Source organism: Cohnella sp. GCM10027633, assembly GCF_042675445.1.
Lineage (GTDB): Bacteria > Bacillota > Bacilli > Paenibacillales > Paenibacillaceae > Cohnella.
This window is the reverse complement of the sequence record NZ_JBHTGV010000001.1, coordinates 57672-114090: the sequence shown is the minus strand read 5'-3', so window position 1 is coordinate 114090 and position 56419 is coordinate 57672. Positions and strand designations below refer to the sequence as shown.

Here is a 56419-nt window from a genome sequence, read left to right as displayed (position 1 = left end):
GCCGAAAGGGACGGCCGCGGCGCACATGCCGAGCGCGATCTGCATGAGCGGAACGGGAACGAGCGGGAAATGGCCGCTCAAGACATTGGATACGCCGATCAAGGCGAGAAGAATTAAGATCGTAAAAAATAATTCCATCGTACGTCTCCTTAAGATGCGATATCGTCGCACGGACTTAATCTGCGAACGCTCACGGAAAATATACCAAAAAAGCCGTCCGTAAGCGAGCATTCGGTCTGACTAGGAGGAATTGGGCTATGTTAGAATAGGAGTCTATACTTGCCCGCAACCGTAACCATGGCAACGAAGGAGCATACCAAATTGGATTTGATATCATGTTCAAGGAGTGGGATCAAATGATCAAAGGTTTCGGAGGAATCTTCTGGAGAACGAATCATGTCGAGGTTACGAAAAAGTGGTACGGCGACGTATTGAAGATCGAGATCGCGGACTGGAACGGGACCGTCATCCAATCGCATGCGGGCAACGAGACGATATTATCGTTCTTCGCCGCCGATGACGGTTACTTTCCGACGGGACAACAAGCGATGCTCAATTTTCAAGTCCATGACCTGAACGAGACGATGAACCATCTTGAAACGATCGGCGTGCCTCTCGCGAAGAGTATGGAGGTTAACGAATTCGGAAAATTCTTATGGATTCAAGACCCGGACGGCCGACTGATCGAGCTGTGGGAGAAGTAACGATAATCTGCGAACGGTAATGCATGAAAAAGCGGAATCCCACGGGATTCCGCTTTTCGTTACCTTAACCTTAATCCGCTATTGGACGATTATCTGTCCCACCATGTTGTCATGGCCTTGTCCGCACTGGATGTTGCAATAAAAATCGTAGGTTCCGGCTTTGTCCAACTTGATCGTCGCGGTTTCGCCGTTCTTGATCTTCACGTTCAGATCGTCGATCTGCACGCCGTGAGCCCCTTTTTCGTTGTTCAAGGTCAGCTTGAGCGTATCTCCGACTTTGGCTTTGATCTCGGGCACGCTGAACTCCCAGTTGACCGCGTTCAACGTGATTTCCTGCGTCTCTCCGCCGCCCCCCGCGCCCGGGGACGAAGCCGGCGCCGACGGCGAATTCGCGTTATTGTCATTCGAATTGCCGCAACCGCTGAGCGCGAATAGGGCGAATAGCGCGAGCACGATCCCTAACTTGACGGATTGTCGTTTCATGAAGCATCGATTCCTCCTAGAGTTATTCCTTGCTATTATGGCCGTTGCGCACGGGACTTAGTCCTATGCGGCAGCCTATTTCGCATGTCGCCGCGCAGGTCGATTTCGCGGTCTAATCGCGCTTGTCCGCGACATACAATCAGGGGAGGGAAACGCGCGAAGCCTATATACAGGAGGGTGTTCGAATGGCTGGACTAAGCTTGAAATCGTCCGTGAAAGGCGCGGTAATGGGCGCTTCGATGACCGGCGGTTGGCTTCTGGCGGATTTATTCCTTCCGGAGCCGTGGGGAGACGTCGTCTTGTTCTCGGCGATGGCGGTCGTGAATATCGCGATCGGCTGGAAGCTCGGGAAGTTCTACGACAAACAAGATCGCGCGGAGACGGCCGGCGCCATCGATGCCAACAAGGCGGCCAACCTCGAATTGCGATCGTAGAAGCAGCGGCAAGCGCGACGGCCCTTTCGCTTCCTTTACCGGGAGGCGGGAGGGTCTTTTTGTCGTTCGCGCGAGGAGGGGGGAGGGTCATCGGCGCGCTTTTACATAATTTACGCGAATTAGGAAATACCATCACCGACGAAGATTGTAACCAGCGGGATCTTCCCATGTACCGCGAAGCCGCACATTCACCCATCTTGGAGGTTATCCACCGTGAAAAAAACGCAACCGATCATCGGAACGGCGCTTGCTCTGTTGTTGGTGCTAAGCGCTTGTTCCGGCAACGACAACGACGACAACGCCGGCAACACCGCTTCGCCCTCCCAGACGCAAGGACAGACGACGGCTCCGCCATCCGCAACCGGCGCGACCGGAACAAGCTTCGAGAATTGGGGTTCGTACGGGTATAAGCTGGATAACAACCGGCACGTCCCGTTCAAGGAGATTACGGCCGATAACGTCAAAGACCTCGGCGTCATCTGGTCCGCGGACCTGAAGACGCTCGACGCGGACGTCAAGAACGGCAACCAGTCGTACCCGGTCGTCATCGACGGGGTCATCTACATTACGACGTCGGGAAATCAAGTGTTCGCGTTAGACGCGGTGACCGGAAAAACGATCTGGCATTGGAAGCCGTCGGCCGAGCAAGCGGCCAGCTTCTCCAAGGCGGGCATTATCGCCAACCGCGGCGTGGCGGTAGGCGAAGGCAAAGTGTTCATGCTGGCGGTCGACAACTCGCTTATCGCCTTGGATCAGAAAACCGGCGAGCTCGTGAAGATGGTCAAGCTCGGCGATTCGCTCGAAGGAGTAACGCTAGAGAACGGGTACTACGAGACGAACGCTCCCCAATATTACAAGGGCAACGTCTATATCGGCAGCAGCGGCAGCGACAACGGCGTTCGAGGCTTCGTGGCCGCGTTCAAGGCGAGCGATCTGACGCCGGCTTGGGATTCTCCGTTCTGGACCGTGCCGCCCAAAGGCCAGGATTGGCTGGCGAACAGCAAGTTCCAAGGGGGCGGGGCGGTGTGGGATCCCGTCGCGATCGACGAAGAGACCGACATCATGTACTTCGCGACGGGCAATCCGGCTCCGGACTTCTACGGCGCGAATCGTCCGGGAGACAACCCGCACACCGACTCGGTCGTGGCCGTCAACGCGATGACCGGGAAGCTTGTCTGGTCGAAGCAAGAAGTCAGCCACGATATGTGGGACTACGACGCGGGAGCTTCCCCGATGATCATTAACGCCACGGCGAAGGGGCAGAAGAAGAAGCTTGTCGTCCAAGGCGGGAAATCCGGCTTATGGTTCGCCTGGGACGCGGCTACGGGGGACGTCGTCTGGGACGGCATTCCGTTCGCCAAGATCGATAAGAAGGAGCCGACGCCCGAGGGCACCGTCAGCTATCCCGGCGTGCTCGGCGGGGAGAACTATGCGCCCGAGTCGTACGATCCGGCGACGAATTACGTCTTGATTCCCGGCATCGAGAATCCTTCTCTCTTCAAGTCGGCGAAGACCGAGGCGGAGGCGGGCACGCCGGACTTCCCTGGCGCGGCGGCATTCGGCACGATATACGAAGCGGTGCCGGACGTCGTTGGATACGGTACGGTTACCGCGATCAACGTGGACACCGGCAAGCAAGCCTATCAGATCAAGACGACGGACGCGCAGCGCGGCGGCTTGACGAGCACGGATTCGGGACTGGCGTTCTACGGCGAGCTGGACGGCAAGATCAATGCGCTCGATATCAAGGCGGGCAAGGTGATCTGGACGTTCCAGACGTCCGGGGATAACGTGCAGGCGGCGCCATCGATCTTCACGGTCGACGGCAAGGAGTATATCGTTTTCACCACCGGCGGCACGAAGCCGAAGGTGCACGTGTTCGGACTTGGCGGCAACACGGCGCAAGGTCCGGCGGGCACGGCGGAGTCGGGCGGTGGACATGCCGCGAAATAGCTTATCATTCGACCCCGGCGGTCAAGGCAGGACGCGCATGCGTCTTGTCTTGACCGTCTTATCGTAAAGGAGACCGCTTACGTGATCACGATAACCAAATCGCGCCTAATCGCGCTCTTAGTCGCAGTAACGACGCTATGGATTGCCTACAGTACTGAAGCGAACGCCGAAGCCGAAGTCCCTCGCGGCCACATCGAGCTGGAACGGACTTCGTTCGTCGTCAAGACATGGAAGAGCGACGGCGCTCATCTCGCGGCCGTGAAGGGCAAGCTGACGCTCGACGGCCGGCCTGTCGCGAATGCCGTCCTGCGAGCCGAAGCCCAAGGGAGGACGATCCGCACCCGCGAGGACGGTTCGTTCGAGCTGGACGTCGACCGCAGCATACTCGCCAATAAGCACGTTAACGTCATGTCGGTCGCGGAGGCGACCATCGACGGCAAGCCGATCGGGAGAGAAGAGGCCGATCGGATTCGGTCCGCCGCTTCCGCGATCAGCATCTATCATCCGATCGAAGTGACCCGGGTAGAGCCTTCCGATAAGGACGCGAGCCAAGTTAAGGTGCATGCTCGGTTCATGATCGGGACGGGGGACAGAATATCCTTCTTCCAAGTCGACAAGTACCGCATCTCGGGGCAAGTCGCGGATGCCGACGGCAAACCCGTGAAGGACGCGATCGTATGGATCGACCGGGATAGCGGCGAAGGCTTCGCCAAGTCGACCCCGACCGATCGGAACGGGATCTACGAGATGTATTATTGGCCGGAGGAAGAGGAGACGAACTTAACCGTCATCGTCGGCTCGCGCCGATACGAGCTGCCGGACGGCAAAGCGTTCATCCTTCCCCGGAATACGAGCGTGGACATTCGGATCCGGCTGCCGAGAACAGGATCGGTGATCGACGATAATCCCGCCAGTCTGGTCAGCACGACCTCTAAGGGGGCGACGTATGCCGGCTTGATCGCCGGGCTTGACGTCCCGCCCGGTACGCCTTACGCCGTGACGATACCCGACCGGCAGGGCCGGTTCGTGCTAACGATGCCGAAGGACGCATGGGACAAGCATCCGAACTTCTTCGAGACCCGGCTGACGAAGTTCGTCCCGCAAGACAAGATCTTGAAGGCGGGGGACGAGCTGCCCTTCGACTTCGCGCAACCGGGCGATCGCGATCCTAGAGTTCGGGTCGCGACGCCTTGAGCGAACGCTTACTCGTCCGGCAAATGTTCCATATAGAAGCTATTCCAGTTGCCGTAAGCGAAGAGCGCGACGTCTTCCTCCCTGTAATGCTTCAGCAGCAGATTGATCAAGCGGTCGTAATGGCCGGCATGCTCCAGTCCGACGATCCATTCCCGGATCCCGTCGAAGTCGGAACCGAATCCGATATGGCGCTTGCCGCCTAACGAGCAAATATGATCGACGTGACGAAGAATCCGATCCATGGGAACGGGTTCTTCTTCGCTTACGAACGGGGGAACGAACGTGATTCCGATGACGCCCCCGGTTCGAATGAGCGCTTCTATCTGAGCGTCCGACAGATTCCGTAAGCGGGGGCTGACCGTCTTGGCGTTGGAGTGGGAAGCGATGACCGGCTTGACGGACGCTTCGACGAGTTCCCAGAAGCCTCTCTCGGACAGGTGGGAGACGTCCATGATCATGCCCAGCCGGTTGCATTCCCGAATCAAGTCCTTGCCCGCCGCGGTGAATCCGCCGTTCCTCGCCTCCAAGACGCCGTCCGCCGCCCAGTTGGCGCGGTTCCAGGTGATGCCGACGGTCCTTACGCCGAGGCGGTAGAGGATGCGAAGATAAGCCAAGTTCCCGTGAAGCGAGTCGACTCCTTCCAGCGACAGCAACGCTCCGATCCGCTCTTCGTTCGGGAGGAGTCGCAGATCGTCCTTCGTGCGGATAAACCTCATGCGCGGAAGCGAGAGAATGCGTTCATAGAACAAATCCACGCTTGCCAGCGCTTGCTTGAACTCGCCGGACCATCGTTCCGGCAAGTAGACGGCGAAATTCTGCGCTTTGACGCCGGATGCCAGCATTCTGTCGAGCGTAACGTCCAGACCGTCCCGGGCATGGGCGAAATCCAGCTCCGGGTTGTCCAGCAGCTTGCTGAGTACGTCGCAATGGGCATCGAAGATGTTCACCCGCCGATCACCTGCCTCGATAGGAATAGCCCGGCAAGCGAACTTCGTCGTGCATGGCCGAGGCGATCCGATCCGTAATCGCGCCGCGATGGGGAGACCTATTGCAGACGGGGTCCGTCGCCCGCGCGTCGCCGGTCAATAGATAAGCCTGACAGCGGCACCCGCCGTAATCCAGCTCGCGGCGCTCGCAGCCTCTGCACGGTTCCGGCATCCAATCGTAGCCGCGATAAGCGTTGAATGAAGGGGAATGATGCCAGATCCAGGCCAGATCGCGTTCCTTCGCGTTCTCGAAAGTCAAGCTCCGGATTTCCGATGAAGCCGTGCATGGCAATACGCGTCCGTCCGGCGCCACCGTGAGAGACAGCTTGCCCCAGCCGCCCATGCAGGGCTTCGGATATTCTTCGTAATAATCAGGTAAGATCCATAAGAGTTCGAGTCGATCGCCGAAGCGCTCTCTCGCCCGAGCGAAGGCGGCTTCGGCTTCTTGAAGCTGTTCCTTGCGAGGAAGCAAGCGCTCGACGTTGCGCAGCGCCCAGCCGTAATATTGCGCATTGGCCAGCTCCAGCCGCTGCGCTCCCCATTCCGAGCAAAGTTCGATAATCTCTTCGATCTGGTGAAGATTGGCGCGGTGAAGGACGACGTTCATATGCAGCGGGATGCCGCTCGCGCGGATGAGCCGCGCGGCTTGACGCTTCCGTTCATGCGCGCGGAACCCGGCGATCGAATCGGCCAACTCCGCGGAAGAAGCCTGTACGCTCATCTGAATGCTGTCGATTCCTGCCTCTATGAGCTGCCGGAGGCGTTCTTCCGTCAATCCGATGCCGCTCGTGATGAGATTCGCGTACAATTCGGCTTCTCTGGCGCCGCGGACGAGCCGTTCCAGATCCGGGCGCAGCAACGGTTCCCCGCCCGTGAAATGCACCTGCGCGACCCCGAGCTCGCCGGCTTGTTCCAGCACGCTTAGCCATTCGTTCGTCGATAGCTCGTTCTCTCTACGATGAAGCTCGATCGGATTCGAACAGTAGGGGCAGTGAAGGGGACAACGATGCGTGATTTCCGCGGTCAGCGCGTACGGCAAGTCTAGCTGCATAGCTCCAACCAGCCCCTTTCCGCGGCGGAAGCGAGGAACGCGACGATATCGTCGCCTAAGCCGGTCTGATCGAACTTGGCTTCGAGTTCCTCGATCATTCGCGAGATCGTTCGCTGCCCGTCGCATAGCCGCAGAATCGCTCCCGCGGCGTCGTTAAGCTCGACGACCCGCTCCGGCAGCAGCAACAGCTCCGTCTGCCGGGCTCTGTCGTACTTCATCCGGCCCGGACCGCGCAGCCTCGGCCGATCCGACAGTGCCATGGCGCTCATCGGTCGTTGTCCCCGCCGGGGAAGGCCAAGCTGAGCGCGTCCAGCAGCGACCAGAGGACGTCGCACTTGAACCGCAAGGCGCCGATCGCTTGTTCCTGATCCCCGCGATCCCGGCATTCGCGCAAGACGATGCTTAAGCCGTGATCCGCATCGCGCGGCGCTTGGGTCAACCGGGATTGGAAGTAGGCGAGGCCTTCCGGCCGAATCCATGGATACAGCTGCAGGAACACGCCGATTCGTTTGGAGACGAGAGTAGGCGCGAACAGTTCCGTCAAGGAGGAGGCGACGGCGATCGGCCAAGGCTCCAGCCGGCAGAAGTTCACGTAGGCGTCTACGGCGAACCGAACGGCCGGAAGCACGTGGCGTTCGTCCAGCATCTCGTCTCTCGGAATGTCCGCCGCTTCGCCCAGCCGAATCCATGCTTCGATGCCGCCGTCGTTGCCGTCGCGGCCGTCATGGTCGATGATCCGCTGAATCCATTCCCTGCGGTCTTCGCGGGATGGCAGCTTGGACAAGATCAAGGCGTCCTTCACCGGAATATTCTTCTGATAATAGAACCGGTTGGCGATCCATGCCCGCAGTTGAACGGGGGAGAGCCTGCCTTCGTGCATCGCGATATGATACGGATGCTTGTCGTGATAACGCTCTTCGCCGACTTGGCGCAAGCGCGACGTGAATTGTTCGTTCGAGAGCAAATACGATTCCGTCATCTAGACTTCCATCTCCATCCCGTCGAACCCGATCTCGATGCCCATGTCGGTCAACTTCCGCCTTTCCGGCGAATCTTCGAGCAGCATCGGATTCGTGTTGTTGATATGAACGTACACTTTGCGGCGAGCCGGGGAACGCGCGAACAACTCTGCGCTGCCGCCGGTGCCGGCTACGGGAAGATGGCCCATATCGGAAGCGAGAAGCTCCGATACGCCAAGCTCTCTCAGCTCGTCGCCCGCCCAGAACGTTCCGTCCAGGAAGACGCAGTCGGCGCCTTCCAGCCGTCGCTCCAACGTCCGAGACCATGTCTCGACTCCCGGCGCGTAGACGGCGATTCCGCCCGTCCGCAGGTCCGTGATGCGATAGCCGACGCTCCAAGGCTCGCGCTGACGTCCCGGATCCCGCGGCGATCTCGCCCCGACGTACCGAGGGGGCTTATCGCCCAAGTCGAACGGACATACCGACAATTGTCCCCCAAATAGTGGAAAAGATTCCTCGAGCGTCGTCTCGTGCCATCGGAAGCTCGCGAACGGTTCGACGATCTTACGAACGGGAAAGTCGTTCGTCAGCGCCCCGAGAACGGACGACGTCGCGTAGACGTCGAGCGCCGAGCCTTGCCGAAGCTGGAGCAGTCCGATCGTATGGTCCAATTCCGCGTCGGTAAGCAGGACGGCTTCAATGGGGGAGCCGCGGAGGGAAGCACCCGGGTGTAGGCAGGCGTTCTCTTCGGTCTGAAGACAGACGTCCGGACTCGCGTTAAGCAGCGCCCAGCGGACGCCGTCCGGGCTTACGGCCAGCGAATCGTTCCTCCGCGAGCGCGCGGACGGGTCTCCGGTTCTCGCGCGCCGGCAGAGGGGACAAGCGCAATTCCATTGCGGATATCCGCCTCCCGCGGCGGAGCCTAACAGCTTCACGATCATGGCTACTCCCCTTCATAGACAAGAGATGCCGGATTGCTCCGGCATGCGCGGTCATTTGCGATAAGCATAGGCCGTCACTTCGGCGCAAATCTCGACGATCTTGAAAGCCGGTTTAACCCACATGGCCACACCTCCCATCCTCGAATCGCGACGCGTAACCTGGTTCATTGTATGACGGGATCGGAATGTCCAAGAAGCACAAATAACGATGCCAGGTCGCATCCGCCGTTCGGATTGCGACCTGCATCGTTATTCATGGGCTTCGCCGGCTAGTCGCGTTGCGGGTTCCGGCTTCGAATGCCGAAGAGCCCCAGCAACCCGAGCAACCCGAGCCAGCTCCAGTTCATGTCGTTGGAATCGTTCGTCGCCAACGCGCGATAACCGCCGTTCGCGTTCGATTGCGGACGAAGAACCGGATTGCGCGCCGATAATCCGGGAACGTTCGGGTTCACGTTCAAGAACTGCGTGCCCGTATCCGTTCCGTATACGCTGACGCGGTGATGGGGCATCTGATTCGTTCTTGCCGATCCGTCGGTCGATTGGACGTGCAGCCTTGAATCATGCGTACCGTTACCCATGCCGTTGCCGAGCCCGCCGTTGCCTCCGTCCGCCGTCCCCGTATAGGCATACGCCGGAATCGCGAGCAGCAGGGAGAAGACGGCAAGCGCTAATCCGCAGAAGAGTTTTCTTTTCATTCGATTACCTGCCTTTGAAGGATGGTCTGTACCTCTTCGGCTTAGGTTCTCACGAGCGCGGATATCCTATACCCGGCTTGTACCGCGGAAATAACGTATCGTATAGTAGGGAAAAGAACGTCGTCGAAGGAGCTCGTCCATGGATACGTTAATTGCCTGTCTGATCGCCATATCGCTCGGTTTCGATTCTTTGCTCGTCTCCGCTTCGTTGGGACTCCGCAGATCGTCGAAGGACGGGCTCAGAATCGCGCTTACGTTCGCCGCGGCCGAAGCGCTCATGCCGATTGCCGGCGTCGTCATCGGCGGGGCCATCGGACAATATTTCCAAGGCGCGATATCCGTCATCGGCGCCCTGTTGTTGATCGGAGTGGCAATCTATTTCCTGTTCTTCGACGATGACGATGACGACGATAAGGCGTTCAAGCGCCCGTTGTCCGGCTGGCCGTTATTCGCCGTGGCGATCGGCATCAGCTTGGACGAGCTCGCGGTCGGTCTCTCGGCGGGGATGATGCGATTGCCGATCGTTCTCACGGTCGTGCTGCTGGCCGTCCAAGCGTTCGCGTTCGCCCTGATCGGCGTCAAGTTCGGCGCCGGCATCAAACGCTACCTTGGAGAATGGGCCGAGAAAGCGTCGGGCGCCGTGCTGGGGCTCATGGGCATCTGGATGCTGTTCGAGAGCTTGTGATTGTTTGATCCGCCGCCGCCCGGGGTAGTGAATGGATAGGGAGAAGTTCAAACCTATTCGAGGAAGGTGATTCGAATGTCCGTTCAACAGCACAATTACGAAGAACGCCATATCGAGAAGAGGCACGACCCGAGCCGCGTGGCATCGACGTTCATCAAATACGCCGCCTATGTGATCATTACATTCGGAGTGCTGTATTTCATCGCGGTATACATTCTGCCGAAGTTCTAGTTCGAGTCGATGATCATCGGTTTTGAATGCAGACGCGCAGCCCATCGGGCTGCGCGTTGTCGTTATCGCCGGTACGCGTCTCCATCGAGAAACAAGTCTTAGTGAATGACAACCGGCCCTATCGGGCTATTCTCGTCGCGCTCGTTCGTACATAACCTAAGAGTACATGCCCAGATCGCATCCGGAACGTTCGAGCCGGTCGATCCCACGGAGGTTCGTATGAGCGAGATCCATCTGCGTATAACGGGAATGACCTGTTCGGCCTGCTCGTCCCGCATCGAGAAGACGCTTCTTCGGCTCGACGCCGTGCGGGACGCCGCCGTCAGCTTAGCCACTTCGTCGGCTATCGTAATCTTGCGAGAGCGCGATGCCGACATTGCCCCGGTCATCGGCAAGATTCGAAGCTTAGGTTACGACGCGGCCGCCAAAACGCAGGGAGACGAGAATCCGTTCGCGGCGGAAGCGAGGGGGTGGCGCGACCGGTTCATCGTCTCGGCCGCGTTGTCGTCGCCTCTACTCTTCGCCATGCTTGCCCATCTGATAGGCCCTCTCGGGGAAGCGGCGCCGAGCTTCGTCTTCCATCCGATCTATCAAGCCATCGTCGGCACGATGCTATGCTTCTATTGCGGATATCCCTTCCTCGTCGGCGCGATCCGCTCGATCCGGCACCCCAACATGGATGCCTTGGTTGCCTTAGGCATGATGTCAGCGTACGTCTACAGCTTATACCAACTCATCGCGGCGCCCCAGCTTCACGGATCGATGCATCATTCGATGCGCTTGCACTTCGATGCCATCGCGATGGTCGTGACTACGATTACGTTAGGCAAGTGGTTGGAGTCGATCGCGAAGGGCAACGCCTTCAGAAGCTTAACGGCGTTAAACGACCTGCACTCGAATACCGCTCGCGTCATTCGTCAGGGGCGCCTGTCGGAGCCCATTCCGATCTCCCTCGTACGTCCCGGAGACCGCGTCACCGTACAAGGAGGAGACCGGATTCCTATAGACGGCAGCGTGGAGGAGGGGGCGGGAGAAGTAGACGAATCGCTGCTGACGGGCGAATCTACCGTGCTGGCGAGACGACCGGGAGACCGGGTGTACGCCGGAACGCGGCTATCCGCCGGGTCGATGACGATTCGAGCCTTATCCGGAGGATTGGATACGAGATTGGCGCGAATGATCGCCATGGTCGAGCAAGCCCAAGCCAAGAAACCGAAGATTCAGAGGCAAGCCGACCGGGTGGTCGCATGGTTCGTACCGATTATGATACTGCTCGCGGTCTCGACGTTCGCTTGGTGGTATGCCGCGTCATCCGCGGCAACGGCGATCGGGCACGCCATGGCGGTGTTGCTCGTCGCTTGTCCTTGCGCGCTCGGATTGGCGACGCCGATCTCCGTGCTGATCGGCTCGAGCCATGCGGCCCGCAGAGGCATCGCGTTCAAAGAAGGGAGCGCGCTGGAGACGATGAGCCGGGTCGACGTGTTCATCTTCGATAAGACCGGAACGTTGACGAAGGGGAAGCCTTCCTTGACAGAGATCCGCTCGCAACGCCTGCCGGCCATGCAGCTTCTACGACTCGTCGCCTCTTTGGAACGGAACGTCGAGCATCCGCTGGCTCTTGCGGTCGTGCGGGAAGCGAACGCCAAGAGATTGCTCCTGTCTTCGGCGACCGATACGAGGGAGGCGCCGGGCGAAGGGGTGTCCGGCATCGTCGATCGTCATGTGATCGTCGTTGGTACCATGGACTGGTTGAACAAGAACGGCGTTTCGGGAACGGCCGGATACGAGAGTAGCGGCGCGAACGCGGACTCCGTCCTGCACGTCGCGATCGACGGCAAGCGGGAAGGTCTGTTATCGTTCCGCGATACCGTCCGCGAAGACGCCGTGCCGACGATCGGTGAGCTGTCCCGCTTCGCCCGGATCGTCATGTCCACGGGAGACAGGGAAGACGCGGCCAAGCGGATCGCCGAGGAAGTCGGCATCGCGCACGTTCAGTCTCGAATGTTGCCCGAACGCAAGATGGACGCCGTGCTGGCGTATCAGGGCGAGGGGAATATCGTCGCGATGGTCGGCGACGGCGCGAACGACGCGGCGGCGATGGCCGCGTCGAATGTCGGCATCGTCATGGCGGGCGGCAACGACGCGGCGCTGCAAGCGGGCGACGTCGTCCTCGTCGGCGGCAGACTGTCGGCCATCGGGGACGCTTGCGAGATCGCCCGTCGAACGCTTCGGAATATTAAGCAGAATCTGATCCTCGCGTGCGTCTATAACGTCGTTATGATTCCGCTGGCGATCGCGGGTCAGCTCGATCCGCGCGCGTCCTGCATCGCCATGGCCGGCAGTTCCTTGCTGGTCGTCGCCAACGCGCTTCGATTGCGGGGGCTGAAGCTCCCAAGGCAGGAGGAGAGCGGGAGGGGATGACTGGAGAAACGATATGGTTGTCCGTATTGGCGGGGTTGACCGGCGCACCGCATTGCGTCATCATGTGCGGGGGAATCGGGGCGTCCATCGCGCTCGAGGCAAGGCGCAGCGCCGTCTATGCGCTGTTGGCCTATCATTGCGGCCGCATCGTCACGTATGGCATGACGGGCGCAGTCATGGGAACGATTGGATCGTTCCTGAACGGCGCCGGCAGACTCGCCGGCCTGCAAGGAATCGCGAGCATCGTCGGCGGCTGCCTGATTCTATTATGGGCGATTCGCCGATACGAGCTGCCGATCCGCTCGCTTCGCCTTCCGGGACGTAATAAGCTTTCCACAATAATTAACGGCATTAAACCTAGGTACGAAACGATCGCGATGTTCTTGACCGGGCTCATGCTTGGCTTGTTGCCTTGCGGGCTGACTTATGCGATGCAGATACGCGCGGCGGCTACCGGCTCTTGGTTGGAAGGCTTCGTTACGCTGTTCGCGTTCGGGTTGTCGACGATTCCCGTCCTCCTGGCCGTGTCGTTAACGGCGTACGGGATGAACAAAGCGTGGAGGAACCGATTAAGGAGACTCGGAAGCGATCTTGCCGTCCTCATGGGCGTATTAACGATCTTGAAGGGGTTAAGCGCCAACGGTTGGGTGCCGTCGGTCCATCCCTGGCTCTGGTGAGGCCTTGAGGTCACTCCTCCGCGGCGAACCGATGCATGACCGTATAGGACGAATCGCCGGTCGTCACGATCGTCTCGGCTTCCCAGCGTCCGCTCATCACGGGGACCGCCTTCGCTTCATAAGCGCCGTCTCCCTTGAACGCCACCTTCGCCCGGAACTCTCCGCAGAACATGCTAGGCATCCGGATAGTAACATGGATATCCGCGTCGTTAACCGGCGCGCCGCTTGAATCGTTCACTTGGATAAGGAACGTCGCCTCTTGCATCAGGCGTGCCGGCGCGTCTTCCGTCCTTACTCGAATCTCGATCGCATCGTCGCGGTACGCGGATTCTACGGGATAGGCGTTCGCGTCGGATGCCTTGTATTGCCAGATCATGACCGCGATGACAATCGCGAGCGAGCAGGGGAACAGAAGTCGCTTGGACCATGCGGGCATACGCCATTCCACCTCCTCTTACCGGCGTCGTGTGATGTGTATGCCGTCTTGAATTCGTCCTATTCGCATAGCGGCGGAAACCTTTCGGGAAGTCGCAACGTCGAATAGATATAGAGAGCAGCGAAGACATCTTCGCTGCCATATTGAAGGAGGGAACTTCATGAAACGATCATCTTCCGGCTATCTGACCGTAGCTCTTCTCGCGCTGGCGCTGACGGCGACGGCTTGCGCCGGGTCGAATTCCCCGGACGCGGCGTCATCGCCGAGCGCCGGCGCCGGCGGCGGAACCGTCGCAACGCAGAGCGCGGAACCGACCGAATCTTCGTCTTCCGAACCCGCCGCTTCCGAGCGTCCGGAACAGGGGGCGCTCGAGGTCCGCACGGCGGACGGCTATCAATCGAAGACGGCCGCCCTGAAGCAAGGCGAAGGGTTCTCGCTGTATACCGTCGATGGATTTACGTTCGATTCATCTTCCGGCCGGTTGGCGTTAACGGCCGATCCCGAATACTACGTCGACATCGAGCGGCTTCAGGACGGCTACGATATCGCGAAGGTACGAGAGGAAACCGAGAAGGAGTTGAATGCGTTCGGCGCCGTCTCCGACTACAGCGGCGAGCTTGTCGAGCATCCGTTGGGATTCGCCGAATTGTACCTGCAGTCCTCGGGAGAAAAAGGAATCCGCGACGCGATCGTGTGGAAGGCGGAGGACGGCGCAAGTTACTTATTCCGCCTGCATAACCCCAAAGGGGAGGAAGCCCCGGCGTTCGCCGGCGCGATCTTCGTCCTGCTGTCGACGGTGAAATGAACTCCATACGCGGCCGTAACTGGCGGACGCCCCAATAAAAAGCGAAGCAGCGTTTCCGGCTGCTTCGCTTTTTGCCGTATACCAATAAAAGAAGAACGTCTAGTATTGCCCGGTTAACGATAGGCTATAGGCGGCGACCTTCGGACTGTGGATCTGGGCGGTGTAGGTATCGTACGGTTGCCCCGTCGCTAGCGTATAGGTTCCCGTCAGCATTTGACCGGGGTTCAGCGTCACGACCGTCTCGCTCACGTACGTGCCGTTCCGATACAAGTGAATGTAGATCGATTGACTGTACAGAGAATCCGAGTTGCGCAGGAACGCGTTCAGCTTCACTTGTCCGTAAGCGGTACCGCTAACCGATCCCGTATACTGCGGCGTGCTGACCCATACGGTCGAGCTTGCCGTCTGACCCGTGCTGTTCTTGGCGACGATCGTAACCTTCTCCGCCAAGCTCGGGTTCGTCGTAATCGTCGTCGAAGTGCCGGTCACGGTATTGACGAAATTGTCGTTCCTCAGAATGGTGTAGCTTACCGCATTGCTTGCCGTCCAACTGAGATTAATCTGCGACCAGGTCGCGGAGTAGGAGATGACAGGGGCGGTCGGGCATCCGGCCGTCGTCACCGTCTTCGACTGGCTGCCGAACGAGCCCGAGCCGATGACGTCGAACGTGTAGCTCGTGCACGTGCTAAGTCCGGTCGCGACGTAGGTGCTGCCTGCGATCGTCGCCTGATAGACGCCGTTCTTGTTGATCTGTACCGTGCTCTCTCCCGATTGCAGCGTCCAATTCAGAGTCACCGAGTTGTTCGTGATGCCGCTAGTCGTCAGATTCGTCGCCGCTTGGGCGGTCATGACGGGTACGAGCAGAAGCGCGACCGCCGCTGCCAGCATGAACTTCAACATCCTTGAGCGCACATTATCCACATCCTTCTCATCGATTGGAATCGTCGCACAACGCGAGCGCTCAGTACCGTTGCTCGAATTCGCCTCCCGGCGGAACGATCGTATGCTAACTCCCTCCTTAATTGACTGGGATCGGCTGTGCAGACTCATTTTAACTTTCGCCGCACGCCAAGAATACGCCGCATTCTTATCTTTCCTAGTGCGTTTTTATCCATAAAATGTTAGCTATAGCTCTTCCGAGTCATACTCATCTCCGCGGATTCAAGTATGATGAATGGAATAGCGAAGGAGGGTGACCGCATGACGCATCCCTATCGGGTATTGATCGTCGATGATCATGCCCATGCGAGAGAAGCGATGAGATGCATCGTCCAACAGGATTCGTCGTTCGAGATCGTAGGAGAAGGCAACAGCGGGGAAGAGGCGCTTCGGTTGGCAGAGGAGCTCTTGCCCGATCTGATACTCATGGATATCCACATGAAGGGAATGAACGGACTGGAAGCGTCCAAGGCGATCAAGGACAAGCTGCCCGCGACCAAGATCGTCATCGTGACGGTATCGGACGATGGCTTGCACTTGCTGGACGCCTTGAAGAAGGGGGCTTCCGGTTATCTGATCAAGAATCTGACCCCTTCGGTTTGGATCGATTATTTGAAGGGAGTCTTATCCGACGATATGCCGCTATCGCGGGATTTCGCCTACCGATTGCTGAGGGAGATTACGCTGCAACCTCAATCCGAACCGTTGCCGACGCCATTGACGGCAAGGGAAAAGGAGATCTTGAGCTGGGTTGCCCAAGGCGCATCCAATCGCGAAATCGCCGATCGGCTGTTCATCTCCGGGCATACGGTCAAGAATCATATGAAGAACATCCTGTATAAGCTCCGGCTCGATAACCGCGTCCAATTAGCCAGATTCGCGATCGAGAACAAATTGTCTCGACATAAGTAGACCCGCCGCGGCATCTCGTTCGAGACGCCAGCGGCGGGTAGCCGTCAATTATGGTTCGCCAGCCAGTTCGCGAGCTGGGCGAGCTCGTCCTCCGTCAGCTTGCTTTCAAACTTCGGCATGCCTCCGCCGCCGTTCGCGATCTTGGCGTAGATCTTCTCTAGGCTCATCTCGGCTCCTACCTTCGTTAACGAAGGTCCGAACCCGCCTCGCAGCTCGCCGCCGTGACAGGATAAGCAATTATTCTTATACAGGGCAGTGACGAGTTCCTCATTAACGGTAACCTTCGGGACGACGAAACTTTCGGCGGGAGCCGCTTCTTCCCTAGGCGGAAGCTCCGTGAGCAAATAGACGACGAATACGGATGCCGATACAATCATGGCGACCATCAATCGTTTCATTCTAAACCTCCTTTGGTTGGGCGATCCTCGGAGACGGTCGCGCGGGTTGCGCGACGCGCCATGACGAGGCAGAACCCGATGAACGCGAATGCGGTCAACGCCAGCATCGGCACGGTCAAGAATCCGAACGCGTTCAATACGTCCGTAACGCAGGACGTCGGACCGCAAGCGACGCCGACGGCTTGGCTAGGCATCTCTTGGATATAGATGTGATAGCCGGATACCGCCGCTCCGATGCCGACAAGAGGAAGCGCGTAGATCGCGATGCCTCCGTTCCGCTTGGCGGAAGCGACGCCGAGCAGCCATACGAGAGGATACATGCAAATTCGCTGGAACCAGCACAAGCTGCAGGGCACGAAATGAACGATTTCGCTCAGATACAAACTACCGAGCGTCGCGACGACGGAGACGGCCCATGCATAGAACAACCAGTTGCCCGCGGCATCCGAGAATTTGTTCACCTTGAATCCTACTCCTTCCGTGATGGGAAGCATGATCGATCCTATCAACGCTAATGGTGAGTTCCGGATGGAGATTCTGATGAATCGCCTTCTTCGAGAATCGCCAACTTCGTCACCGCGTCATCACCGATGGCGATTCGTTTGGCGGGCATAACCGCCAGGCCTCCGGCGGAGATGCGGCTTTGCACGATATACAATCCTTCCGCGCCGAACGAGTAGTGAGCCGAATAGACGCCCGGCGATCTCTCGCTTGCGACAACCGATATCGCTTGGTCCGGTTCGTTGTTCGGCCATACGACAAACTCCGCTTGTTCGGCCTTGGATACCGGTTGACCGCTCTTCTTCACCTCGACGGACAAGGACACTTCGTCGTCCGCTGCAGCAGGAGCCGGCACTTGAAGATCGACCGTCAAATGAGGTTCGAATCCGTGCTCGTCGGTGCCTTCGGTATTCATGGTGCAGCCCGTCAATAATGCGACGGTCAAAGAGAAAACGACTACGTTGCGAATGATTGGGTTGCGTAACTTCATTCCGTACCTCCTAAGCAGAGAACCAATGCCTAAGCGGCTTGATTCTTCGAATGACGAGCCAATCCAGCAAGACGACCGCGATCAGGGAGATGCCGACGAGCGGCATGATTGCTCCGCAGATCAGCAGCAGGATCAGAACGGCAACCGATACCGGGCGGTTGCTCGATCTTGAAGGGGCGCCTAGCCCTTGCGGTTTGCGCTTGCGCCACATCACATACGAGCTGATCGCCATCAGAATCAGTCCAAGCGCCGCCGCTAGACCGAGCAATTGATTAGCCAAGCCGAACAGTCTGCCTTCATGGAAGGCGATTCCCCATGAGATCAGCTTTGCCATAATGCCGTAATCCGCGAACCGGACATCCGTCAGTACCGCTCCGCTGAATTGGTCGATATGAAGCGTTGCGTCGTTGCCCGGTTTGTCGTGGACCGTCGATACGGTGTACACGCCTGCCTCGCCGCGCGGCAGCGTAATCGTATACGGCTTCAGCACGTTCTGACGATCTGCGATCTTCGCCGCGTCGTCTACTCCGAGGGAAATGTATCCGCCGCTTGCGGACGAAGCGGGGACGGGCAAATTCTCCGCGGCCCACGGCAAGTCTTCCGCGATATCCTTGGCTACGGTAACCGACGCCGGCTTGGCGCCGAAGCTGTAGGCGAACGGCGGCGCGTTCGTGTTCGTCGAATCCGCCAGCTTGCTGATCCGCTCTCCGAATACGCCGGACCACGGCAAACCCGATAAGATCATGACGACTAGCAAGATGGACAGCCAGAACGCGGGAACGGCATGGAGATCGCGCCAGAACGTGCGACTTCCCGGCTTGCCGAGCCGAGGTACGATCGTGCCCTTGATTCCCGCTCTGTTGCGCGGCCACCACAGAATAAGTCCGGTCATCACGAGAATAAGCGCCCAGCAGGCGGCTAGTTCGACTAGACGGTTCGCCCACGTGCCGCCGACGACCAACTCGCTATGCATCTTCTTGAAAAACGCCGAAAACGTTTTGTCGCTTTCCAACGAGCCTTTGATATTGCCTGTGAACGGGTCGGCATACATCGTCATCGGCCCATCCGAATGGGTGACGGACAACTTGTACGTATCCATCGGGTCTTGCATCAACGTAATCGAAGATACTACGGCTCCTGGATGTTCATTCTCCGTCTTCGCGACCACAGCGCCCGGTGATAGGGCATGCTTGCCTGCTTCGCTAACGGTAAGCATATCCTTATACAAGTATCCTTCGATTTGAGGCTTGAACAGGTACATCGAGCCGCTCACCGCCAAGATAATCAGGAACGGCGCGAAGATGATGCCGGCATAGAAGTGCCATCTCCATACCGCCTGGAATACGGCTTGTTTAACGTTCTGCGTCCTCTGGGGTTTATGCGCCTCAGAAGGGATTACGGGTGCCGCGATATCGTTCAATGTCATCTTCCTCCGCTCTTGCAACGTCACTATCCGCATTGAGTATAGTCGCAATCGCGTACTCTCGTTAATGACTCCTAAGAGCCATTAACGTGGATATTCCGTGAAAATGCATTTTAGGGTTGACGCGGGAAAGGCGATCTGATATCGTTCGTAATTGTAATAATTACGATTAAAACGCAACTCAACTTATTCATTCCGATTAAGAAACCGGATCCCGGCAAGAGATCCGGTTTCTTAATCGGTAATAATCGTAATAATTACACTTAAAGGAGGAGCGGACATGAACAAAATTCCCGTAACCGTGCTAAGCGGCTACTTGGGCGCAGGAAAGACGACCGTGCTGAATCACGTACTGAACAATCGCGAAGGCTTGAAGGTCGCCGTCATCGTCAACGACTTGAGCGAGGTCAATATCGACGCCGCGCTCGTCAAGGAAGGCGGCGGATTGTCGAGAACGGAGGAGAAACTGGTCGAGATGTCCAACGGCTGCATCTGCTGCACGCTCCGGGAAGACTTGCTGCGAGAAGTTGAGAGGCTGGCGAGGGACGGACGGTTCGATTACATCCTGATTGAATCGACCGGCGTCGGGGAGCCGGTTCCCGTCGCCCAGACGTTCACGTATATCGACGAGGAACACGGCATCGATCTGACGAAGCTGTGCCGCCTCGATTGTATGGTCACGGTCGTCGACGCTAACCGGTTCTGGCACGACTTCTCCTCGGGAGAATCGCTGTTGGAGCGTTCCCAAGCGATCGGAGACGACGATACGAGAGACGTCGTGGACTTACTGATCGATCAGATCGAATTTTGCGACGTGCTGCTGCTGAACAAGTGCGACATGATCGCCGAAGACGAGTTGCTGCAGTTGGAAGCGATGCTTCGCAAGCTGCAACCGAGGGCGAAGCTGCTTAGGACGGTCGGCGGGCAAGTTGATCCCGCCGAGATCTTGAATACCGGGTTGTTCGACTTCGACGAGGCAAGCCGCTCCGCAGGTTGGCTGAAGGAGCTGGAGAAGCCGGTACATACGCCCGAGACGGAGGAATACGGCATCGCCTCGTTCGTCTACGAAAGAGCGATTCCGTTCCATCCCGGCCGGCTGATGGCCTGGATGGAAGACTGGCCCGAGGAGATCGTGCGCGCCAAAGGGATCATGTGGGTCGCCAGCCGCAACGACGTCGGGCAGCGGATCAGTCAAGCCGGACCCTCCGTACAGTTCGGGCCGGCCGGCTACTGGGTCGCGACGCTGCCGCCGGAAGAGCGCGAGTCCTACTTGGAAGAGGATCCGGAGCTACGCAAGAGCTGGTCGCCGGATCACGGGGATCGGATCAACAAGGTCGTGTACATCGGCATCGGCATGGACCGGGAGCGACTCGTCGCTTCGCTCGACGACTGCCTGTTGACCGACGCCGAGATGCAGCAAGACTGGGGCGGATTCAAGGACGAACTGCCGAACGCGCTTGAACCGATGATGTAACGATGATTTAACGAACAAGGGGATAAGGGGAGATTCGTATGAAACGGCATTGGAGCAAGCTGCTAGGCGCCGGTATGATCGCGGCCGTACTCTTGACGGCCTGCAACGACGATAACGTTCCGGCGGGGGAAGCCGCGCGGGGGCTGACGTACGCGACGGCCAAAGATATTAATGACATTAATCCTCATCTGTACGCGGGATCGATGCCCGCGCAAGGCATGGTCTTCGAATCTCTCGTCGAGAACACGGAGGCGGGCATTCAGCCGCTGCTCGCGGAATCGTGGGACATCTCGGAGGACGGCAAGGTCTATACGTTCCGTCTCCGGCAAGGCGTTACGTTCCACGACGGCGAGCCGTTCAACGCGGAAGCGGCGAAGCGCAACATCGAAGCCGTGCAGAGCAACGCGGCCAAGCACGCTTGGATCAAGCTGTCCGCGAAGATCGCCGACGTCCGCGCGATAGACGAATATACGCTTGCGCTAGTCCTGTCGGAACCCTATTATCCGACGTTGCTGGAGCTATCGATGACGAGGCCGTACGTATTCCTCTCGCCACGGGATCTGATCGACGGGGAATCCAAGAATGGGGTCGACGGCTATCATGGCACCGGCCCTTATCGGCTTGCCGAGCATAAGGCCGATCGGTATGCGATATTCGAAGCCAACGATGAATATTGGGGCGGCGCGCCGAAGCTGGATACGATCACCGCGAAGGTTCTCCCGGCCGGAGAGACGACGTATCTCGCGCTGCGAAGCGGAGAGGTCGACTTCGTCTTCACCGACGACCGGGGCGCCGACGGCATCGACGCCGATGCGATGCAATCGCTGGCGGACTCCGGCGACTACCGCTTGACCCGCAGCAAGCCGATGAACACGAAGATGATCGTCGCGAATAGCGGCAACTCGGCCAGCCCGGTGAGCGAGAAGGCCGTTCGCGAAGCGATCTGGCATGCGATCGACCGCGGCGCGATCGCCGAACGGATCATGGGCGGCGCCGAGACGCCGGCCGAGACGCTCTTCTCGCCGAACGTCAATTACGCCGACGTCCCTCTGGAGCCTCGCGCCTTCGACTCCGATAAGGCGAACAAGCTACTGGAAGAGGCGGGCTGGAAGCACGAGAACGGGAAGAAGAGCCGCTCTAGAGACGGCAAGGCGCTCGCCGCGAAGCTATACTACGATTCGAATTCCCCGTCGCAGAAGACGCAAGCCGAGTTCATTCAAAGCTCGCTCTCGACGATCGGCATGGAACTCGCGCTCGTCGGCGAGGAGTCCGCTTCGATCGCGAACCGAAGAGCTTCCGGGGATTACGAGCTGCTGTTCAATCAAACCTGGGGGCTCGCCTACGACCCGCAGAGCACGATCGCGGCCTTCACGTCCGAAGCGGCCTATCTTCATACGACCGAAGGAATCCCGGACGCCCAAGCGCTCTACCGGAACATTGAGCGGGTCATGGTCACGATGGACGAGGCGGAACGCCGCTCCCTGTACGCGGATATCCTGGAGACCGTTCATGACGAAGCCGTATTCATTCCGCTTACGAACGGCGGGGTAACGATCGTCGCGCCGGCGAACCTGCAGGGCGTCGCCTTCAAGCAGACGCAATTCGAGCTGCCGTTCGAACGCATGTACTACGAATGACGGCCGCTCGCGACCGAAGGAGGTTCGCATGGGCAGTTACGTAGCCGCTCGTGCGGCATTCGCGATTCCGATGCTATTGATGATCTCGTTCTTGACGTTCGGATTGATTCAGCTCGGTCCGATGGATCCCGCGACGGCGATCTTGCAAGCGCAAGGCGTTCCGCAGGTTACCGACGAGCTGATCGCGCTAACCCGGACGGAATTCGGGCTGGATTTGCCGTATTGGCAACGATACGGGCAATGGCTCGCCGCCTGCCTGCGATTGGACTTCGGACGATCCTACGTGACCGGGGAGCCGGTATGGTCCGTGCTGGGACCGGCGCTTGCGCACACCTTCAGGCTGACGCTCGTATCCCTCGCCGCGATCGTCGCGACGTCCTTTGCCTTGGGCGCGTTCTGCGCACTCAAGCCGGGCCGTCCGCTGGATCGCTCCGTTAGGGGCATCTCGTTCGTTCTTGGCGCCATGCCGCCTTATTGGCTTGCGCCGATGCTGATCTGGCTGGCGGCCGTCAAGCTCGATCTGCTGCCGACGAGCGGCGCGGACGGGCTCGCTAATTACGTCTTGCCGGTAACGGTGCTGACGGCGGGCTACGCGGGCATCTACTTCCGGATCGTCAGAAGCGCGATGATCGGCCGGTTGAACGAAGACTACGTCTTATACGGGAGGGCGTGCGGACTGCCCGAACGGAAGGTGATCGCGCGCGCGCTGCGCAATTCGATGCAAGTCGCGGTATCGGTGTTCTGCATGGCTTGTCCGATTATCTTGGGAAGCACCGTCGTCGTCGAGAACGTGTTCGCCTGGCCCGGCGTCGGCTTCTTAAGCGTGAAGGCGATCATGAGCAGGGACGTGCCGATCATACAGGCGTACGTCATCGTGCTGGCGGCCGTATTCGTTCTGTTCAACCTATTGGCCGACATCGCGGGAGCGTCGTTGAACCCGAAACTAAGGAGGGGATCGCAATGACCTTCCTGAACCGGCTGTTCCGAGACAAGATGGCAGCGTGTTCGGCGGCCGTCGTGTCGCTGGTCGTCGTCGCCGGCTTGCTCGCGCCGTGGTTCGCGCCCCACGATCCGTTCGCGGTCCGGATGGAGCTCCGGTACGCGGGACCTTCGTGGAGCTACTGGCTCGGCAACGACCAACTGGGACGGTGCGTCCTCTCCCGATTAATCTACGGCATCCGCCCGAGCGTGCTGTGGGTGCTCGCCGCGCTGGCGTCCACGGTCGCGATCGGCGCGATCGTCGGCTTGCTGGCCGGGTATTTCCGCGGCGTTACGGATGCCGTCCTGATGCGCGCGTGCGATGTCATGCTGTCTTTTCCGGGATATGTCATGACGCTCGCCATGATCGGCATCCTGGGGGTCGGATTGGACAAGATGATGATCGCGATCGTCGTCAGCAAGTGGGCCTGGTTCGCGCGAGTCATCCGGACGTCCGTCATGCACATCGCGGAGAACGATTACGTCAAGTTCGCCAAGGCGATCGGCGCAAGTCCGCTTACGATCATGTTCCGGCACGTCGTTCCGGTGTCCTTGCCGGATATCGCCGTCATCTCCAGCAGCTCCTTCGGCTCGATGATCTTGCAGCTATCCGGCTTCTCGTTCCTTGGCCTCGGCATTCAGGCGCCGAATCCGGAGTGGGGCATGATGCTGAACGAAGCGAGAGGCGTCATGTTCTCCAAGCCCGAGCTTATGCTCGCTCCGGGGCTGGCGATCATCGTCGTCGTCTGCGCGATCAACTGGTTGTCCGATTCGCTCCAGACGGCGCTGGACCCCAAGTTGATCGGATCCAAGCCAGATAGGAAGCAGCGAGCCTTCCGATTCCCCGGGACGATTCGCGGAAGAGAGGCGGCCTGAACCTTGAACGAGCTATTGAAGGTATCGAACTTGACGATTCGGGACGCCGCCGCGGGGAGGACGCTCGTGTCGGACTGTTCGTTCCGTATCGCCGAAGGCAGCTGTCTGGCCATCGTCGGCGAGAGCGGGAGCGGGAAATCGTTAACCTGCCGGTCGATCGTCCGCTTGAACGATCCTCGCCTTCGTCAGACCGGAGACATCGTGTTCCGGGGAGAGAACTTGAGCGCGTTGCCGGATAAGGCGATCAGACGGTATCGCGGCCGCCGCGTATGCATGATCGTGCAGAACGGCATGCGCGCGTTCGATCCTTCCCGAACGGTAGGCGCGCAATTGAAGGAGACGATCGCTTCGCACTTCGATTGGAGCGCCGACGTTATTCGCGACAAGACGTTATCCGCCATGGATAGCGTCATGCTGCGCGATCCGGCGGCGGTCATGACGCGATATCCCCATCAATTGTCGGGCGGCATGCTGCAACGCTTGATGATCGCGATCGCGCTCGTGCTGGAGCCGGATCTGATCATCGCGGACGAACCGACGACGGCGCTGGACACGGTGTCGCAATTCGAAGTCGTGAACCAGCTCGTCCGGCTAAGGGAGCGCAGCGGTTGCTCGATGCTCGTCGTCTCCCACGACATGGGCGTCGTCAGGAAAGTCGCGGACGACATCGTCGTCATGCGGGACGGAGCCGTCGTAGAGAGCGGGGAGACCGAGCGGCTATTCGCGGAGCCCCGGCATGTCTATACGCGCGATCTCGCGACCGCGAAGCAGGCGTTGCATAGGCGCTATAGGAACCTCATGGGAGGCGAAGACGATGCTGAGCGTTGATCGGGTACGGAAGTCGTACCGGGAAGGCGGATGGTTCTCTTCGCGCAAGCGTCATGCGGTGGGGCCGATCAGCTTCGACTTGCCGCAAGGGGAATGTCTGGGCATCATCGGCGAGAGCGGCAGCGGCAAGTCGACGTTGGGCCGGCTGGTCTTGGGCATCGAGAAGCCGGACGGCGGGACGGTACGATTCGAAGGACGCGACATGTTCGACCGCAGGACGAGAAGGACGAACGTCAGCGCCGTATTCCAAGACTACGCGTCTTCGATCAACCCGTTCTATCGGGTGGAGCAAGCCGTCATGGAACCGTTGCGGCTGCGCGGGATGAGTCCGTCGGAGCGCGATAGGGCGATCGACGAGTCGTTGACGGAAGCCGGCTTGGATCCGTCGTACAGACGCAGGCACGCGCACGAATTGTCGGGCGGAGAGGCGCAGCGCGTATGCATCGCCAGAGCCGTCGCGACGAAGCCGAAATGCCTGTTGCTCGACGAAGCGATCAGCTCGCTCGACGGTTCCATACAGATGCAGGTGCTCGAAACGCTGAGATCCATTAAGGAACGCGGCAACTCGAGCTGCCTGTTCATCACGCACGACATCCAAGCCGCGGCGTATCTATGCGATCGGATCATGATCATCCGGGCAGGCCGCGCCGAGGAGACGATCGAAGTCGAGAGGTTGAAGGACGCTCGTTCCGAATACGCGCAACGACTGCTGCGGACGATCCTCGCGTAACCGCGACGGGAGAGAGGAGCAACGGAAGCGATGGGGGCTTTATCGCGGCCTTACTTACGGCTGTACGTCTTAACCTTGTTCTACTTCGGCGCGAACGCGATCTTGAACGTCATCCTGCCGCTGAAGGCGGAGTCGCTCGGCGCCGATAACGCGACGATCGGCATCGTTATGGGAGCCTACTTGTTCACGACGATGTTCGTGCGTCCCTGGGCCGGCGCGATCATCGATCGATATGGACCGTCTTTAGTGCTGAGCACGGTACTGTTCGTTCACGGATTCGCGCTGATTCTGTACGCCTATTCGGGAGTCGAGGGCTATCTCGTCGCCAGAATGCTGCAAGGCGCATGCACGGCGTTCTTCTCCATGTCGCTACAGATCGGCATCATCGACGCTTTGCCCGATAAGGAACGCTCTCAAGGAATCTCCCTGTATTCCTTATGCGCTTATATCCCCGGCATCGTCGGCCCCCTGATCGCGATCGGCATCTGGCAGTCCGAGGCGCCGCACGGATTCTCGCTGGTCATGATCGTTCTCGCCGCCGTTACGGGAGGCGCGGGTTATCGCGCCGCGAGAGCGGTTCACGGTTCCGGCCGCGCGAGGGGGGCCTCGCCGCCTCGGGAGGCGACCGGCAACGTCTTCGCGACGTTCGTTCGGAACCGGCGAGCGCTCCGGTGCGGCGCGCTGATGGCGACGGCATCGGTCGCGTTCGGCGCGATCGCGGCGTTCGTCCCGCTGTACGCCGCGGAAGTAGAAGGCGGGCAAGCCGGCATCTATCTGATGCTGCAGGCGGGCGTCGTCGTCGCCGCCAGATTCGCCTTGCGCAAACGAATCCCTTCGGACGGCGTCTGGCGGAGCCGGTTCGCTGCGGGAATGATGCTCGCGGCGGCTGCCGCCGCGTTGCTCGTCGGTCTGTCCGCGCACGGCGGGGCGCTCCCGTTCTATGCCGGCGCGATGCTTGCGGGCGTCTCCCAGGCGCTTCTCTATCCGGCATTGACGACGTATTTGAGCTTCGCGCTGCCGCGGGAGAACCGCAACGCGCTCCTCGGCCTGTTCATCGCGACGGCGGACATGGGCGTGTCGCTCGGCGCGATCGCCATGGGCCCGTTGGCCGATGCCCTCTCTTATTCGACGATGTACATGATCTGCGGATGGCTATGCGGGGCCGGCGCGTGGTTCGCTTATCGAAGTCGCGGTTGACTGAGGGACAATTTCCCTGATATCTTGAACTTATACGTAATAATTACTATTTAAGGGCGGTAACGAACGTGAAGACTTCGGCATTGCCGGATTCGTGGAGAGTACACGCATCCTTCCTGCTCGTCATCGGCGCCATTCTGCTCTTCGCGATCCAACCTACGATCGCGGCGGATCTATTAACGTCGGCTTCCGGCGGCGGAATCCATACGTTCAAGACGATGCTGATCAGCATCTTCCTCGAGGCGATGCCGTTCTTGCTGCTCGGGGTCGTCGTCTCGTCGTTCATGCACGCGTTCATCCCGGACAGCTGGTTCCGGCGTTGGATTCCGAAGCATCCGGTACTCGGCGCGATGGCCGCCTGCTTGCTCGGCATCGTATTCCCTCTCTGCGAATGCGGGATGATTCCGATCGTGCGCAGGCTCGTCGCCAAGGGGATGCCCCTATACGTCGGAATCGTATTCATCCTCGTCGGTCCGATCGTCAACCCGATCGTGTTCTCCGCGACGTTCGCCGCGTTCCGTTCGCAGCCCGAGATGGCGTACGCCCGCATGGGACTGGCTGCCGCCGTCGGCATCGCGATCGGACTGATCGTCTACTTCTTCGTGAAGGGCAACCCGTTGCGAGAGTCTCGACAGGCCTCGGAACACTCACGCCATGACCATCATGATCATCATCATCATGTCCATCCCCGCGAGCAACGGTCCAACAAGTTCACGGAGATGTTCACTCACGCCGGCGACGAGTTTTTCGACATGGGCAAGTACTTGATCGCCGGATCGCTCGTTACCGCGGCCGTCCAAGCGTTCGTTCCGCGCTCGGACATCGCCGGCATCGGGCAAGGAGAGGCCGCCTCGCATCTATTCATGATGGGATTCGCGTACATGCTGTCGCTCTGCTCGACGTCCGACGCCTTCGTCGCCTCTACGTTCGCGAGCACGTTCTCCATGGGCTCGCTATTGACCTTCCTCGTATTCGGACCGATGCTGGACTTCAAAAACACGCTCATGCTGCTGTCGGTATTCAAAGCGAAATTCGTTCTATTGCTGGCCGCTTGCATTGCCGTCACGGTACTCGTCGGATCGTGGGCGGTCGGCAGCTTGTTATGGGGTTGACGAAGGAAGGCGAAGGGGGAGATCGGAAGATGAAGGAGCAACGCAGCATGACGGCGCATTACTGGATCAGAGCGGCGATCTTGGCCGCCTTATCGTGGTACGTCGTGCATCTGGAGCAAGCAGATAAGCTGCAATGGTACATCGTCCCGCGAATGATCCCTTACGTAAAGTACGGCGCGCTGGCCATGTTCGCGCTCGCGGGGTTCTATGCCTTCCTTGCCATTCGAAGCGCCGACAGGCATCGCGGCGAGCCGGCTTGCGATTGCGGTCACGAGCCTCCGCGATCGGCGTCCGGCAACGCGCTGCTGTACGGACTGTTCTTCATTCCGCTGCTGCTCGGGTTCGCCTTGCCCGATCGGATCATGGGCAGCGACGTCGTCGCGGTCAAGGGCATGAACCTGAACGCGGCGTCAGCGTCGCAATCGCGGAACGCGCGAGCCGAAGAGGCTGCCCCGGCACGTCCGGCTGAATCGCCGAAGGCAACGCCCGAACAAGAAGCGGCGGAATCCCAACCGGCGGAGCAACCCGAACCGTTCGAACAGCCGGCCGAACGGCCGGTCGAATCGTCGGCGGACGAGCTCGACAGGTTGTTTCCCGAGGATGAATACGGCTTGGACTTCGCCGAGCTGGGCAAGCGGCTGTATGGTCGCGATACGATCCGGGTAGAGCCGTTAGGTTACCTGGAACTGCTAACGATGCTCGACATGTATAAAGAGAACTTCATAGGCAGGCACATCGAGATCAGCGGCTTCGTCTACAGAGAGGACGACATGGGCGCGAACGAATTCGTCGTCTCCCGCATGGCGATGCAATGCTGCTCCGCCGACGCGACCCCGTACGGATTCCTCGTTCAATCTTCCATGGGCCCGACTTTGGAGAACGATACGTGGATCTCCATGACGGGCACGTTGTCGACTTCGGCATACAGAGACAACGAAATCATTCGGTTGGAGGCGACGGAGGTCCGCACGATCGAGCCTCCCGCGGATCCGTACGTATATCCGTATTTCGATGATTTCGATCTGCTAGCAATAGAGGAGTAAGCTGCCGTTTCGCTAGCCCGAAACCCAAGAGACCGCGATTCTCTTGGGTTTTCTTATTCTTGACAACATCTAGATATTGATCCCATATACCTATTTTTGCGGTTATACACACTGTATCTTGGAATCTCCGACCTCGTGTGCTACAATGACTTTACTTCAATTTCATACAAGTTTCGGCCAGGCGCTATTGCGGTAGATTAATAGGGAAGCTACTACAACGCTAGCGCTGTCCCCGCAACTGCAACGCCGTCGAACGTTCGACTCCGCCGTGCGATCGGCAAGGAGAGGGAACGGGAGGATGACGCGAAGCCAAGCCTGACCGGAACGCAGCAGCATGACTCCGGGGGCTGGGAAAAGCGACGAATAGAGCGGGATGATCGGCACGACGCCGCGCGGGAGCGCGAGCGATCGGTTGCCGGCGTTCATGCGCGCGATTCGTGCCTACGCCCCCGGAGACGAGGGTATTTTTTATTGTCAAATAGACGACGATCAGAGGAGACATGAACGATGAAGCTGTATACGAGAACGGTATGTCCGAAATGCATGTGGATCAAATCCGAATTGCAACGCGCGGGAGCGGCGGTCGAGATCATCAACGTCGATCACGACGAGCAAGCGTTCGAGCGTCTAGTGGAAGCCGGCGCGAAAAGCGTGCCCGTTCTGGAAATCGGCGGCGAGTTCATCTTCGATACGAACGAAATGGTTCAGCGGTTGGAGCATCAGAACGCATGATCGCGTTCGCGAGCCGGACGGGGAACGTCAGATATATCGTATCGCGCCTGCAGTTGCCCGCGATCGAGATCGATGCGGGCTCTAAGCTTACGCAGCCTTTCCTGCTCTTCACTTATACCGACGGGTTAGGCGAAGTACCGCAACTCGTGAAGCAATTCATGGACCGTAACGGTTCGCAATGCCGCGGCGTCATCGTGAGCGGCAACAGCAACTTCGGGCACCACGTATTCGGAGGTGCCGGCGAAGCCGTCGCGCGACAATGGCGCGTACCGCTCGTCCGCAAGATCGACATGCGCGGCTTCGCCGACGATTACGAGGCGATCCGCAGCTATTACGAGCAATGTTTCCGGGAGGAGAAAGTCGGATGAAGTCTTATCTGAAGCTCAATAACGAAGTCCTGAACCAATATAGCCGGACGGGCAAGCTCGATCTCGCGAAGGATAAAGAAGCGACGCGCCGGTATTTCCTGGAGCACGTCAACGCGAAGCTGCGTTACTTCATCGACACGGAAGAGAAGATCCGCTATTTCGTGGACGAAGGCTATTATGAATCCGAATTCCTGCAGCAATACGATGCCTCGTTCATCGAACGGCTCTACGATAAGGCGTATGCCTACAACTTCCGGTTCCCGTCGTTCATGAGCGCGAGCAAGTTTTACGAAAGCTACGCGATGAAGAGCCGGAACGGCGAAGAAATTCTCGAGAAATACGAAGACCGCATCGTCATCATCGCCTTGTACTTGGCCCAAGGCGACGAGAAGCTTGCGGAGCGCGCGGTGGAAGCGATGATGTCGTCGTACCAGCCGGCGACGCCGACCGCGCTCAACAGCGGCAAGAAGGCGCGCGGCGAGCTCGTCAGCTGCTTCAAGCTGACGATCGACGATTCGATGAACAGCATCGCCGAGAACATCGGCTACTGCTTGGAGCTGTCGCGTCTGGGCGGCGGGGTAGGGGTCAACGTCACCGATCTGCGCCCGCTCGGCGATCCGATCAAAGGCATCCTGAACCGCGCGAGCGGCGTCATGCCGGTCGCCAAGCTGCTCGAGAACTCCTTCTCCTACTCGAACCAATTGGGGCAACGCAACGGCTCCGGCGTCATTTACCTGAACGTATTCCATGCCGACATCGAGAACTTCATCTCGGCGAAGAAGCCGAACGCGGACGAGAAAATCCGGCTGGCCACGCTGTCGACGGGCATCATCTTGCCGAATATTTTCTTCGAGCTGATGAAGCGCGACAAGGACATCGTGTTGTTCAGCCCTTACGATATCTACAAGGAATACGGCAAGCGGATGTCCGAGATCAGCATCAGCGAGATGTACTACGAGCTGCTCGACAACCCGAACGTTCGCAAGATCAAGCGCATCAACGCGCGCAAGCTCTACACGGAAGTCAAGAAGGCGCAATTCGAGTCGGGTTACCCGTTCGAGGTGTTCGACGACCACGTGAACGACAAGCACGCGCTGCGTGACCTCGGCCGCGTCAAGATGTCCAACCTGTGCACGGAGATTCTGCAGGTTCAGACGACGAGCATTATTAACGATCACGGCAAAGACAACGATTACGGCATGGACGTCTCGTGCAACCTCGGCTCCATCGACATCCATAACGCGACCAAGGAGTCGTCGTTCGAGCAATTGGTCGACACGGCGATGCGCCTCCTGTCCAACGTCTCGATGATGACCGACATCAAGAACGTGCCTTCCGTCGCCAACGGGAACCGCCGCATGCATTCCGTCGGACTCGGCGTCATGAACCTGCACGGCCACTTGGTGTCCGCGGGCCTGATGTACGGATCGAAGGAAGCGGTGCAATTCATCGACGCGTTCATGGAGGCACTCAACTATTACTCGCTGCAAGCTTCGATGCAGATCGCCAAAGAGCGGGGAGAGACGTTCTTCGGCTACGAGCGCAGCGATTACGCGAACGGCAGCTACTTCGACGCGTACGTCTCCAAGTCCGCGGAAGAACTGCCTGAATCGGTGCTTCGGGCGCTGGGCAGCGTTCCCGCGATCACGGCGGAGATGTGGGCCGAGCTGAAGGAGCAGGTGCGGGAGCACGGCGTGTTCAACGCGTATCGGCTCGCGATCGCGCCGACCGGCAGCATCTCCTACATCCGCAACAGCACGGCGTCGATGGCGCCTTGCACGGAGAAGGTAGAGATCCGCGACTATGCCGATAGCCGTACGATCTACCCGATGCCGTTCCTGAACAACGAGAACATCTCGCTGTACAAGGAAGCCTACGAGATCGATCAGTTCCGCATGGTCGACATGTACGCAGCCGCGCAGCGCCACATCGACCAAGGCATCTCGATGACGTTGTACGTAACGGACCAATGGACGACCGAGCAATTGGCGCGTCTGTACATTTATGCTTGGATGAAAGGCATCAAGACGGTGTACTACGTGCGCCAGCGCCTGCTTACCATCGAGGAGTGTGTATCGTGTTCGATCTAAAATCGTTCGAAGCCGTCAACTGGAACAGAACGCAGCAAGAGCTGACCAAAGTGTTCTGGGATCAGCAATGGAAGCAAATCTGGTTCCCCGAAGAAATCGCGGTCAGCAAAGACGTGAAGCAGTGGCAGGACTTCGCTCATCAGGATACGTACAAGAAAGTGCTCGGCGGCCTTACGCTGCTCGACACGATCCAGACGAACATCGGGATGAACGAAATCGCCCGGTTCACGCCCGACCTGCAAGAGAAGGCGCTTTATACCGTATTCGCTTCGTTCGAAGCGATCCATGCGAAGTCGTATTCTTATATATTCACGACGCTGTGCACGAACTCGGAGATCGACGTGATCTTCGACTGGGTGAAGCAGAACGAATACTTGCAATACAAAGCGAAGCGCATCAGCGACGTCTATCTCGCGATTGAAGAGGGCGATCCGGTAACGCTCTGGAAGGCGATGTTCGCTTCCGTCATGCTGGAATCGTTCCTGTTCTACTCGGGCTTCTTCTTCCCGTTGTACTTGGGCGGACAAGGCACGCTGCGCAACAGCTCGGAAGTCATCTCGCTCATTCTGCGGGACGAATCGATTCACGGCGTCGCGATCGGCTTCTTCGCTCAGCAGAAGTTCAAGCAGTTCTCCGCGGAGCAGAAGGAGCAACTGACGGTATGGGCGTACGAGCTGTTGCTCGACTTGTACCATAACGAGCTGAACTATACGAACGACCTGTACGCGGAAACCGGCCTGAGCCCGGACGTGAAGAGCTATGTCCGCTACAACGCGAACAAGGCGCTCATGAATCTCGGCTTCGAGACGATGTTCCCGGACGAGGAAGTGAACCCGATCGTCATGAACGGCATTCGCAACGAAGGTTCGACGTACGACTTCTTCTCGCAGAAGGGCTCGACGTACGCGGTGGCGAAGGTCGCCCCGATCACGGACGATACGTTCCGATTCTAATAAAACGAGCGATCGCTCCTCGAGAGGAGAGCGATCGCTTGTTTTTATTAATCAAGAAGCACTGCTTCTACGAACCGACCGCGCAAGAATGCGAAAGCGTCTATAATACGCTCTGAGGAGCGCTATTCGAAAGATCGGGTCCGCATACGGCAAACGCCGTCCCAAGAGAGAAGGTAGATACAGGGCGAATAAGCATGTATATTGAAAAGGAGGCTTACTTACATAGAACTGCCCGCGCGGCAGTTCCACAGTCGGGAGAGACGCCGCATTGAACACCGCACAATGGCTGTCCTTACTGCTTTTCCTTGCAGCGGGATCCATGTTATACGTTGCATGGTTGTCCTACCAGAAACGCCATCTCCCGGTCGCCCGAACGATGATTCTGATTATGATCGGGGCTGCTTTCTACGCGATCGGCTCCGCTTTCGAGTTGCTCAGCCGCAACCTATACGAAGTGAAGCTATCGCTGCAGATCGAGTACGTGGGAATACCGTTCGTCACGACGCTGTGGCTATTCCAGGTCATCCAATTTACCGGGACGGCATCGCGATACCGCAAGCAGCTTGCGGCGGCGCTATTCGTTATCCCCGCTGGAGTCTTCTTCCTCCATCTGACCAACGAGTGGCATTACCTGTTCTACGAGCAGTATATCGTCAACGATCGCTCGTCGTTCCCGCTCTACGTAACGGCCAAAGGGCTCGGGTACCAAGTCCACACGATGTATAACTACTTCGTGCTGTCGTGCGGATTCGTCCTGTTCATCCCGATGTATTGGCGGTCTTCGCGAATCGTGCGCAAGCAGATTATCGTGCTGACCATGGGAGCCGCGGCGCCCTTGCTGTTCAATCTGACGTTGTGGTTCGGGATGGTCGCGGATCTGACGCCATTCGGCTTCGCCGTGTCCGGCATCGTCTATACGTGGGGGATTCTGCGGTTCAATCTGCTCCGATTCACGCCGCTGGCGCTGACGCAAGTGTTCGATACGATCCGGGACGGCGTTATCCTGCTCGACTATCGGGATCAGATCGTCAGCCACAACAAGGCGGCCGAAGGCGTATTGCCGGAGCTCGCCGCGACGAAGCATTACCCCGCGCCGATCGGAGAGGTTCTCTCCGCGAACCCGGAATTGATCCGTTCCATCGCGGGTTCCCGCAACGGAAACGAACGGTTCCCATACCACCGATCCCAAGATAGCGGCGACAAGCATTATCAATGCAGCGTATCGTTCATCTACGACGCGGGCACGCCGATCGGGAAAATGATCCTGTTCAACGATATTACGGAGTTGAAAGAGAACGAGGCTAGGCTGCAAGAGAACGCGAACCAGCTGTTGGAATTGAATGCGTTCAAGGACAAGATGTTCACCGTCGTGGCCCACGATATCCGCGATCCGATCGCGCTTCTCGTCAGCTTAACCGAGCTGCTCGGCGAAGAGCTGGCCGCGGGCAACGAGGACAACAAGGAGCATGCCGAATTGTTCGGCGTACTCCAGGGACAGGTTCAGAACACGTTCCAGCTTGTCGAGAATTTGCTCGACTGGTACCGCAGCCAGAGAGGGAATGTCGCGTTCCGGCCGCTAAGCTGGAATTTGCGGCAGGTCGTACGGCAAGCGCTTTTGCTGGCGGAACCGAAAGCCGAAATGAAGCGCATCGCGATGAGCGAGAGCATCGACGAGAAGCTTGCGGTTAGCGCGGATAAAGAAATGCTCGATCTCATTCTGCGCAACTTGTTATCCAATGCGATCAAGTTTACCGGAATCGGCGGATGGATCGAAATCGGCGCCGCGATGGACAAGGATACGATCGTGGTAACCCTACGCGACAACGGAGCGGGAATCGACGAGGAGACGGCGGACATGCTCCGCCGAGACGATACGTTCGTCAAAGTGCCGAGTTCCGAGGAAGGCGCGGGGCAGGCCAGATTCGGGCTGATGCTGACTCGCGAATTCATCGCGATTCATGGCGGGAGCCTATGGTTCGACAGCGTGCCCGGAGCGGGGACGACGTTCTCCTTTACTCTACGCAGCTCAAGGGGCGGGATGGACGGGATGGACCGACGGAAGGGAGGCGAGAGCGCATGAAAGTGATTCTGGTAGACGACGATCCGCCGATGCATCTCATATTGAGCACCATGTTGCGGAAGCTGCCGGAGGTTCAGGTCGTCGGCGCCTTCACGGATACGAAGTCCGCGGCTTCCTTCTTGCAAGAGCATTCGGATATCGGCCTGGCGCTCGTCGATATCTCCATGAAAGGCGAGAACGGGATCGCTTTCGCCGCAAGGCTTGGCAATATCGGCTCTACGGTTCAACTTGCGTTCGTCACGTCGCACAAAGATTTCGCCCTGGAAGCGTATGAACTCGCGGTAATCGACTACCTGGTCAAGCCGGTGTCCCAGGAGAGGCTGCAGCGGACCGTACATCGCGCGCTCGCGAACTGGCGGGCTTATCATTCGCCGGCGTCTCAGGCACAGGCTACGCGGCAAGCAGGGGGGATCGTCGTTACGGCTCTCGGAGACGTCGTCGTGAGCAACGAGGCGGGCCGAGCGAAGTGGATCTCGCGCAAATGCACGGAGCTGTTCGCTTATCTCCTGCTCTACCGAGGCAGACGCATTCCGCGTTCCAAGCTGGTTGCGGATATCTTCGGCGGCATGGAGCAAGCCGGCGCGGAGAGTTACTTGAACACGACCGTGTACCAGCTGCGCAAGTCGTTGGAACCGCTGGGCTTGCGCGAGGCCGTGCGTTCGGAGAACGATGGCTATGCGCTCGAATTAAAGGACGCCGTCATCGATTACGTCGCGTTCGAAGCGAGGGCGGAAGAGCTTCATACGATCGACGCCGGTCAAGCGGACGGTGCCCTGGAAGTCGAACGGCTGTATACGGGCGATCTGTTCGGAGATAAAGCGTACGTATGGGCGATTCATGAAACCGAACGTTACAGCCGGATGTACGCCTCGTTCGTCCAACGCCTTGCCGCCGCGCTTCTGTCGACGGGAGATCGAAGCACCGCTTCCAAGCTATTGCTCAAGCTGAACGAGCGCAATCCGCTGGACGAGTCGGTCATCCGCCAGTTGATGACGATACGCGAGAGGAATGGGGACCACCAGGGCTTGACCGCGCTGTATACGGATTATGTTCGGCTGCTTCGCCGGGAGCTCGGCATTCGCCCTTCCGAGGAGCTGACCCTTCTATACGAATCCTTGATGCGAACGTTCGCAGACAAGAAGACCTAAACCGCGAAGCCTTGATGCTGCGCGGTTTTTATCATTTTATGGCCGAATCTTTCATTTAAGAATTTCTTAAGGTTTTTCGCCGCTTCTATTTAAGTTATCTTCGATACACTAAAGCTCAGTCAGAGATGGGAGGAGGGACTCGTCCATGAAGCATTCCGTGTCCATGAAAGACGCTGCCGTCTGGACGCTGTTGGCGATCTACGCATGGATAATCGTAAAGGTCGTATTGTTCAAAATGCACCCCGCCGATCCGCGGTTGCTGTGGCAACAGTTGATGTTTAGCCTGGACAATCCAAGATTCGTCGCGTGGAGAATCGAGCATGGCAATCTCGTCCCGTTCCACGAAATATCCGCCGCGCTGGCCGAGCGTACGGAGCATCGCATGCTGAACTTCATCGGCAACATTGCCGTGTTCATCCCGTTCGGCATGCTGCTTCCCGGCGCGTTCGGAAGCGACCGCTTGGCGCTGACGCGCGCGACGACGATCGCCTTCGCCTTCAGCCTGGTCCTGGAAGGCTCGCAAGCGGTGCTCGCCATCGGCAGCTTCGACGTCGACGATCTCATCCTGAACGCCTTCGGCGGGTGGATCGGTTGCATCCTGATTGTCGGAGCGAGGCGATTATACCGCTTGCTGACTCGCCGGAGTCACACATCCGCTTCGCCTACAATATGATGGCCTAGACAGCTAAAGAGGTGAGCGAATGGCAGTCGTTAAAGCCAGGAAGCAGGATATCGACATGTTGGCGAGGTTGCTGCGAGCGGAAGCGGAAACCGAAGGCGAAACCGGCATGCTCCTCGTCGGAAACGTCGGCATTAACCGAATAAGAGGGAACTGCTCCGATTTCAAAGATATCCGGACGATCCCCCAAATGATCAACCAGCCGCATGCGTTCGAAGCGTTGCAGCACGGGATGTACTATCAGAACGCCAGAGAGAGGGAACGCCGTCTGGCGCAACGGGCCGTGAACGGGGAGCGGGTTTGGCCGGCCAAATTCTCCCTATGGTATTTCCGTCCGGGCTCGTTCGACAATCCGGGGCCCTGTCCGCCGACTTGGTACAATCAGCCGTTCGTCGGACGATGGAAGAAGCACTGCTTCTACGAACCGACCGCGGGAGAATGCGACAGCATCTATAATACGTTGTAACGCGAATCCTCTCATCGGCCGGGCATAAGCTCGGCCTTTCTGCTTCGTATCCAAAAGAGCAGAAATAGGCGTAGAGAATCCAAGATGTGTTACTATCGTAGGGGAAGCTACCGAATACGTGCCTACTAAACGCTGGGGAAGTGAACGACATGGACAACGATTACAATATCCCGGTCCTTTCGATGAAGGACGGCAAGCCTACGATCATTAAATTTTCCGAAGTGGTCGCCCAAGAGGAGCGGAACGTGGACGGAACGGCGACGCTCTGTTATGTGACGAAGAGGGGAACGTACACGCCCATCAATAAGATCAGAGACGCCGCCGAATTGTTCAAGGCTCAGTTCGTTCAGGTGAATCAAGGGTTTCTCGTGAATATGGCGACCGTATCCCGGTATGACGAGACCCGCAACGAAATCGTATTTCAAGACGGCAGCCGCGAAGCCGTGGATAGCGATAAGATCGGCGAAGTCAAACGACATCTCGGCAGATGATCGCCGGACAGAAGAAAGGCATTTCTCCTTGGCGAGAAATGCCTTTTTTTTTCATTCGTCTTATTGATCCAGATCGATCTTCTCGATCAAACCGGGCAGTTCCTTTTCCTTGAATTGCTGCAGCTTCTCTTGTTGAAGGGAAGCCTTCAATTCCGGTTTGACCGCTTCGAAGGATTTAACGGATCTGGATTCCACCCGGATGACATGATAGCCGAATTGCGTCTCTACGGGGTCGCCGACCGTTCCGATCGCCTGCTCCAAGGTGGCGCGCTTGAACTCGGGAACCCACGCGTTCACCTCGACGTCCGCGTAAAGACCTCCGGTTTCTTTGGAGCCGGGATCGTCCGACAGCTCTTGGGCGAGCTTAGCGAAATCTTCGCCGTTCTTCAGCTTCTGCTGCACGTCCTTCGCCAATTGAAGCGCTTCGGCTTTCGTGCGAAGCGGTTTGCCTTCGGCATCGTTCAATCCGATCAGAATATGACGCACGGACGCGATCGTATACGCGCCTTTATCCGCTTTGAGAATTTCCTCGTATTTCGCCTTTAACAGGGCATCGGTAATGCTGCCGTTCACGCCGCTCTGCGCTCCATAGGTGCCGACCATGAAGTTCTGAAGGTCGGCTGCCGTTACGTTCAACTTCGTCAAATCGGCCTGGAATGCGGCTTCTCCGAATTGAGATTTCCAGGTTGCGACCTGTTGGCGCGCGCTTTCTTTGGCGGCGGCTTGGTCGGCTGCCGAAGCCCGGCTATACAGAATGCGATTCTGAATCAATTGCGCGAGCACGCTCTTCTGATATTCGGGGTCGTCTTTGGATGCCTCATGATTGCCGTTGAACAGCGCTTGCAAGGCAAAGAAGGTATCGAACTCGCCCTTCGATACGGTGCCGCCTTTATAAGTCGCTACGATTTTCTTAGGATTAACGCCGACCCATATCGTCGAATTCGCTTCGTCCCATTCCACCTTTTTCCCGAGCGCTTCGCTAACGAAACGAAGGGGGACGTAGGTCGTGTCGTCGTAAATAAATCCTTTTCCGCCGGTAGGAACCTTCTCGACCCCGTCGAACATGTACGTCAGATTTCGGAACGCGACTTTAATTTGACCGCTCGCCGCGAAAGCCGCCGTACCGCTAAGCAACGAACCGATCGTTAGACCGACGATAAGTCCTTTGAGCTTGTCTTTCATTATTCGATCTCCACCTTTCAGAATGAACGTCTCTCTATTCATTCTGCTTAGGTCAAGTCATTTCCTTTTTTCGACAACCCGTTACTTTGCATCCTCCGCCATGAATTCGTTCAACAATTGCAGATCGTCTTTGAAAACCTCTTTGCGTTTGTTTATCGCGCCATATAGCAAACCGTAAAACGGGATCGTTTTTTTATAAAACAGGATTCGATCCGGAAACGTTTCATCCTGAAAGCCTTTATAATGCTTGAGCAATTTGTTCTGAAACGAGCTGCCGAATCCGAGATATCCGAAGTCCAACGCGGGATCGTCCATCATGAGTCCTAAATCGATTACCCCCGTTAATTGTTTCGTTCGCTCATCCACCAGAATATGCTGCGGTTTTAAGTCGCCGTGTATGAACCGACAATGAAACTCGAAATGTTTGTCGTTCGATAGGAAGGAGTCGAATAGCCGCAATGTCCAGTCTCTTTGGGAATCATTCAAATCGGGGAAAACAAGCTCTTTAATAACGTTCAATTTGTTTTCCCATTTTCGCTTAACGAAGGATGGGCGGGTATTTTCTTGAGGAAAGTAAGCTTCCGCTTGAAACGAATGAAGAGTAGATAAAAAACGCGCAAGGTCCTTTGCGAGGCGTTCCCGTTTTTCTTCTTGCAGTTTAGAAAAATAGGCCGGAAGCAACTGCGTTCCGTTAATTTTAGGATACCCGATATAGGGAATCGGACGTTCCGAGACGATGCTAACCTGAGGAATATAGGGAACCCGGTTCATTAATCGAGGAAGAATCCATTGTTCGCGTTTCATTTGGCGCGGAGCCGTTGGATTATCATCCCTTGGAAAGCGAAAGATCCATGGCTTGCCGCTCTCTACGACAAGCACGATGTTGGCGGAGCCTTCCGTTATTACGGATATCGGATTGTCGCCCGTAATCTCCGGATGTACGTTCTTAATATGGTTAATTAATGATTCTACATTCGGCATCGGACATCCCCCCTCTAGTAAGAGATGCGAGCAAGAAGGATTCGGCTTGTGTATTTTAATAGGATAAATGGCGGACTCGGTCGGCGTTCAAAGGACCGGCCCGCCGCATTTTTTTGCGATCGGAATAAATCACCTCTTGCACGGGAACAATTGTTCGTAATATGATAAGAACAAACGTTCGATTTCAGGAGTGAAGGAATGCTGCCGCATAAAGAACGAACGATCTTTTTGATCGACGGCCAAAGCTTCTACGCATCATGCGAAAAAGCAGCCCATCCCGAACTCGCGAACAAACCCGTTGCCGTAGGCGATCCGTCGCGAAGGAGCGGCATTATCTTGGCCGCGTGCCCGATCGCCAAGTCCCGCGGCGTAACGACCGCATCGCGCATCTTCGAGGCGCTGGCGGTTTGTCCGGATCTCGTCGTCGTAAGGCCGCGAATGGGACGGTATATTCAGATTTCGTTACTCATAACGGAAATATTCGAGAGCGTCACCAACCTTGTCGAGCCTTACTCCATCGACGAACAATTTCTGGACGTCACCGGATGCGGACCGGCCGAGGAAGTCGCCCGTCATCTGCAGCAGCTCGTGAAGCTATCGACGGGCGTGTGGTCCCGGGTGGGTATCGGTCCGACCAAGATTCTCGCCAAGACGGCCACGGACAATTTCGCGAAGAAACAGAAGGAAGGGATCTTCCGAATCGGGGCGGATAATATCGAGACGACGCTCTGGCCGCTGCCCGTGCACCAGATGTTCATGGTGGCGAATCGAATGGGCGCCCATTTCAACAGAATGGGCATCGCTACGATCGGAGATATCGCCCGGATGGAGCTGGCCGACTTCAAACGCCGAATGCGGACGCGGATGGGGCGGCAGAGCGATATCCAGGCGGAGTATTACTGGCAGACGGCGCGCGGCATCGATCCTAGCCCGGTCGAGCCGTCCATACGCGGCGCCCTTAAGTCCGTCAGCCACGGCAAGACGCTGCGGGCGAGCCTCTACCGGAACCGGGAGGATATCGAGGTCGTGCTCTTGGAGCTTGTGATCGAGGTATGCCGGCGAGCCAGACGGTTGAAGGTGCAGGGAAGAGTCATTATGGTCGGGGCGGGGGAGACGGACGGCGTACGCGGGGCGCGTTTCGGACGCCAGCTGACGCTCCCGCATGCCACCTCGTTAACGCATGAGGTCGCCGCGGCCGTGTTGCGCCTCTTCAGGGAGCATTGGCAAGGGATGCCCGTAAGCCACTTGTACGTCTCGCTGAATCAATTGTCGTCCGACGACGTCCAGCAGCTCGACCTATTCAATGACCGCGCCTCCACGTTCGATCTGGAGACGACGACCGATGCGATTAAAGACCGATACGGCAGCGACGCCATCATGCGCGCTTCATCTTTACTATCCGCCGGCGTCGCCCGCGAACGAGCCGGCCAGATCGGGGGCCATTACAAATGAGCAAGCTAGAAGGCAACAACCGTTGGAAGAGCAAGATGCTGTTGACCGAACACCAGGAACAGTACGAGGCACGGGGAGATCAAACCCAAGGCAAAGCGACGGCGGACGAAATCGCGATGATCCGCGAAGCGGTATTGCTCCCGCACGCGATGACGATCTCGAACAAAAGCCTTAACGAGATTAAAGGATCGACGATCGCTTTGCATCATACGATGGCTAAATTTCTGCGCGTGCTGATGGATCATATCAGCTTGGAGATGTATCGCGTACGACGCGAGCTGAGACAGCGCAACATCAAAGTGCTCTCGGACGAGATGGCCGACGACATCGTCTATCATCGTTACGTGTGCCGAGGATACGAGGGGCGCTTCGGGATGACGAGAGAGGTTGCGCGGTTCGAAATTTCCAAGCTCATCGCCAAGTCCGCCGACAGGATCTTGCGATTCCAAGAGCAGGAGGGATAACCTCGCTGCTCTTTTTTATTCGCCGCGCGAACGAGCCGGCAGCCGTCTTGATTTCGAAGTTCCACCTGTTACCTGCAACAAGTAGGCAACCGACTCCGTCTAATAGGAGTGAAATTAATCGCCCAACATCAAGGAGGCCTTTTCATCATGAGAATAAAGCAATTGACCCAAATCGCCGCGTTGGCGGCCGTTATCGGCACGATCGCCGTTCCGACATTTACGGCAACGACGCATGCGAGCAGTCCGGCCGTTACCGCGACGGCGACCGTGAAATCTCCGGCATTGCAGACGTTGAACAGCTTCTACAAGCCCGCGCTTAAAGGACAGTTCCCCGGCAGCGTCAGCGGACTGACCGTCGGTTCCAGCACCCGCCAGGATGTCGTTAAGCAGATCGGCAAGCCGGACGAGCCGGCTAAAGACGCCGACTCGTTTAACGTGTACGCCGCGAGCATGGGCAATCCCGGCTACGCGTTCAACTACAAGCTGAACAAGATTCGCGAAATCCGCTATTTCGGCACGAACGTCGAACGGCAGAACAACATCGGCGGCATCACGAAGCAGATGCTGTTCGACAACTGGGGCAAGCCGACTTCGTCCACGACGATAACGGCCGGCAAGAAGAAGCAGCAGAAAGTCGTCTACGTCCGGGGCAGCTTCCAGCTGGCATTCATCTTCGACTCCGCGACTTCCCTGAACCATATTAACCTGACGAAGAAGTCTTGAACGCGAACAGAATATTGCGATTCCAGGAGCAGGAGGGATAACCTCGCTGCTCTTTTTTATTCGCCGCGCGAATTCGGGCCGATTCTTTCATTATTCATTCATTGGCCGTCTCTATAGTGGAAGGTAGTGCCGGTTCTTTCGACAAGCTTCATCGCAAAGGAGAATAATGATGAGAAAATCAGTCTTGTATCTATGGATCGCGTTGCTCGCCTTCGGGACTTCATTATCGCAGCTTCCTTACGCTCACGCGGCCGAGAGCGATTTCACCTTCACCGTGGGCAGTAATAGCGCTACCGTAACCGGTTACGAGGGTGCGGATTTGAACGTGATCATCCCCGACGCGCTAGGGGGAATGCCGGTAACCTCGCTCGCAAGATCGGCGTTCGATACCGCTACGACGGGCAAACCTAAAATAACGAGCGTCGCGATCCCGAACAGCGTGACGACCATTCAAACGTATGCATTCCGTTACAATAGCCTGTCCTCGATCGACCTTCCGGACAGCTTGTTAACGATCGGCTCCAGCGCATTCGAGAACAATCCGCTTACGAGCGTCGTTTTCCCGGACAGCGTGACGATGATCGGCAACTATAGTTTCTACATGAATAGTCTGACGTCGATTACGCTGCCGGATAGTCTGAAGACCATTTCGGGCGGAGCTTTCGATACCAATCACATCGCGAAGTTGGTTATCCCGGCTGGCGTGACTACCGTTCAGAGTTCTGCATTCTATAATAATAATTTGACTAGTGTAACCGTGTTAGGCGCCGCGACGACTTTCGGGACAGACGTGTTCAGAAGCAATCCGGCTAATCTCAAAATATTCGGCAGCGCGAATTCTACCGCGGCTACTTACGCAGCGAATAACGGTCACGCGTTCGTTGACGGGACGGCGTTGTTCCAAGCGGTCGCGACCGCCAAGTCTTCGTTGCAAAGCCATCCGCCGGGCGCCGGCATCGGAAACGTGCCTGGCGACGCCTTCAATGATTTGACGGCGGCATTGGTCGCGGCGAAGCTCGATATCGACGGCATCGGCAATGCCACCGTCGCCTCGGACTTAACCGATGCCGCGGCTCCGTTGATCGCCGCCATCTCGGCATTCCAGGCGCGAATTATCGTCGCTGGGGACCCCGGAGCCTTGGGGGCGGCATTGACGGAAGCGAAGCAGGCGCTGACGGATCATCCCGCCGGCGCGGGCGCGGGGCAAGCGTCGGCGGGCGATCGCGGCGCTTTGCAGACGGCGATCAATGCCGCGCAGCCCATCTTCGATCAAGCCGGCAATTACTTGCAGGCAGAGTTGGATGCCGCCGTGGTCCAATTGGAAGCGGCGATGGATACGTTCGCGGCTGCGATCATTCCGGCCGGAGATCCGACGGCGCTCGGCCATACGATCGCGAACGCGCAGCAGGCGCTGACGGATCATCCGCTGGGCACGGGCGTGGGGCAGACGTCGTCGGGAACGCGCGACGGGCTGCAGACGGCGATCAATACGGCGCAGCAGATCGTCCAGAACGCGGGACTATACTCGCAAAGCCAGCTGGATACGGCCGTCGGGAATTTAACTTCGGCGATTCAAGCGTTCAACGCCGCGGTCATCGGACCCGGCGATCCGTCGGCGCTTGGCGCGGCGATCCCGGCAGCGCAACAGGCGCTTACGGATCACCCGCAAGGCACGGGCGTGGGGCAGGCGTCGGCGGGGGCTCGCGGCACGCTCGAAACGGCCATCGATACGGCGCAACAAATTCTGAATCGCGCGGGCAATTACACGCAAACTCAGCTGGATGCGGCAACAAGCGCTTTGACTACGGCGACCGCGACATTCCGGCAAGCCGTCGTGCCGGCGGGCGATTCGTCGACGCTCGCGACGCGGTTGACGAACGCCCGGCAGGCGATGACGAACCATCCCGAAGGTACGAACGTCGGACAAGCGTCGGCGAGCGATCGCAACGCTTTGCAGGCAGCGATTAACGCGGCGCAGGCGATCGCCGACGATGCGGCGAACCGAACGCAGGGTCAGTTGAATGCCGCCGTTGCCGATCTGGACGCGGCAATGGATACGTTCGACGACGCGATTGTTCCTGCCGGAGACGCGACGGATCTGGAAGACTTGTTGGCAGATGCGACACAGAAGCTTGCTGATCATCCCGAGGGAACGAACGTCGGCCAAGCTTCAGCGAGCGATCGCAACGCTTTGCAGGCAGCGATCAATGCGGCGCAGGCGATCGCCGACGATGCGGCGAACCAAACGCAGGGTCAGTTGGATGATGCCGTCGGAGATTTGGAAGCGGCAATGGATACGTTCGACGCCGCGATTGTTCCGGCCGGAGACGCGACGGATCTGGAAGGCTTGTTGACGGATGCGGTACAGAAGCTTGCTGATCATCCCCAAGGCGCTGGCGTCGGGCAGGCGTCGGTAGCGGCTCGCGGCGCTTTGCAGACGGCGATCAACGCCGCGCAGGCGATCGCCGACGATGCGGCGAACCAAACGCAGGGTCAGTTGGATGACGCCGTCGCAGATTTGGACGCGGCAATGGAGGCGTTCGACAACGCCATTATTCCGGCGGGAGACGCGACGGATCTGGAAGACTTGTTGGCGGATGCGACACAGAAGCTTGCTGATCATCCATTGGGCACGAACGTCGGACAAGCGTCGGCGAGCGATCGCAACGCTTTGCAGGCAGCAATCAACGCGGCGCAGGCGATCGCCGACGATGCGGCGAACCGAACGCAGGGTCAATTGGGTGACGCCGTCGCCGATCTGGAAGACGCGCTGGATACGTTCGACGACGCCATTATTCCGGCCGGCGATCCGACGGATCTGGAAGATTTGTTGGCGGATGCGATACAGATGCTTGCTGATCATCCCGAAGGCGCTGGCGTAGGCCAAGCGTCGGCGAACGATCGCAACGTTCTGCAGGCAGCGATCAACGCCGCGCAGGCTATCGCCGACGATGCGGCGAACCAAACGCAAGGGCAGTTGGATGACGCCGTTGCCGATCTGGAAGCGGCAATGGAAGCGTTCGAGTCCGCTTGGGTGGGGTTGGTGCTGACGGCTCCGGCCAATGCCTTGTACGGCCCGAACCATATCCTTCGCTTCAAGGTCGTCTATGGATACGATGTAATCGTCACCGGGACGCCGGTCGTTCCGCTCGAGATCGGAACCGGTTCCGACGTTCGGACGGCGTACGCCGCGTATACGGGAGTACGCAACGCGGCGTTAACGGAGCTGATCTTCGAATACGAAGTTCCAGCCGGAATCGCGGATGCGGACGGCATCGAAGTTACCGCCGCATTGGCGCTTCCGAACGGCGCAAGCATCGCGCGCGCTTCCGGCGGAGCCGCTTCGCCGGCCTATGTATCGCCGGATACGAGCGGAGTCTACATCGTGGCTATTCCGCCCGATATTACGCTGACGGCAACGCCTGACGGGTCGACGCGGCAAGCGGTCGAAGCGGCGATAACCGTGTACGGCGCAACGGCAGGCAATGCGCTAACCGCGCTCCGTTGGCTGCCCGGCAGCCTCGGCACTGCCGATTTCGCCGGCGGGACAAGCGGAACCGATATGGCGGCACAGCCGCGATTCACCGTCTCCGCGAACGGCGATTATACCGTATATGCCCGAGACGCAGCGGGCAATGAAGCGGCGAAGACGATTGCGGTCACCGGTATCTACATTCCGTCGTCGGTCGGCGGCGATCGACCGGTCGCATCGGATACGACCGTGACGATGAATCCGGCCGGCGGGATTACCGCTCTCGTCGATCCGTCCGAGATCGAACGAGTCACGCTTCCGGACGGCACGAAGATCAAGCGGGTCATCCTCTCCGAACGGGCGCGGAATCGCGTGTTGGAGCTCCTGCAAGAGGCCACGAATCCGCTCGTCACGATTGCGGTCAACGATCGGGAGCATGTCGTATACACCCGGTTTTCGGCCGATTGGATGATGCAGATAGCCGACGCGAATCCGGATGCCATCATCGAGGCGAAGCTGAACGGATCCAGCTACCGATTACCGATAAGCGCGCTCGACCTGGCCGGGTTGGCCAAGCGTCTCGATTCGGAAGTATCGGATTTGACCGTGAGCATCGTTCAGGAGCAGGCAGGAGAGAATATCAGGCAGGAGATCGATCGGATCGGGCTCTCCCAAGGCTTCGCCGTGTTCGGCGGCGTCATCGATTACAGGGTGACGGCGGAAGCGAACGGACGAACGGCGGAGGTGCGCGAATTCGGCGGAACGTATATCGTTCGGACGATTAAGCTGGACGGGGAGGCGACGAACCGCAACCTGGTCGCCGTTCAATACGATCCGACGGCCGGAACGGTCGTTTTCGTTCCGGCACGGCTGCAAGCCGGATCGGACGGCTCGACGGAAGCGATTCTGAGCGTGCCTCATAACAGCCTCTACACGGTCGTAGACGCGAAGACCCGGACTTTCGCCGACTTGACCGGACACTGGGCGAAAGCGGACGTGGAGCTTCTAGCGTCCAAGCTGCTGGTGAACGGCCAGACGGCCGATCGGTTCGCGCCTGAAGGCACGATTACCCGGGCCGAATTCTTGGCTATGCTCGTACGCGGGCTGGGACTGTCCGCGAAGAAGGGCGAGGGCGGTTCGCGTTATACGGATGTCCCTGCATCCACATGGTATGCGCCGACGATTGACGCGGCGGTAGCGAACGGACTGGCGACCGGCATCGGCGCGGACCGATTCGCGCCTAACGACCCGATCACCCGCGAGCAAATGGCGCTTGTGATCGGCAGCGCCTTAACCTTCGCCGGCCATGGAACCGGCGGGGATGGTCAAGCGGGCGGTCCGTTGGCCGCGTTCGCGGATCGCGATGCCATTGCTTCCTGGGCGCAAGCTGCGGTTGCCCGGGCGTCGGCAAGCGGCATCATGAAGGGGATGGAAGACGGACGCTTCGCGCCGAAGGGATACGCGACGCGGGCGCAGGCGGCGGTCATGCTGAAGAGGCTCCTGCAATACATGAGCATGATCGATTAAGCGCTACCGAGAAGAGCAGGAGGGATAACCTCGCTGCTCTTTTTTCATGCGTCTCTACGGGTGCATCAGCTCTTCCGCCAACGATACCAATCGGCGAATTCCTTCCGTAAGCTTCGCTTCGTTCAGCATGGAATAGCTTAGCCGGATCCGGTCTTCCATGCCGCCGAGAGGGTCGCAGATCGATCCCGGCACGAAAGCCAGCGAACGTTCGATGCTCCCGCGCAGCAGCTCCTCGACGGAGAGCGCGGGCGGCACTTGCACCCACAGATTCAGTCCGCCCTGGGGGCTGTCGTACCGCCACCCGGTGCCGGCGAGCAGCTGCTCCATTTTCGCTCTGCGGATGTCGAGCGCGGTACGCAGTTTCACCACATGTTCCTGCAGCCGGCTGGAGAAGAAGTAATGCTGGAAGATCTTCTGATTCAAGAGCGGCGTGCCGTTGTCCGCTAACGCCTTGACCGGTTCGATGCTGGACATGACCGACGGTCTGGCCGCCAACATCGCAATGCGCAGCCCGGGCGCGACGTACTTGCTGAAGCTCCGGATGTAGATCACGTAGCCTTCCGTATCGTAGTAGAACAACGGCGAGGGAGGCGGGTTGCCGAAATAAATGTCCTGATAGACGTCGTCTTCCACCAACAGGCAATCGTAACGTTCGGCCAGCTCGATCAGCTGCTTGCGTTGATGAACCGGCACCGTATAGCCCGTCGGATTCTGAAACGTCGGATTCATGTAGAATAAGCGCGGCCGTTCCCGTCGCATGACGGCCTCGATCTCGTCCATGTCATAGCCGCCCGGCGTCACTTCGACCGCGAACAGCTCTATTCGGTGCTGCAGGAACGCATCGATCGCCGGGCTATAAGTCGGCCGCTCCATCAGCACCTTGTCTCCCGGCTTAACCAATGCCCTGGAGATGAGATCGATCGCTTGCTGCGAACCCGTCGTGACCATCAGTTCGTCCGCGGAGACGCTAATCCGATATTGGTCCAGATAGAACCGGGCCATCGCTTCTCGCAAGTCAAGATCGCCCATCACCGTCGAATACGTGCTGAGCACCCTCGGATAAAGATCGAACACCTCCTTCACATGGTTAGACATGTACGCATTCGGCAGCAGTTGAGGGTCGATCAGCGCCTCCGCCATTTGATAGTCCACCGGGAGCCGATGAATATCCGACAGGCGGCTCCGGTTCACGTAGACGGACTTAGCCCGATACGACCAGCCCTGCTCGCCCTTAAGCTCGGCTTCCGCCGCCGCTTGCGGTCCAACGAAGTAACCCGACTTGTACTTGACATAGAGGAGGCCTTCTTCGGTCAGCAGCCGATACGCCTTGAGCACGGTCAGACGGTTCACTTGCATCCGCTGCGCCATCGCGCGAACCGAGGGCAGCCGATCGTGCCGCTTCCATTCCGCCGCCTCGATCCCCGCGCGCACCGCTTCGTGCACCGACGGCTTCCGCCGTTTGCCGGCAGGGGTCGTTACTCGTTCCATGACTGCTCATCGCTTCCTTCCGCCATCTGTTCTATTGCCACGCGATCTGTTCTATTACCTATCCCTTATAGTATACAAAAAAGGAGTGGGTCCTATGGTGTTTTTCAACTACGCGCTAATGTGCATGATTTTCGGAACGACGTTTCTGGCGATCAAAATCGGCATCGAAGCGGGACTGCCGCCGTTCCTTACGGCAGGGTTGCGGTTCACGGCCGCGGGGCTCGTATTGCTCGGGTGGATGCTGTTGAAGGGCAAAGTCCGATTATCTCTTCTGCTCAGGAAGGAACTGGTCTTCATTGGACTAGGGAGCACGTTCATGACGTTCGCCGCGTTATATTGGGCCGAACAGCACGTCGATTCCGGCATTGCGGCCATTCTGTCGGCTACCGGACCGATGATCATTCTCGGCTTGCAGGCGCTCGTAACGAAGCAAGCCCAAGGGTTCGGCCGAAGCGCTTACGTCGGTTGCATGATCGGATTCGCCGGCGTCATCGTATTGCTGCTGCCCAAGCTGGTCGTCGGCGGCGACTCCTTATGGGTAATCGGCTGCGTCCTGATTCTGCTCGGCGAAGTCGGCTACGCGGCCGGCAGTCTGTTAACTCGCCGCGTCATCGTCCAACTGAACGAGGTATCGCCGATCGCCATTAATGCGGTTCAGATGCTATACGGCGGATTGGCCTTGCTCGTCTTGTCCTCGTTCAGCGAGAGAATGAGCGTGGCGCCGTTCCTGACCTTATCCGGGGCAGGCTCGCTGTTCTACTTGATCGTCATCGGTTCGATGCTCGGACATAGCCTATATGCGTGGCTCATCAAGGCGACGAACGCGTTCTTCCCGTCGACCTGGCTCTATGTCTCGCCGCTGATCGCGATGGTCCTTGGCGTATTGATCTATCGGGAGCATGTCTCGATCTATTCGATCCTGGGCAGCTTGCTGGTCATCGGCGGAGTCGTCGTTACGAATATCCGCGACATTCGAACGCGTCTTATTCGCCGCCTGGTTCGTTCAACGGCAACGTAATAAGCGGGGCACACGAGATTATTGCTCCTCCGTATCGACACCAGCCCATACTCTCCGCCGAGTGCCCACATACCTTATATGGCGAAAGCCTAAAGTCGGGATAGTTCATTATTCATCGGAAACGGAGTTGGAGAGGTGACAACTAGAACGGGGCTTACGGGGCGAGTGATCTTCCAAGGCGATCGGGGTTACGATGCGGCTCGCAAAAACTGGGATCCGCACACGGACAGATTTCCCAAAGTATTCGTCTTCGCCCGAAACGCGCAAGACGTTGCCAACGCGATCAAATGGGCTCGCAAACACAACGTTCCCATTCGTCCGCGAAGCGGCAGACACGCACTAGAGACGAACCTCTCGCAAGTCAATGGCGGCGTCGTGATCGACGTTAGCGATTTGAAGACAATCAAGCTCGATAAGACGAACAAGACCGTCGAAGTCGGAACCGGCAATCGCGTAGGAACGCTCGTGGATACGTTGGCCAAACAAGGCTTCATCGCTCCGTTCGGGGATAGTCCTACCGTCGGGATCGGCGGAATCGTGCCGGGAGGGGGGATCGGCCCGCTCCAGAGGACGACGGGGCTCATCTGCGACAACTTGATCGAGCTCGAGATGGTGGACGCCAAAGGCAGAGTCATCCGGGCGAACAAGAACCGGAACGCCGACCTCTTGTGGGCTTCCCGAGGGGGCGGAGGAGGCAATTTCGGCGTCTACACGCAGTATAAGTTCAAAGTATTGCGCGCGCCCGCCAAGGCGACGGTGTTCAGCATTGCTTGGCCTTGGGAGCAATTCGAGAAAGTCGTGAGGAAATGGCAGGCGTGGGCGCCTAACGCGAGCAATCGATTAGGCAGCGAATTAAGCGTCGGTCCGCGAAAAGGCGGCAATGTCAGCATGCTCGGCATGTACTTGGGGTCCAAAGCGGCAGCGTTGCGCCAACTGGAACCGATTCTAAGCGTAGGGACGCCGACGAAGAAGACGATTCGCTATTTGCCTTATACGGAAGCCACGAAGTTCATGCTGGCGCCGGATCCCGTTCTGACCCAGAAGTACAGCAACCAGTTCTCCAGCGGCTTCGGCAGACGGGAGTTTCCCGATCGGGCGTATAAAGTCATGCGCGAATTCCTTGAGAAAGCGGAGGGAGGCACGCCTGCAGGCTTCTTCTTCCTGAACTGGGGCGGAGCGATCAGTCGTCTCTCGCCGACCGCGACCGCGTTCTACTGGCGCAAAGCGAAATTTTACGTCGAATGGAATACGTCGTGGGTTAAGCGTTCCCATGCGGCCAGGAACATCGCCTTAACCCGCAACACCAGGAAGAAGCTGCAGCCATATATCGTCGGATCGTATATTAACGTTCCGGATCAAGGAATCAAATGTTCCGGACCGGTCTATTACGGCAAGAACTATGCCCGGTTGCGCAGAGTCAAGGCGAAGTACGATCCCGGGAACGTCTTCAACAATCCTCAGAGCATTCCGCCGGCGTAAAAGAAAAAAGCAGCCTTAGCCGGCTGCTTTTTCTTGCGTTATTCCCCGGAATTCAAGAATTGCTGAATCCGCGCCTTGATCGCATCCCTGGTCGCTCGAAATTGCGCCATGATTTCTTCTTCGGTACCTGTTGCTTTAGCCGGATCGTCGAATCCCCAATGCCATTTGATTACGTTCGGGTTCATAACGACGGGGCAATGCTCATCGGCATGACCGCAGAGCGTAATGATGTAAGTAGAGCGGTTAAGCGTCTCGGCATCGATGACGTTCGATGTGTTATTGGAGATATCGACGCCGGCTTCCTTCATAACTTGGACAGCACGAGGATTCAGGCCATGGGCTTCTAATCCTGCGCTTTTCACCTCGTAATTGTCGCCGCCCAACGCATTCAGGAAGCCGTCGGCCATTTGGCTTCTGCAGGAATTACCCGTACAGAGGAAGTATACAAGCGGTTTCGTCATCTTTCATTCTCCTTTAAGCTGCGTAATGTAGTGAATTAATGAATGATTCGTAACCAGAGATACAATCCGGTTAGCGTGAGGAATAGGACGGGGACCGTAAGCGCAATGCCTACTTTAAAGTAATATCCCCAACCGATTTTGACGCCTTTTTGCGAAAGGACATGGAGCCAGAGGAGGGTGGCCAGCGAACCGATCGGCGTTATCTTGGGTCCTAGATCGGAGCCGATTACGTTCGCGTATACTAACGCCTCGCGAACGACTCCTTCGGTTTGCGTTCCCTGAATCGCCAATGCATCGATCATGACCGTCGGCATGTTGTTCATGACGGAGGACAGGATAGCAGCGATGAAACCGCCCCCGACAGTTGCCATGAACAAGCCTTGATCGGCCGTCCATTGGAATGCCTTGCCTAACTCGTCCGTTAAGCCGACATTACGGAGTCCGTAAACGACGACATACATTCCGATCGAGAAGACGACGACAGCCCACGGCGCTCCTTTGACAAGCTTCCAGGTATGAATGGCTGGACTTCTACGAGCCAAGAACATAAAGATCAGCGCGACGATACCGGCGATGATGGAAACCGGTATTCGAATAAATTCGCTGGCAAGATATGCGGCAAGAAGAATGGCCAGCACGATCCAAGACAGGTTGAACAACCGTACGTCTTTAATGGCGTCGCTCGGCTTCTTCAATTGCGCCAGGTCATAATGATTCGGAATGCTCTTGCGGAAGAAGCAATAGAGCACAACAAGACTTGCAGTTACCGAGAACAGGGTAGGGACGATCATTGTGCCGGCATATTCCACGAACCCGATCCCGAAAAAGTCCGATGAGACGATATTCACCAGATTGCTTACGACGAGCGGCAAGGATGCGGTGTCCGAAATAAATCCGCTTGCCATAATAAAAGGCAAAATCATACGATCGTCGAATTTGAGCGCCCGGACCATTGCGAGTACGATCGGGGTCAAGATCAGAGCCGCTCCGTCGTTGGCGAACAATGCCGCTACGGCTGCGCCAAGCAATACGACGAATACGAACATGCGTTTCCCGTTTCCTTGGGCCAATAGCGCCATATGAAGAGCCGCCCATTCAAAAAATCCGATTTCGTCGAGGATCAATGAAATCAGGATGACCGCGACGAAAGCAAGCGTTGCGTTCCATACGATTTGCGTAACGTCCCAAACGTCTTGGAAGTTAACGACACCGACGATAAGCGCTAGGATGGCTCCGCCGCAAGCGGACCAACCGATATTGAGCCCTTTGGGCTGCCATATGACGAATACCAAGGTGACAAGGAATATAACGGATGCGAGTGCCAGCATAGAACCTCCTCCCTCGGGTTGTTGCTTGCTTTCTATTAAGTAAGCTATGCTATGAAGAAGGTTACCACTTCAAGTTGACTTGAAGTCAAGGGGGAGATTAGAACATGTTGTCCATCGGAGACGTGGCGGATAAAAGCGGCACCTCGACCTCGGCGATTCGCTATTACGAACAGATCGGATTGATTCCGGCACCGGAACGGGTTAGCGGTAGAAGAATCTATACGGACGAGATATTGGCGCGACTGGAAACGATTAAACTTGCGCAGAGCGCGGGATTTCAAATCGATGAAATCAAGCAATTGCTGGACGGCTTCGATTCGCACGTCGCGCCGTCCGAGAGATGGAAGCTCATGGCGAAGAAGAAACAAGAGGAGCTTGAAGAGAAGATTGGCCATATGACTCGAATGCGCGCCATTCTGGCGAATAGCTTGGATTGCGATTGCTTGTCGTGGGAAGAATGCTTGAAAGGAAATATCAAAAAAAATTGATATACCCTTGTAATTGATGGAATGCTCATGATATGCTGGATTCATCAAATTAAATTGATTTAATGCATGGAGGGGGATGACTTCGTCGCGATGAAGGAATTGCCGATTGTAAATCCGAACGCGAATAAATTCGACTTTTCACCATTCGAAACCAAGTTCAAGGCACTTGCAGACGAAAAGCGTCTTCAAATCATGCACGAGCTTACGAAGCGGGGGAGCGTCTGCGTATGCGACCTGTCCGAAGCGGTAGCGATGCCTCAGTCCAAGTTGTCTTATCACTTGAAGATCTTACTGGATGCCGGCCTGGTCCATCGCGAAACAAAAGGGACGTGGAGTTACTATGAGTTAAACGAGGATGAGGTCAACAAATTGCTGTCTCCGGAACTTTGTTGCATTTTCCGCAAAGATTCGTTGTCCTCGGGCGATTGCTGCTAAGAGCAGTATTCGTCTGTCTTATAAATCAAAATAATTTGATGTATGGAGGTCAAATCGATGAGTCATTGTTGTTCTACGCCAGTCCGAACGATTTCCTTACCGAAAGACGATAATCGTCGTTTGCCCGTAGCGATCATCGGAGGAGGTCCCGTCGGTCTCGCCGCTGCCGCCCATTTGGTTGCGAGAGGCGAATCGTTCATCCTGTTCGAGGCTGCCGTACGAATTGCCGGCAATATCCATCAATGGAAACATGTTCGGCTCTTCTCGCCTTGGCGGTTCAATATCGATAGAGCGGCCAGACAGTTACTCGAAGTCCATGGCTGGCAAGCTCCGAATGAATCCGACCATCCTACCGGGCAGGATCTTACCGAATCGTACCTGAATCCGCTGTATGAACTGCCGGTCATACAGCCTCACGTGTATCTGGATTCCAAAGTCGTTGCCGTTAGCCGGAAGGGATTAAGCAAGGTGAAGACTTCGGGACGCGAGAACCTTCCTTTCGCGCTGCATGTCGAACAAGGCGGCAAACGCGCCGTGTATGAAGCCAAAGCCGTTATCGATGCTTCCGGTACTTGGTCCAGTCCCAATCCCGCGAACTCCGAGGGCGTATGGTCGGCGGATGAAATCGCTTTGAATAATCGCATTGCCTATGGCATCCCTGACGTGCTGGGGGATGCTAGAGACAAGTATGCAAGCAAACACGTATTAGTGGTGGGAAGCGGGCACTCGGCCATCCATGGCTTGCTCGATCTCGAGCAGTTGAAGAGAGAAAGTCCTTCCACGCGAATTTCTTGGGTTATTCGCAAGCCGGATGCCAGGGAAGTGTACGGGGGGCAAGAACACGATAGCCTTCGCGAACGAGGGGCATTAGGGACTCGACTACAAAAACTTGTGGAATCAGGCGCTGTAACTATTTTCGCCGGGTACCGCATTGAACGTTTCGAAAGTCGCGACGGCTCCATTACCGTGATTGGCCAGAAGGACGGCACAACCTTGCGGATAGAGGGAGTCGAAGTGATTATTAGCAACACGGGCTCCCGGCCGGACATGAACTTCCTTAGAGAAGTAAGAACGAGCCTGGATCCCGCGCTGGAAAGCGTCGATGCTCTCGGTCCGTTAATCGATCCGAATATCCACAGCTGCGGAACCGTGAGACCGCATGGTGAAAGAGAACTGAGGCAGCCTGAAAAAGACTTTTATATTGTCGGGTCAAAGAGTTACGGCCGAGCTCCGACGTTCTTGTTGGCTACGGGATATGAACAAGTTCGATCGATCGTCGCAGCGTTATCGGGCGATTGGGATTCGGCGTCTAAGGTGGAGTTAGAGCTCCCAGAGACCGGCGTGTGTAGCAGCGGCATTATAGGAGACGACGATCCTTGTTGCGGAGGGCCGGCACCTATTGAAACGGACTCTTGTTGCGCAGCAGACGCGAATGCGAAAGCTTCTGGTCAGGCAAGTTGCGGCTGTAATTCCTGAAACGAATATAACTCAAAAAAGACTCGCCGAAGCTTGAGCAATCAAGCTTCTTTTTACGTTGAAACCTTGCTGCCGGTCAGATTGTAAGATAGCCAGCAAGAGGGAGCTTCCGACCTCTAATTACACTGAATTCGATAGCATCACCGGTCACTCATCGGTTGAGTTCCACGAAGAGAAAGAAGAGCATCGACCGAACGAGCTCCGCTAACGAGGAGTTCGCATTCTGGACCGACTTCCAGCGGCAG

General features: G+C 57.7%; 58 protein-coding genes and 1 riboswitch (2 of these 59 only partly in view). Of the genes, 38 read left to right on the top strand and 20 right to left on the bottom strand.

Translation table 11 applies throughout. The features are described 5' to 3' along the window. Positions 1–138 carry the 5' portion of a Na+/H+ antiporter gene (locus ACFQZG_RS00485; RefSeq protein ID WP_378149066.1) on the bottom strand. The gene continues 1881 nt to the left of window position 1, outside the view, so 138 of the gene's 2019 nt are visible here — the first part of the coding sequence; it begins with the start codon at positions 136–138; the stop codon falls past the left edge of the window. A 218-nt stretch (positions 139–356) separates the two neighbouring features. Here ACFQZG_RS00485 and ACFQZG_RS00480 point away from each other — a divergent pair, with 218 nt between their 5' ends. Next, complete coding sequence (locus ACFQZG_RS00480; RefSeq protein ID WP_378149064.1) at positions 357–704, top strand: VOC family protein; 348 nt, start codon at positions 357–359, stop codon at positions 702–704. A 78-nt stretch (positions 705–782) separates the two neighbouring features. Here the strand turns inward: ACFQZG_RS00480 and ACFQZG_RS00475 are convergent, their stop codons facing one another. After that, positions 783–1187 carry a cupredoxin domain-containing protein gene (locus ACFQZG_RS00475; protein WP_378149062.1) on the bottom strand — a complete coding sequence of 135 codons (405 nt, stop codon included), beginning with the start codon at positions 1185–1187 and terminating at the stop codon, positions 783–785. A gap of 185 nt (positions 1188–1372) precedes the next feature. On the opposite strand from ACFQZG_RS00475, the gene ACFQZG_RS00470 reads away from it, so the two are divergent. The 3 genes from ACFQZG_RS00470 to ACFQZG_RS00460 all read left to right on the top strand — a co-directional run bounded on the left by ACFQZG_RS00470 (position 1373) and on the right by ACFQZG_RS00460 (position 4768). Next, a complete protein-coding gene (locus tag ACFQZG_RS00470) occupies positions 1373–1621 on the top strand; it encodes a hypothetical protein (protein ID WP_378149061.1) in 249 nt (82 codons plus the stop codon). A gap of 213 nt (positions 1622–1834) precedes the next feature. After that, the gene (locus ACFQZG_RS00465) at positions 1835–3574 is read left to right on the top strand and encodes a pyrroloquinoline quinone-dependent dehydrogenase (RefSeq protein WP_378149059.1); all 1740 of its coding nucleotides are present in this window, start codon (positions 1835–1837) and stop codon (positions 3572–3574) included. Between the two features lie 81 nt (positions 3575–3655). Beyond that, positions 3656–4768 (top strand): hypothetical protein, encoded by a 1113-nt coding sequence (locus tag ACFQZG_RS00460; RefSeq protein WP_378149058.1) that lies wholly within the window; start codon positions 3656–3658, stop codon positions 4766–4768. Positions 4769–4776: 8 nt separating this feature from the next. Here the strand turns inward: ACFQZG_RS00460 and ACFQZG_RS00455 are convergent, their stop codons facing one another. The 7 genes from ACFQZG_RS00455 to ACFQZG_RS00425 all read right to left on the bottom strand — a co-directional run bounded on the left by ACFQZG_RS00455 (position 4777) and on the right by ACFQZG_RS00425 (position 9400). Next, positions 4777–5715, bottom strand: a complete 939-nt coding sequence (locus ACFQZG_RS00455; RefSeq protein ID WP_378149056.1) for a dipeptidase — start codon at positions 5713–5715, stop codon at positions 4777–4779. A gap of 7 nt (positions 5716–5722) precedes the next feature. Continuing rightward, a complete protein-coding gene (gene pqqE, locus ACFQZG_RS00450; protein ID WP_378149054.1) occupies positions 5723–6805 on the bottom strand; it encodes a pyrroloquinoline quinone biosynthesis protein PqqE in 1083 nt (360 codons plus the stop codon). Continuing rightward, on the bottom strand, positions 6796–7074 hold the full coding sequence (pqqD, locus tag ACFQZG_RS00445) for a pyrroloquinoline quinone biosynthesis peptide chaperone PqqD (protein ID WP_378149052.1): 279 nt from the start codon (positions 7072–7074) through the stop codon (positions 6796–6798). Before pqqD ends, pqqE begins: the two co-directional genes overlap by 10 nt. Next, on the bottom strand, positions 7071–7784 hold the full coding sequence (pqqC, locus tag ACFQZG_RS00440; protein WP_378149051.1) for a pyrroloquinoline-quinone synthase PqqC: 714 nt from the start codon (positions 7782–7784) through the stop codon (positions 7071–7073). The genes pqqD and pqqC overlap by 4 nt, the downstream gene beginning before the upstream one ends. Beyond that, positions 7785–8705 carry a pyrroloquinoline quinone biosynthesis protein PqqB gene (gene pqqB / locus ACFQZG_RS00435; protein WP_378149050.1) on the bottom strand — a complete coding sequence of 307 codons (921 nt, stop codon included), beginning with the start codon at positions 8703–8705 and terminating at the stop codon, positions 7785–7787. It lies immediately after the preceding gene. A gap of 51 nt (positions 8706–8756) precedes the next feature. Continuing rightward, positions 8757–8828 (bottom strand): pyrroloquinoline quinone precursor peptide PqqA, encoded by a 72-nt coding sequence (gene pqqA / locus ACFQZG_RS00430; RefSeq protein WP_378150414.1) that lies wholly within the window; start codon positions 8826–8828, stop codon positions 8757–8759. 146 nt (positions 8829–8974) lie between these two features. Then, the gene (locus ACFQZG_RS00425; RefSeq protein ID WP_378149048.1) at positions 8975–9400 is read right to left on the bottom strand and encodes a WGxxGxxG family protein; all 426 of its coding nucleotides are present in this window, start codon (positions 9398–9400) and stop codon (positions 8975–8977) included. Positions 9401–9539: 139 nt separating this feature from the next. On the opposite strand from ACFQZG_RS00425, the gene ACFQZG_RS00420 reads away from it, so the two are divergent. The 4 genes from ACFQZG_RS00420 (at position 9540) to ACFQZG_RS00405 (ending at position 13414) form a co-directional block, all read left to right on the top strand. Next, the gene (locus ACFQZG_RS00420; protein WP_378149047.1) at positions 9540–10085 is read left to right on the top strand and encodes a manganese efflux pump MntP; all 546 of its coding nucleotides are present in this window, start codon (positions 9540–9542) and stop codon (positions 10083–10085) included. A 75-nt stretch (positions 10086–10160) separates the two neighbouring features. Continuing rightward, on the top strand, positions 10161–10316 hold the full coding sequence (locus ACFQZG_RS00415; protein ID WP_378149046.1) for a hypothetical protein: 156 nt from the start codon (positions 10161–10163) through the stop codon (positions 10314–10316). A 219-nt stretch (positions 10317–10535) separates the two neighbouring features. Further along, the gene (locus ACFQZG_RS00410) at positions 10536–12737 is read left to right on the top strand and encodes a heavy metal translocating P-type ATPase (RefSeq protein WP_378149044.1); all 2202 of its coding nucleotides are present in this window, start codon (positions 10536–10538) and stop codon (positions 12735–12737) included. Further along, the gene (locus ACFQZG_RS00405; RefSeq protein ID WP_378149042.1) at positions 12734–13414 is read left to right on the top strand and encodes a sulfite exporter TauE/SafE family protein; all 681 of its coding nucleotides are present in this window, start codon (positions 12734–12736) and stop codon (positions 13412–13414) included. The genes ACFQZG_RS00410 and ACFQZG_RS00405 overlap by 4 nt, the downstream gene beginning before the upstream one ends. A gap of 10 nt (positions 13415–13424) precedes the next feature. Here the strand turns inward: ACFQZG_RS00405 and ACFQZG_RS00400 are convergent, their stop codons facing one another. Then, on the bottom strand, positions 13425–13850 hold the full coding sequence (locus ACFQZG_RS00400) for a FixH family protein (protein WP_378149040.1): 426 nt from the start codon (positions 13848–13850) through the stop codon (positions 13425–13427). A gap of 160 nt (positions 13851–14010) precedes the next feature. Here ACFQZG_RS00400 and ACFQZG_RS00395 point away from each other — a divergent pair, with 160 nt between their 5' ends. Beyond that, a complete protein-coding gene (locus ACFQZG_RS00395) occupies positions 14011–14655 on the top strand; it encodes a hypothetical protein (RefSeq protein ID WP_378149038.1) in 645 nt (214 codons plus the stop codon). A gap of 99 nt (positions 14656–14754) precedes the next feature. Here ACFQZG_RS00395 and ACFQZG_RS00390 read toward each other — a convergent pair whose 3' ends face one another. Then, positions 14755–15543, bottom strand: a complete 789-nt coding sequence (locus tag ACFQZG_RS00390) for a hypothetical protein (protein ID WP_378149037.1) — start codon at positions 15541–15543, stop codon at positions 14755–14757. Between the two features lie 312 nt (positions 15544–15855). Between ACFQZG_RS00390 and ACFQZG_RS00385 the strand changes: the two genes are divergently transcribed. Next, positions 15856–16506, top strand: coding sequence for a response regulator (locus ACFQZG_RS00385; RefSeq protein ID WP_378149035.1), 651 nt, complete (start codon positions 15856–15858; stop codon positions 16504–16506). Positions 16507–16550: 44 nt separating this feature from the next. On the opposite strand, the gene ACFQZG_RS00380 is transcribed toward ACFQZG_RS00385, so the two are convergent. The 4 genes from ACFQZG_RS00380 to ACFQZG_RS00365 are packed head-to-tail and all read right to left on the bottom strand — an operon-like array spanning position 16551 to position 19321. Further along, positions 16551–16904 carry a c-type cytochrome gene (locus ACFQZG_RS00380; protein WP_378149033.1) on the bottom strand — a complete coding sequence of 118 codons (354 nt, stop codon included), beginning with the start codon at positions 16902–16904 and terminating at the stop codon, positions 16551–16553. Beyond that, positions 16901–17365: a disulfide oxidoreductase gene (locus tag ACFQZG_RS00375; RefSeq protein WP_378149032.1), complete on the bottom strand. Its 465-nt coding sequence runs from the start codon at positions 17363–17365 to the stop codon at positions 16901–16903. Before ACFQZG_RS00375 ends, ACFQZG_RS00380 begins: the two co-directional genes overlap by 4 nt. Positions 17366–17415: 50 nt before the next feature. Next, positions 17416–17895, bottom strand: coding sequence for a FixH family protein (locus tag ACFQZG_RS00370; protein WP_378149030.1), 480 nt, complete (start codon positions 17893–17895; stop codon positions 17416–17418). A 10-nt stretch (positions 17896–17905) separates the two neighbouring features. Beyond that, positions 17906–19321: a PepSY-associated TM helix domain-containing protein gene (locus ACFQZG_RS00365; RefSeq protein WP_378149028.1), complete on the bottom strand. Its 1416-nt coding sequence runs from the start codon at positions 19319–19321 to the stop codon at positions 17906–17908. A 277-nt stretch (positions 19322–19598) separates the two neighbouring features. Here ACFQZG_RS00365 and ACFQZG_RS00360 point away from each other — a divergent pair, with 277 nt between their 5' ends. The 18 genes from ACFQZG_RS00360 to ACFQZG_RS00275 all read left to right on the top strand — a co-directional run bounded on the left by ACFQZG_RS00360 (position 19599) and on the right by ACFQZG_RS00275 (position 38200). Beyond that, complete coding sequence (locus ACFQZG_RS00360; protein ID WP_378149027.1) at positions 19599–20792, top strand: GTP-binding protein; 1194 nt, start codon at positions 19599–19601, stop codon at positions 20790–20792. 38 nt (positions 20793–20830) lie between these two features. Continuing rightward, a complete protein-coding gene (gene cntA / locus ACFQZG_RS00355) occupies positions 20831–22429 on the top strand; it encodes a staphylopine-dependent metal ABC transporter substrate-binding lipoprotein (protein WP_378149025.1) in 1599 nt (532 codons plus the stop codon). A 28-nt stretch (positions 22430–22457) separates the two neighbouring features. Beyond that, on the top strand, positions 22458–23393 hold the full coding sequence (opp1B, locus tag ACFQZG_RS00350) for a nickel/cobalt ABC transporter permease (protein ID WP_378149023.1): 936 nt from the start codon (positions 22458–22460) through the stop codon (positions 23391–23393). Further along, on the top strand, positions 23390–24283 hold the full coding sequence (gene cntC / locus ACFQZG_RS00345; protein ID WP_378149022.1) for a staphylopine uptake ABC transporter permease subunit CntC: 894 nt from the start codon (positions 23390–23392) through the stop codon (positions 24281–24283). Before opp1B ends, cntC begins: the two co-directional genes overlap by 4 nt. Positions 24284–24286: 3 nt before the next feature. After that, positions 24287–25111, top strand: coding sequence for a staphylopine uptake ABC transporter ATP-binding protein CntD (gene cntD / locus ACFQZG_RS00340; RefSeq protein ID WP_378149020.1), 825 nt, complete (start codon positions 24287–24289; stop codon positions 25109–25111). Beyond that, positions 25098–25841: an ABC transporter ATP-binding protein gene (locus tag ACFQZG_RS00335; protein WP_378149019.1), complete on the top strand. Its 744-nt coding sequence runs from the start codon at positions 25098–25100 to the stop codon at positions 25839–25841. The genes cntD and ACFQZG_RS00335 overlap by 14 nt, the downstream gene beginning before the upstream one ends. 30 nt (positions 25842–25871) lie before the next feature. Further along, positions 25872–27038 carry a staphylopine family metallophore export MFS transporter CntE gene (gene cntE / locus ACFQZG_RS00330; protein ID WP_378149017.1) on the top strand — a complete coding sequence of 389 codons (1167 nt, stop codon included), beginning with the start codon at positions 25872–25874 and terminating at the stop codon, positions 27036–27038. A gap of 83 nt (positions 27039–27121) precedes the next feature. Then, positions 27122–28150 carry a permease gene (locus ACFQZG_RS00325; RefSeq protein WP_378150413.1) on the top strand — a complete coding sequence of 343 codons (1029 nt, stop codon included), beginning with the start codon at positions 27122–27124 and terminating at the stop codon, positions 28148–28150. A gap of 29 nt (positions 28151–28179) precedes the next feature. Next, on the top strand, positions 28180–29193 hold the full coding sequence (locus ACFQZG_RS00320) for a TIGR03943 family putative permease subunit (RefSeq protein ID WP_378149015.1): 1014 nt from the start codon (positions 28180–28182) through the stop codon (positions 29191–29193). A 152-nt stretch (positions 29194–29345) separates the two neighbouring features. Then, positions 29346–29530: riboswitch (cobalamin riboswitch) on the top strand. A gap of 170 nt (positions 29531–29700) precedes the next feature. Continuing rightward, a complete protein-coding gene (locus ACFQZG_RS00315; protein ID WP_378149014.1) occupies positions 29701–29925 on the top strand; it encodes a glutaredoxin family protein in 225 nt (74 codons plus the stop codon). Then, positions 29922–30293 (top strand): class Ib ribonucleoside-diphosphate reductase assembly flavoprotein NrdI, encoded by a 372-nt coding sequence (nrdI, locus tag ACFQZG_RS00310; RefSeq protein WP_378149012.1) that lies wholly within the window; start codon positions 29922–29924, stop codon positions 30291–30293. The genes ACFQZG_RS00315 and nrdI overlap by 4 nt, the downstream gene beginning before the upstream one ends. Then, positions 30290–32383 carry a class 1b ribonucleoside-diphosphate reductase subunit alpha gene (gene nrdE / locus ACFQZG_RS00305; protein WP_378149011.1) on the top strand — a complete coding sequence of 698 codons (2094 nt, stop codon included), beginning with the start codon at positions 30290–30292 and terminating at the stop codon, positions 32381–32383. The genes nrdI and nrdE overlap by 4 nt, the downstream gene beginning before the upstream one ends. Further along, entirely contained in the window at positions 32371–33336 is a 966-nt protein-coding gene (nrdF, locus tag ACFQZG_RS00300; RefSeq protein WP_378149010.1) for a class 1b ribonucleoside-diphosphate reductase subunit beta, read from the top strand. The genes nrdE and nrdF overlap by 13 nt, the downstream gene beginning before the upstream one ends. A 268-nt stretch (positions 33337–33604) precedes the next feature. Next, a complete protein-coding gene (locus ACFQZG_RS00295; protein ID WP_378149009.1) occupies positions 33605–35416 on the top strand; it encodes a sensor histidine kinase in 1812 nt (603 codons plus the stop codon). Continuing rightward, the gene (locus tag ACFQZG_RS00290; protein WP_378149008.1) at positions 35413–36564 is read left to right on the top strand and encodes a response regulator; all 1152 of its coding nucleotides are present in this window, start codon (positions 35413–35415) and stop codon (positions 36562–36564) included. The genes ACFQZG_RS00295 and ACFQZG_RS00290 overlap by 4 nt, the downstream gene beginning before the upstream one ends. A gap of 145 nt (positions 36565–36709) precedes the next feature. Further along, entirely contained in the window at positions 36710–37237 is a 528-nt protein-coding gene (locus ACFQZG_RS00285; RefSeq protein WP_378149006.1) for a VanZ family protein, read from the top strand. Positions 37238–37265: 28 nt separating this feature from the next. Continuing rightward, positions 37266–37709 carry a cell wall hydrolase gene (locus tag ACFQZG_RS00280; protein WP_378149005.1) on the top strand — a complete coding sequence of 148 codons (444 nt, stop codon included), beginning with the start codon at positions 37266–37268 and terminating at the stop codon, positions 37707–37709. A gap of 149 nt (positions 37710–37858) precedes the next feature. Beyond that, entirely contained in the window at positions 37859–38200 is a 342-nt protein-coding gene (locus ACFQZG_RS00275; protein ID WP_378149003.1) for a LytTR family transcriptional regulator DNA-binding domain-containing protein, read from the top strand. 60 nt (positions 38201–38260) lie between these two features. Here ACFQZG_RS00275 and ACFQZG_RS00270 read toward each other — a convergent pair whose 3' ends face one another. After that, the gene (locus ACFQZG_RS00270; protein WP_378149001.1) at positions 38261–39382 is read right to left on the bottom strand and encodes a peptidylprolyl isomerase; all 1122 of its coding nucleotides are present in this window, start codon (positions 39380–39382) and stop codon (positions 38261–38263) included. 81 nt (positions 39383–39463) lie between these two features. Next, positions 39464–40363, bottom strand: coding sequence for a phosphotransferase family protein (locus ACFQZG_RS00265; protein WP_378149000.1), 900 nt, complete (start codon positions 40361–40363; stop codon positions 39464–39466). Positions 40364–40561: 198 nt separating this feature from the next. Here ACFQZG_RS00265 and ACFQZG_RS00260 point away from each other — a divergent pair, with 198 nt between their 5' ends. The 4 genes from ACFQZG_RS00260 to ACFQZG_RS00245 all read left to right on the top strand — a co-directional run bounded on the left by ACFQZG_RS00260 (position 40562) and on the right by ACFQZG_RS00245 (position 48001). Further along, positions 40562–41815 carry a DNA polymerase IV gene (locus tag ACFQZG_RS00260; RefSeq protein WP_378148999.1) on the top strand — a complete coding sequence of 418 codons (1254 nt, stop codon included), beginning with the start codon at positions 40562–40564 and terminating at the stop codon, positions 41813–41815. Then, positions 41812–42279, top strand: a complete 468-nt coding sequence (locus ACFQZG_RS00255; RefSeq protein WP_378148998.1) for a YhjD family protein — start codon at positions 41812–41814, stop codon at positions 42277–42279. Before ACFQZG_RS00260 ends, ACFQZG_RS00255 begins: the two co-directional genes overlap by 4 nt. Before the next feature lie 147 nt (positions 42280–42426). Next, the gene (locus tag ACFQZG_RS00250) at positions 42427–43002 is read left to right on the top strand and encodes a YjgB family protein (RefSeq protein ID WP_378148996.1); all 576 of its coding nucleotides are present in this window, start codon (positions 42427–42429) and stop codon (positions 43000–43002) included. Between the two features lie 169 nt (positions 43003–43171). Continuing rightward, positions 43172–48001: an S-layer homology domain-containing protein gene (locus ACFQZG_RS00245; RefSeq protein ID WP_378148994.1), complete on the top strand. Its 4830-nt coding sequence runs from the start codon at positions 43172–43174 to the stop codon at positions 47999–48001. A gap of 54 nt (positions 48002–48055) precedes the next feature. Here the strand turns inward: ACFQZG_RS00245 and ACFQZG_RS00240 are convergent, their stop codons facing one another. Further along, positions 48056–49489: an aminotransferase-like domain-containing protein gene (locus tag ACFQZG_RS00240; RefSeq protein WP_378148993.1), complete on the bottom strand. Its 1434-nt coding sequence runs from the start codon at positions 49487–49489 to the stop codon at positions 48056–48058. 94 nt (positions 49490–49583) lie between these two features. On the opposite strand from ACFQZG_RS00240, the gene ACFQZG_RS00235 reads away from it, so the two are divergent. Both ACFQZG_RS00235 and ACFQZG_RS00230 read left to right on the top strand, forming a co-directional pair. Beyond that, positions 49584–50507 carry a DMT family transporter gene (locus ACFQZG_RS00235; RefSeq protein WP_378148991.1) on the top strand — a complete coding sequence of 308 codons (924 nt, stop codon included), beginning with the start codon at positions 49584–49586 and terminating at the stop codon, positions 50505–50507. Positions 50508–50642: 135 nt separating this feature from the next. Then, the gene (locus tag ACFQZG_RS00230; RefSeq protein WP_378148990.1) at positions 50643–51986 is read left to right on the top strand and encodes an FAD-binding oxidoreductase; all 1344 of its coding nucleotides are present in this window, start codon (positions 50643–50645) and stop codon (positions 51984–51986) included. Between the two features lie 38 nt (positions 51987–52024). Here ACFQZG_RS00230 and arsC read toward each other — a convergent pair whose 3' ends face one another. Together arsC and ACFQZG_RS00220 are read right to left on the bottom strand one after the other, a co-directional pair. Next, positions 52025–52447 (bottom strand): arsenate reductase (thioredoxin), encoded by a 423-nt coding sequence (arsC, locus tag ACFQZG_RS00225; protein ID WP_378148989.1) that lies wholly within the window; start codon positions 52445–52447, stop codon positions 52025–52027. 35 nt (positions 52448–52482) lie between these two features. Further along, positions 52483–53775, bottom strand: a complete 1293-nt coding sequence (locus tag ACFQZG_RS00220; RefSeq protein ID WP_378148988.1) for an arsenic transporter — start codon at positions 53773–53775, stop codon at positions 52483–52485. A 104-nt stretch (positions 53776–53879) separates the two neighbouring features. On the opposite strand from ACFQZG_RS00220, the gene ACFQZG_RS00215 reads away from it, so the two are divergent. The 4 genes from ACFQZG_RS00215 to ACFQZG_RS00200 form a co-directional block, all read left to right on the top strand. Next, positions 53880–54263, top strand: coding sequence for a MerR family transcriptional regulator (locus ACFQZG_RS00215; RefSeq protein ID WP_378148987.1), 384 nt, complete (start codon positions 53880–53882; stop codon positions 54261–54263). 90 nt (positions 54264–54353) lie between these two features. After that, a complete protein-coding gene (locus ACFQZG_RS00210; RefSeq protein WP_378148986.1) occupies positions 54354–54698 on the top strand; it encodes an ArsR/SmtB family transcription factor in 345 nt (114 codons plus the stop codon). A 57-nt stretch (positions 54699–54755) separates the two neighbouring features. Beyond that, the gene (locus tag ACFQZG_RS00205; protein WP_378148984.1) at positions 54756–56174 is read left to right on the top strand and encodes an NAD(P)-binding domain-containing protein; all 1419 of its coding nucleotides are present in this window, start codon (positions 54756–54758) and stop codon (positions 56172–56174) included. 158 nt (positions 56175–56332) lie between these two features. Then, a protein-coding gene (locus tag ACFQZG_RS00200) for a hypothetical protein (protein WP_378148982.1) crosses the window boundary here: on the top strand, positions 56333–56419 show its start. The gene runs 105 nt beyond the window's last position; the window shows 87 of its 192 coding nt (coding positions 1–87); the start codon lies at positions 56333–56335; the stop codon falls past the right edge of the window.

What these genes read in the sequence shown, in the direction of transcription:
- ACFQZG_RS00480 (WP_378149064.1), top strand. Translation starts at nt 357, where the DNA reads ATGATCAAAGGTTTCGGAGGAATCTTCTGGAGAACGAATCATGTCGAG.
- ACFQZG_RS00475 (WP_378149062.1), bottom strand. Translation starts at nt 1,187, where the DNA reads ATGAAACGACAATCCGTCAAGTTAGGGATCGTGCTCGCGCTATTCGCC.
- ACFQZG_RS00470 (WP_378149061.1), top strand. Translation starts at nt 1,373, where the DNA reads ATGGCTGGACTAAGCTTGAAATCGTCCGTGAAAGGCGCGGTAATGGGC.
- pqqE (WP_378149054.1), bottom strand. Translation starts at nt 6,805, where the DNA reads ATGCAGCTAGACTTGCCGTACGCGCTGACCGCGGAAATCACGCATCGT.
- pqqD (WP_378149052.1), bottom strand. Translation starts at nt 7,074, where the DNA reads ATGAGCGCCATGGCACTGTCGGATCGGCCGAGGCTGCGCGGTCCGGGC.
- pqqC (WP_378149051.1), bottom strand. Translation starts at nt 7,784, where the DNA reads ATGACGGAATCGTATTTGCTCTCGAACGAACAATTCACGTCGCGCTTG.
- pqqB (WP_378149050.1), bottom strand. Translation starts at nt 8,705, where the DNA reads ATGATCGTGAAGCTGTTAGGCTCCGCCGCGGGAGGCGGATATCCGCAA.
- ACFQZG_RS00425 (WP_378149048.1), bottom strand. Translation starts at nt 9,400, where the DNA reads ATGAAAAGAAAACTCTTCTGCGGATTAGCGCTTGCCGTCTTCTCCCTG.
- ACFQZG_RS00420 (WP_378149047.1), top strand. Translation starts at nt 9,540, where the DNA reads ATGGATACGTTAATTGCCTGTCTGATCGCCATATCGCTCGGTTTCGAT.
- ACFQZG_RS00415 (WP_378149046.1), top strand. Translation starts at nt 10,161, where the DNA reads ATGTCCGTTCAACAGCACAATTACGAAGAACGCCATATCGAGAAGAGG.
- ACFQZG_RS00410 (WP_378149044.1), top strand. Translation starts at nt 10,536, where the DNA reads ATGAGCGAGATCCATCTGCGTATAACGGGAATGACCTGTTCGGCCTGC.
- ACFQZG_RS00405 (WP_378149042.1), top strand. Translation starts at nt 12,734, where the DNA reads ATGACTGGAGAAACGATATGGTTGTCCGTATTGGCGGGGTTGACCGGC.
- ACFQZG_RS00400 (WP_378149040.1), bottom strand. Translation starts at nt 13,850, where the DNA reads ATGCCCGCATGGTCCAAGCGACTTCTGTTCCCCTGCTCGCTCGCGATT.
- ACFQZG_RS00395 (WP_378149038.1), top strand. Translation starts at nt 14,011, where the DNA reads ATGAAACGATCATCTTCCGGCTATCTGACCGTAGCTCTTCTCGCGCTG.
- ACFQZG_RS00390 (WP_378149037.1), bottom strand. Translation starts at nt 15,543, where the DNA reads ATGCTGGCAGCGGCGGTCGCGCTTCTGCTCGTACCCGTCATGACCGCC.
- ACFQZG_RS00385 (WP_378149035.1), top strand. Translation starts at nt 15,856, where the DNA reads ATGACGCATCCCTATCGGGTATTGATCGTCGATGATCATGCCCATGCG.
- ACFQZG_RS00380 (WP_378149033.1), bottom strand. Translation starts at nt 16,904, where the DNA reads ATGAAACGATTGATGGTCGCCATGATTGTATCGGCATCCGTATTCGTC.
- ACFQZG_RS00370 (WP_378149030.1), bottom strand. Translation starts at nt 17,895, where the DNA reads ATGAAGTTACGCAACCCAATCATTCGCAACGTAGTCGTTTTCTCTTTG.
- ACFQZG_RS00365 (WP_378149028.1), bottom strand. Translation starts at nt 19,321, where the DNA reads ATGACATTGAACGATATCGCGGCACCCGTAATCCCTTCTGAGGCGCAT.
- ACFQZG_RS00360 (WP_378149027.1), top strand. Translation starts at nt 19,599, where the DNA reads ATGAACAAAATTCCCGTAACCGTGCTAAGCGGCTACTTGGGCGCAGGA.
- cntA (WP_378149025.1), top strand. Translation starts at nt 20,831, where the DNA reads ATGAAACGGCATTGGAGCAAGCTGCTAGGCGCCGGTATGATCGCGGCC.
- opp1B (WP_378149023.1), top strand. Translation starts at nt 22,458, where the DNA reads ATGGGCAGTTACGTAGCCGCTCGTGCGGCATTCGCGATTCCGATGCTA.
- cntC (WP_378149022.1), top strand. Translation starts at nt 23,390, where the DNA reads ATGACCTTCCTGAACCGGCTGTTCCGAGACAAGATGGCAGCGTGTTCG.
- ACFQZG_RS00335 (WP_378149019.1), top strand. Translation starts at nt 25,098, where the DNA reads ATGCTGAGCGTTGATCGGGTACGGAAGTCGTACCGGGAAGGCGGATGG.
- cntE (WP_378149017.1), top strand. Translation starts at nt 25,872, where the DNA reads ATGGGGGCTTTATCGCGGCCTTACTTACGGCTGTACGTCTTAACCTTG.
- ACFQZG_RS00320 (WP_378149015.1), top strand. Translation starts at nt 28,180, where the DNA reads ATGAAGGAGCAACGCAGCATGACGGCGCATTACTGGATCAGAGCGGCG.
- ACFQZG_RS00315 (WP_378149014.1), top strand. Translation starts at nt 29,701, where the DNA reads ATGAAGCTGTATACGAGAACGGTATGTCCGAAATGCATGTGGATCAAA.
- nrdI (WP_378149012.1), top strand. Translation starts at nt 29,922, where the DNA reads ATGATCGCGTTCGCGAGCCGGACGGGGAACGTCAGATATATCGTATCG.
- nrdE (WP_378149011.1), top strand. Translation starts at nt 30,290, where the DNA reads ATGAAGTCTTATCTGAAGCTCAATAACGAAGTCCTGAACCAATATAGC.
- ACFQZG_RS00290 (WP_378149008.1), top strand. Translation starts at nt 35,413, where the DNA reads ATGAAAGTGATTCTGGTAGACGACGATCCGCCGATGCATCTCATATTG.
- ACFQZG_RS00285 (WP_378149006.1), top strand. Translation starts at nt 36,710, where the DNA reads ATGAAGCATTCCGTGTCCATGAAAGACGCTGCCGTCTGGACGCTGTTG.
- ACFQZG_RS00280 (WP_378149005.1), top strand. Translation starts at nt 37,266, where the DNA reads ATGGCAGTCGTTAAAGCCAGGAAGCAGGATATCGACATGTTGGCGAGG.
- ACFQZG_RS00275 (WP_378149003.1), top strand. Translation starts at nt 37,859, where the DNA reads ATGGACAACGATTACAATATCCCGGTCCTTTCGATGAAGGACGGCAAG.
- ACFQZG_RS00270 (WP_378149001.1), bottom strand. Translation starts at nt 39,382, where the DNA reads ATGAAAGACAAGCTCAAAGGACTTATCGTCGGTCTAACGATCGGTTCG.
- ACFQZG_RS00265 (WP_378149000.1), bottom strand. Translation starts at nt 40,363, where the DNA reads ATGCCGAATGTAGAATCATTAATTAACCATATTAAGAACGTACATCCG.
- ACFQZG_RS00260 (WP_378148999.1), top strand. Translation starts at nt 40,562, where the DNA reads ATGCTGCCGCATAAAGAACGAACGATCTTTTTGATCGACGGCCAAAGC.
- ACFQZG_RS00255 (WP_378148998.1), top strand. Translation starts at nt 41,812, where the DNA reads ATGAGCAAGCTAGAAGGCAACAACCGTTGGAAGAGCAAGATGCTGTTG.
- ACFQZG_RS00250 (WP_378148996.1), top strand. Translation starts at nt 42,427, where the DNA reads ATGAGAATAAAGCAATTGACCCAAATCGCCGCGTTGGCGGCCGTTATC.
- ACFQZG_RS00245 (WP_378148994.1), top strand. Translation starts at nt 43,172, where the DNA reads ATGAGAAAATCAGTCTTGTATCTATGGATCGCGTTGCTCGCCTTCGGG.
- ACFQZG_RS00240 (WP_378148993.1), bottom strand. Translation starts at nt 49,489, where the DNA reads ATGGAACGAGTAACGACCCCTGCCGGCAAACGGCGGAAGCCGTCGGTG.
- ACFQZG_RS00235 (WP_378148991.1), top strand. Translation starts at nt 49,584, where the DNA reads ATGGTGTTTTTCAACTACGCGCTAATGTGCATGATTTTCGGAACGACG.
- arsC (WP_378148989.1), bottom strand. Translation starts at nt 52,447, where the DNA reads ATGACGAAACCGCTTGTATACTTCCTCTGTACGGGTAATTCCTGCAGA.
- ACFQZG_RS00220 (WP_378148988.1), bottom strand. Translation starts at nt 53,775, where the DNA reads ATGCTGGCACTCGCATCCGTTATATTCCTTGTCACCTTGGTATTCGTC.
- ACFQZG_RS00215 (WP_378148987.1), top strand. Translation starts at nt 53,880, where the DNA reads ATGTTGTCCATCGGAGACGTGGCGGATAAAAGCGGCACCTCGACCTCG.
- ACFQZG_RS00210 (WP_378148986.1), top strand. Translation starts at nt 54,354, where the DNA reads ATGAAGGAATTGCCGATTGTAAATCCGAACGCGAATAAATTCGACTTT.
- ACFQZG_RS00205 (WP_378148984.1), top strand. Translation starts at nt 54,756, where the DNA reads ATGAGTCATTGTTGTTCTACGCCAGTCCGAACGATTTCCTTACCGAAA.